This window comes from Pseudomonas sp. B10(2017) (genome assembly GCF_002113295.1).
Classification (GTDB): domain Bacteria; phylum Pseudomonadota; class Gammaproteobacteria; order Pseudomonadales; family Pseudomonadaceae; genus Aquipseudomonas; species Aquipseudomonas pudica.
In genome coordinates this window covers 114750-171937 of sequence record NZ_NEJU01000011.1, presented here as the reverse complement: position 1 = coordinate 171937, position 57188 = coordinate 114750, and the positions used below count along the sequence as shown (strand labels likewise).

Here is a 57188-nt window from a genome sequence, read left to right as displayed (position 1 = left end):
GGGTCATCAACAGGGCCAGGCTCAATGCCGGGCGTACATAAGCATTCATGGTGGCCTCCTCAGACCAGGTGCAGAGCATTGAGCAGCAGGTCGATCAGCTTGATCCCGGCAAACGGCACGACAATGCCGCCCAGCCCGTAGATCAGCAGGTTGCGCCGCAGCAGGTGCGCCGCACTGGCCGCCTGCACCCGCACGCCGCGCAGCGCAAGCGGGATCAAAACGATGATGATCAGCGCGTTGAACACAATGGCCGACAGAATCGCACTCTGCGGGCTGGCCAGGTGCATCAGGTTGAGCACGCCCAGCTGCGGGTAGATGGCGGCGAACAGCGCCGGCAGGATGGCGAAGTACTTGGCCACATCGTTGGCGATGGAGAAGGTGGTCAACGCGCCACGGGTCACCAGCAGCTCCTTGCCGACCTGCACCACATCCAGCAACTTGGTTGGGTCGCTGTCCAGGTCGACCATGTTGGCCGCCTCGCGCGCGGCCTGGGTGCCGTCGTTCATGGCCATGCCCACATCTGCCTGGGCCAGTGCCGGGGCGTCGTTGGCGCCGTCGCCGCACATGGCCACCAGGCGGCCGTCGTTCTGCTCCTGGCGGATGCGCGCCAGCTTCTTCTCTGGCGTGGCCTCGGCCAGCACGTCATCCACGCCGGCCTCGGCAGCGATGGCGGCGGCGGTCAGCGGGTTGTCGCCGGTCACCATCACCGTGCGGATGCCCAGCTTGCGCAGCTCGGCAAAGCGCTCGCGGATGCCGGGCTTGACCACATCCTTGAGGTGGATCACGCCGAGCAGGCGCTTGTCGATGCACACCAGCAATGGTGTGCCGCCGCTCTGAGCGATGCGCTCCACTTCGCGGGCCAGCGCCGGGGGCATTTCCAGGCGTTGCATGCCGACGAATGCCAGCACTGCGTCGACGGCGCCCTTGCGATAGCGGTGCTGCTGCAGGTCGATGCCCGACAGCCGCGTCTCGGCGCTGAACGCCACCGCATCGAATTGCCCGGCGGCCGGTTCGACGAAGTCATGCAACTGGCGCAGGTACTCGACGATCGACTTGCCCTCGGCGGTGTCGTCCGCCAGCGAGGCCAGCAAGGCGCCCTCCCCCAGCTCGCGGGCGGTGATGCCCGGCGCTGCGTGCAGGGCGCTGCAGCGGCGGTTGCCGAAGGTGATGGTGCCGGTCTTGTCGAGCATCAGCGTGTGCACGTCACCGGCCGCCTCCACCGCGCGGCCGGAGCGGGCGATGACATTCAGCCGCACCAGCCGGTCCATGCCGGCAATGCCGATGGCCGACAGCAGGCCACCGATGGTGGTGGGGATCAGCGTCACCAGCAATGCGGCGAGGAAGATCAGCGGCAGGCTGCCACCAACGAAGTGGGCGAACGGCTGCAGGGTCACCACCACGATCAGGAAGATCAGGGTCAGGCCGATCAGCAGGATGTCGAGGGCGATCTCGTTCGGGGTCTTCTGCCGCTTGGCGCCTTCGACCAGGGCAATCATGCGGTCGAGGGTGGATTCACCCGGGTTGCTGGTGATGCGGATCAACAACCAGTCGGAGACCAGCCGGGTATTACCGGTCACCGCCGATCGGTCGCCGCCGGACTCGCGGATCACCGGCGCGGACTCGCCAGTAATGGCGGCCTCGTTGACCGCAGCGATACCTTCAAGCACCTCGCCGTCACCGGGGATCATTTCACCGGCCACCACGCGCACCACATCGTCCTTGCGCAGCGCGCTGGCCGCGACGGTCTCGTAGCTGCCATCACGCTTGCGAAGCTGGGCGGTCAGGCCTTGGCTGCCGGCCCTGAGGCTGTCGGCGCGGGCCTTGCCACGGCCCTCGGCAAGGGCCTCTGCGAAGTTGGCGAACAGCACGGTGAACCACAGCCACAGGGCGATCTGCACGGCAACGCCGGTGCTCACGCCGCTACCGGGTGCGAAACACAGGACGGTGGTCAGTAGCGCAGTCAAGGCGACTACCAGCATCACCGGCGAGCGCTTGAGCTGGCGCGGGTCGAGCTTGACGAATGCCTGCACCAACGCCGGGCGCCACAACGCGGCGAAGCGGGTCTGGTCCTTGGCACTGTGCCGGGCTTGTACTTCAGGAATGGGCATGTTCATGGTCGGTCCTCAAAAACCCAGGCTCAAGTGTTCGGCGATCGGCCCAAGGGCCAGGGTCGGCAGGAAGGTGAGGCCACCTACCAGCAGGATGGTGACCAGCAGCAGGCCGGTGAACAGCGGGCCATGGGTGGGGAAGCTGTTCAGCCCCTGAGGCGCGCTTTTCTTCGCCGCCAGACAGCCAGCCAGCGCCAGCACCGGGAGGATGTAGCCGAAGCGGCCGACAAGCATGGCCAGGCCGATCATCAGGTTGTGGAACACCGTGTTGGCACCGAAGCCGGCAAAGGCCGAGCCGTTGTTGGCCGTGCCCGAGGTGTAGGCGTACAGCAGCTGGCTGAAACCATGCGCCCCCGGATTGCTGACTGCACCTGCCGGGCCTGGCAGGCTGGCAGCGATGGCGCCGAGCACCAGCACGCCGACCGGCATCACCAGCAGGGTCGCCACCAGCAACTGCACCTCGCGGGCCTGCAGTTTCTTGCCCAGGTATTCCGGGGTGCGGCCGATCATCAGCCCGGCCAGGAACACCGCGATAAGCACGAACAGTAACATCCCGTACAGCCCTGCCCCGACGCCGCCGAAGATCACTTCACCGACCATCATGTTGACCATCGCCACCATGCCGGTCAGTGGGTTGAGACTGTCGTGCATGGCATTGACCGAACCGTTGGAAGCAGAGGTGGTAGTCACTGTCCACAGCACCGAGCCGGTGGTGCCGAAGCGGCTTTCCTTGCCCTCCATGGGGGCGCTTTGCTGTACCTGCGCGCTCTCGAGGGCCGGGTTGGGCTGGTACTCGGACCACAACGCCGTGCTGCCGCCGATCAGGAACAGGGCAAGCATACAGGCGAGGATGGCGCGGCTCTGGCGCAGGTCCTTCACGTAGTGACCAAAGGTGAACACCAGCGCCACCGGAATGAGAATGATCGAAGCCACCTCGAACAGGTTGCTCCAGGCCGTGGGGTTTTCGAACGGGTGCGCGGAGTTGACCCCGAAGAAGCCACCGCCGTTGGTACCCAGCTGCTTGATGGCGATCTGGCTGGCGGCCGGGCCCAGCGGGATGGTCTGCTCGGTCCCTTGCAGGGTGACCGCGTGGGCGTAGTCGGCCAAGGTTTGCGGTACGCCCTGCCATACCAGCAGCAACGCCAGCAGCAGGCACAGCGGCAGCAGGCCGTAGAGGGTGGCGCGGGTCATGTCGACCCAGAAGTTGCCCAGCGTCGTGGCGCTGCGCCGGGCGATGCCACGGCACAGGGCGACCAGCACCGCCAGGCCGGTGGCGGCGCTGACGAAATTCTGTACGGTCAGGCCTAGCATCTGGCTCAGGTAGCTGACCGACGCCTCACCGCTGTAGGCCTGCCAGTTGGTGTTGGTGACGAAGCTGACCGCGGTGTTGAACGCCAGCGACCATTCCTGGCCGGGCAGATGCTGCGGGTTGAACGGCAGGTAGCCCTGCAACAGCAGCACGGCGAACAGCAGCAGGAACCCGGCCAGGTTGAAGGCCAGCAGGGCCAGGGTGTAGTGCTGCCAGTTCTGTTCCTGGCCGGCGCGCACGCCCGCCACCCGGTAGCAGGCTTGCTCGACCGGGCCCAGGATGGGAGACAGCCAGGTGCGTTGGCCTTCCATGACCTTGAAGTAGAACCGCCCAAGCCAGGGTGCCGGTAGCAGCACGATGGCGAAAAATGCCAACAGCAAGGCGAAGTCGTAACTGTGCATGGCCGCTCCCTAGCTGCGATCGGCGCGCAACAGCGCCACCAGCAGATAAAACGCCAATGCCACTGCCAGCAGCAGTGACAGCCCGTCGAGCATGTTCATGTGTGGTTCTCCCCGTGGTGCGGCTTGGGCCGCTTTGGGGAAATTGTCCGAGCGAACGGCGTAAAGGGGCGAGATTGTGGGGTGGGGATGGGAATAAAGAAGGCGTAAAAATCGGGTATTGAGGCTGCCTGAACCGGCCTCTTCGCGGGTGAACCCGCTCCCACAGGGACCGCACCACTCTCCCGGGCTGCGGAGATCCTTGTGGGAGCGGGTTCACCCGCGAAGAGGCCAGTACAGATTTACTGCCGAGGCGGCTGCGGGACGGCGTTGCGGCTCCAGTCCAGCAGCAGGCTGTAACCGACCGCCAGCAAGGTCGGCCCGATGAACAGGCCAATGAAGCCAAAGGCAATCAAACCGCCGAACACACCAAGCAGCACGATAACTAACGGCAGATTGCCGCCACGGCTGATCAGGTACGGCTTGAGCACGTTGTCCACGCCGCTGATGACGAACGTGCCCCAGACCCCCAGGAACACCGCCATGCCGTATTCGCCCTTCCATACCAGCCAGCCGGTGGCAGGGATCCAGGCCAGTGGCGGGCCCATGGGGATCAGGCTGAGCATGAAGGTCACCAGCCCCAGCACGATGGCCCCGGGCACGCCGGCGATCAGGAAGCCGATCAACGCCAGCACGCCCTGCGCGGCGGCCGTACCGATTACCCCGTTGACCACCCGCTGCACCGTACCGGCCACCAACTCCAGGTAATACTCGGCGCGGTCGCCCATCAGGCGGTGCAGCAAGCGCAGGACGAACGCCGACAAGCGCGGGCCGTCGCGGTAGAAGAAGAACACGAACACCAGGCTCAGGGTCAGCTCCAGCACGCCGCTGCCGATCTGCGCGCTGCGCGCCAGCAACCAGTTGCCCACCTGCCCCAGGTGCGGCTTGACCGAGGCCAGCAAGGCCGCGCCCTGCTGGTCCAGCGACTGCCACCAGCTGACCAGACGCTCGCCAACCAGCGGGACGCCACCCAGCCACGCCGGAGCATCGGGCAGGCCGTCCACCTGCACGTCACGCACGAACGCCGTCGCATCGCGAATGTGATCGGCCAGGTTGAACCCCAGCCACACCAGCGGCAGCGCCACTATCAGTATCCAGGCAGTGGTCAGAAGGCTGGCCGCCAGGGTTTCGCGCCCGCCCAGCGCACGCGTCAACAAACGCATCAACGGCCAGCTCGCAAAGGCCAGGATGGCCCCCCACAACAGCGCTGAAATGAAAGGTGCCATTACCCACAGACCGGCCCCCAGCAGCGCCAGCAGCAGTATCTGTACCAGCAAGCGGTCATTGTTAGCCATGGTGGTGCTCGTTCAACGGATCAGTTCAAGGTGCAGGCCATCGGTAGGCGCGCTACCGACTTCGAGGCGGCCACCGCGCACCCCTGCCTTGACCAAGGCCTCGCGCCAGGCTTCAGCCTGGGCGCCGCTCAGGCTGGCACGCAGGGTGCTGTCGAGGTTCAGGCTGCGGGCCAGCAGGTTCGCCCAGGCGTCTTGCGGCGCGGCCAGGTCAGGGTAGTCGAGCTTGCCCGTGTCGCGCATTTCGCGCAGCACCGTGGCGGCGGTCGGCAGCAGTTCGCCCAGCGGGCTGCCGGCGACGAACTCTTCCACGTGCAGGTAGGCGCGGCGGTTGCCGCGGGTGACGCTGTACAGCGCGACCAGGGTGTCGGCCTGCTCCGCCGAGCGGCGCAGCAGGATGAACGCCTGCTGCTCGTCGCCGCCGTTGAGGCGGGCATTGCCGAACACATCATTGGCCCACAGGCTGGCCTCGCCGCAATCGCGGCCCTGGCACCAGAACAGCGGGTAGCCGCCGTCGCGCTGTAGTGCTTCGCGAGCGCTGGTGAAGGCTTCGCGGGCGGTACGCTCGACCGGCAGTTCGTAGGTTACCGAGCTGACCTGGCCACGACTTTCGACCTTGTCCTCGACCCGCAGGCGGCCGCTGATCTTGCGCAGCGGGCCCATGGGGTAGACACGCTCCTGCTCCACGGCCGGGCGCTGGTCGACCACCTTGGCGTCCACCGGTACCGGCAGGCTGCCGGCCCACAAAACGGGGCTGGCGAGCATCAGGCAGGCAGCGAAGGCATTACGGATGGCAACAGGCGCGCTCATTGGCGAACCAGGCGGCGCTCAGCGCCGAGGTGAAGCTCCAGGATGTCTGGCAGTTGCATGGTTGTCTCCCTGTTCAACCCGCCAAGCCTCGACACTTGTCCGGTGCAAGTCAAGCAAAGCCAAAGAAGCGATTGAAACAGTCTGCGACAAGGGCCGCGCCCTGCTCATCGTTCAGGTGCAGGTGATGGCCACCGGGCAGTGTCACCTGCTCAAAGGGTAGCTGCTCCAGCAACCCGGTGTGGCGCGCCAGCATGCCGTCGGCGGCCACCACCAGGCGCGCCGGGCAATTCACCCGGCGCACATAGGCCATGGCCTGGGCCTCGCTCAGGCGCACTGGCGAAGGCAGAGTCAGGCGGCTATCGCTGCGCCAGCTGTAACCGCCGGGCACTGGCATCAGGCCGCGCTGGGCCAGCAGCTCGGCCGCCTCGCGGCTGACCGCGACCATGCCTTTCATGCGTGCCTGCACGCCCTGCTCCAGGGTCGTGTACACCGACTTGCGCTTGCCATCCAGGCGTAACTGGGCCTGCAGTGCCATGCCCAGCCGCTCACCGGCATCCTGCTCGGCGCCGGTCGGCGGGATGACTCCATCGATCAGGGCCAGATGGCTGACCCGCTCCGGCAACGCGCCAGCCAGTTGCACCGAAATGATTGCCCCCAGCGAATGGCCCAGCAGGGCGAAACGTTGCCAACCCAGCTGCTCGGCCACCCGCAGCACATCATGGGCGTAGTCGGCCAGGGCATAGCCGGCGCCAAGCGGCCGGTGCTCGGAGTAACCATGCCCGGCCAGGTCCAGGGAGACGATGCGCAAGCCTTTCAGTTGCGGCGCCAGGCGGGCGAAGCTGTTGGCGTTGTCCAGCCAGCCATGCAGGGCGATTACCGGCAGTCCGTCATCAGGGCCGAACAGGTGCGCCGCCAGTTCGATATGGCCCAGGCTCAGGCGGACTTCCTCGACCTGCGCGCTCATGCCTGGCTCCAGCGGTCGAACAGGCCCTTGATCAGGCTGGCGGTGTCGGTTGGCCGCTCCAGCGGGAACATGTGCCCACCCGGCACGCTGTGAAACTCGCCCCTGGGCATGCCGCGCACGGCCAGGGTGTGGTGGCGGCGAATGACGTTGCTGCGCTCGCCGCGGACCATGGCCAGCGGCACCTGCAATTGCCGCGCGGGCGCTGGGCTGGTATGCGGGATGCTGCGGTAGATGCTGATTTCCGTGGCTGGGTCGAAGCGCAACTGCAGCCCCTGCTCCATCGCCTGCAGGCCGTGCTCTATGTAGGCATCGAGGCAATCGGGGTCGAAGTGGCGGAACAGTGACTTGCCGGCGAAATAGTCCCGGGCACTGTCGCGGTCATTGAAGGTTTCGCGGCGCCCCAGGGTGCGGCCAGCCGGGGTGATACGGTCGATGAAGCCGAAGCGCTTGGCGGTACGCAGCAGCCATTGGTCGGCGCGGGTGAGCACCGGCGAATCGAGCATCACCACGCCGCGGTAGTACTCGGGGCGGCGCAAGGCTGCGTGCAGGTGCAACACCCCGCCCAGCGAATGGCCGACGCCCCATACCGGCTGGTCTTGCCGAGCCAGGTGGTGCAGCAGTTCATCGACCAGGCTCTGCCAGTTGTCGTCCACCGGAAAGCGCGGATCGTGCCCGTGCTGGGCCAGGTGCTGCACCTGGTAGTCCGGTGCCAGAGCGGCGAACAGCTTGCCGTAGGTGGCCGAGGGGAAACCGTTGGCATGGGCGAAGAAGATCTGCTGCGACATGGCGCCGGGTCCGGGTGGGGGATGATGGCCCATTGTCGGTATCGCGGGGCAGTTCGGCAACGTCCGGATAGGTCATCGGCGAGGGCTATCAGGTCAGGCTGAGAGCTCAGGCCGGCGATTTGATCGCCCGGAGGTTCATCAGCCCAGCCAGCGGCCAGTCCCCTTCCAGCTCCGCCAGGCTTGCAGTGCTCATGCCTGCCGGCTGCTGCTGGTGGCCATGCTGCAACGCCCCTACCAGGGTACCCACCAAAGGCTGGTGGCTGACCAGCAGCACATGCTCCAGGCCCAGGCGCTCGATTTCGCCGATGACCTGCTGCACATCACTGTCGGGCGTCAGCCAGGGCACGGTGCGCACCGGCTCGGCGAAACCCAGGGTGTCGTGCACCAGGGCGGCCGTTTGCTGGGCGCGTACGTAAGGGCTGGCGATGATCGCCTGCAGCGGCTGACCCAGCAGGCGGGCGGCGCTGTGCAGCACCTGCTCGCGACCATGGGCGGTCAGCCGGCGCTCGGCATCGCTGTTGGCCCGCGGCTCCGCTTCACCGTGGCGCAGTACCCACAGCTTCACAGCTTGGGCTCCTCGTCACGCACCGGGTGCGGGGCCGGGATCACGGCGTGCGGTGCCTCGCCTTCAGGGGCTCGCGGTGCCGGCCAGTCGGCGAACGGCCAGGGCTTCTGGTCGCTGTGGAAGCTGCCGAAGCGGCCGATCTGCGCCAGATACTGGCTCAGGCTGTCACCGAAGTTCATCAGGCTGGCGCTGGGGGCGCCGTACACCAGGCGGTAGATCAGTTGTACCAGCACCAGGCCACCGAGCAGCAGCTCGGCCAGCTGCCAGACCACCAGGAACACCACCATCCACAGGACCCGCAGGATGATCGACTCGCGCTGGGCGCGTTCGGGCGTATCGTTCATGTGTTGCTCCTTGCTGTTGTCAGAGCCGCTGAAGGCTCAGTTGAAACCGCTGATGGAAATGAAATCGACATCGGTCTTGGGCTCGGCACGCATCAGGTGCTCGATCACCTGGTTCAGCGTGCGGCCTTCGAACAGGATGGCATGCAGGCCTGCCACCAGCGGCATGTAGACCTGCACTTCCTGCGCCTTGGCCTTGAGCACCTTGAGGGTGTTGACGCCTTCGGCCACTTCACCCAGGCGGTTGACCGCCTGCTCCAGGCTCAGGCCCTGGCCAAGCGCGTGACCGACCTGGTAGTTGCGACTCTTGGGCGAGGAGCAAGTGACGATCAGGTCACCGACACCGGCCAGGCCGAGGAAAGTCATGGGATTGGCACCCTGGCTGACGGCGAAGCGGGTCATCTCGGCCAGGGCGCGGGTAATCAGCATGCTCTTGGTGTTTTCGCCCATGCCCAAGGCCACCGCCATGCCGGCGATGATGGCGTAGACGTTCTTCAGCGCCCCGCCCAGCTCGACGCCAAAGCGGTCGGCACTGGCGTAGACGCGGAAGGTGCGCCCATGCAGCACGGCCTGCACCTGCTGGCAGAGTTTTTCGTCCTCGCTGGCAACCACCGTTGCGGTCAGCGCATGTTCGGCGATTTCACGAGCCAGGTTGGGGCCGGACAGCACGCCGATGCGCGCCTCGGGGGCGATTTCCTCGAGGATCTGGCTCATCAGCTTGAAGCTTTGCGCTTCGATGCCCTTGGTCAGGCTGACCAGGCCCTTGCCGCGCAGCAGCTCGGCATGCGGGGCCAGCACGCTGCGCAAGGCGCTCGATGGCAAAGCGACGAAAATCAGCTCGCTGGCTTGCAGGGTGGCCAGCAGGTCGCTGACCGGCTCGACGCCGTCGTGCAGGCGGATGCCCTTGAGGTAGCGCGGATTCTCGCGATTGACGCGCATGGCCTCGGCCTGTTCCGGGTCGCGCATCCATTGGCGGACCGGCACACCGTTTTCTGCCAGCAGGTTCGCCACGGCGGTGCCGAAGCTGCCGCCTCCCAGAACTGCAACAGGTTGCTGTTCAGTCATATCCAATCCGTTAAAGCCAAAAATTAAGTGGCGACCCGGCCATTATACGGCTCGCCTGCGACAGAACCAGTGTCAGTACTGGCCTCTTCGCGGGTAAACCCGCTCCCACAGGTACAACGAAGCCTTCAGCAGCGGTGCGCTCTGTGTGGGAGCGGGTTTACCCACGAAAGGGCCATCACAGGCAATGCAGATCACTGGCAAATACGCCAAGGTCAGTTACCATGCCTGTTTCAATCCTGATACAAGGCCGCTTTGTGTTCCCTGGCACGCCCCCGTACCCGCGCCTGCTCATACTGACTGCCCTGCTCGGTGGCCCGGCCGTGGCCGATGACCTGTTCATCGACAACACGGACCTGCCGCAGGTTCTGACCGCCACGCGCCTGAAACAATCCCCTGCCGCGGTCCCGGGCAGCATGACCGTGCTCGACAGCGAGCTGATCCGCGCCAGCGGTGCCCGCGACATCCCCGAGCTGCTGCGCCTGGTGCCGGGCATGATGGTGGGCTACAACGCCGGCAACCAACCCACGGTCAACTACCACGGCAGCAACGTCAACGATGCCCGACGCATGCAGGTGCTGATCGATGGCCGTTCGGTGTACCGCGCCGGCCTGGCCACGGTGGACTGGAGCGACATTCCGCTGGCAATGGAGGATATCGAGCGCATCGAGGTGTTCCGCGGCCCCAACACGGTCAGCTACGGCGCCAACGCGCTGATGGCAGTGGTCAACATTCTTACCCGCAACCCCGCCGACAGCCATGGCACGCGGCTGAAGATGACCCGCGGCCAGGACGGCATCAACGATTTCTACGCCAGCCACGGCTTCGGCTGGGAGGGTGGCGACATGCGCCTGTCGCTGTCTGGCCAGCAGGACGATGGCTTCGACGAGAACCAGTTCGGCCAGGACTACCGCGACAGCCGTCGGCTGACCCGCTTCAATATCAACGCCAGCCATAGCCTGGCGCACGACCAGACCCTGGAATGGCAACTGGCGGCGAAGGAAGGCAGCAACCAGCGGCCTTATACCTACCAGCCGGTGTTCGCCAAATACGAAGCCGGTAACAACGCTGACGTCAATGCCAAGGACTACGCCGGCTCATTGCGATGGACCAAGGACTTCAGTTCCGAGCACAGCCTGTATATCCAGGGTTCTGCCCAGCATTTCGACCGCCAGCAGGTGTGGCGTGCCTGTGACGCACTGCAGTCGTTCAGCCCGGAATTGACCCAGCTCTGGCAGATGAATCCTGACTTCGCCGAAAAGGTGGCGCGCGGCATTGCTACCGGCGCGCCACTTTCGACCAACGATCCCGTCATGAAAGGGCTTCTGGAGAAGGTCCAGCAGCAATGGGCGAACGGTGGCAAGCAGCAGGTCTGCGGCGACGTCGACCAGAGCACCCGCGAAACCCGCTACGACCTGGAAATCCAGGATACCCTGAGCCTGACAGACAGCCTGCGCCTGCTCAGCGGCATGAACTACCGCTATGATCGTGCCGACTCGCAAACCTACTTCAATGGCAGCATCGACGACCAGACCTGGCGCCTGTTCGGCCAACTGGAATGGCGCGCCGACGAGCACTGGATCCTGCAGGGCGGTGCCATGTTCGAGGACTCGCGCCTGTCCGGCAACTCGCTGACCCCGCGCGTGGCAGTCAACTACCTGATCACCCCGCGCCATGGCCTGCGTGCGGTGTACTCCGAGGCGGTGCGCTCGCCAGACATGTTCGAGAACAACATCAACTGGAGCTACACGGTCAAGAACCTGACCCCCAACGCTTTCGGCCTGCAGAACGGCGAATACTTCGTCAAGACCCGCGGCCCGGGCGACCTCGACCAGGAACGCATGCGCTCGCGCGAGCTGGGCTACAACGGCTACTTCAGCGACATCGACCTGAACATGGATGTGAAGCTGTTCTACGACGAGATCACTGGAATGATCAGCGAGCCCCTGAAGAACAACCAGTACATCGCCAGCAACGCCAACAAGGCCCGTTTCAGCGGCAGCGAGGCGCAACTGGACTGGCGCCCGACCCTGCGCGACCGCCTGCGCCTTACCTACGCCTACGTGGATGCCTGGGCCAGCAACCCCGCCGACCGACGCCTCAGCGCGCGCAACAGCGGCTCGGCCGGATGGATGCGCGAATGGGGTGACGGTTGGTCCAGCGCGCTGTTCTATTACGGTGACGATGCGCTCAACCAGTACCGTTACGAGCGCCTGGACCTGCGCCTGGCCAAGCGTTTCCGGGTGCATGGCAGCAACCTGGAACTGGCCGCGCTGTGGCAACAGCGCCTGGACGACGAGCCGACCACGGCAATCCAGAACCGCTACGACAGCCGCCACCGCCTGAGCGTCAGCGCGGAGCTGGAGTTCTGATGGCCCTGCTGCTGCGCCTGTTGCTGTTGTGCCTGTGGCCAATGGGGCCGCTGTCCGCCAGCGAAATCGTGTTGGTAGGCGCGGAAGACCAGCCCGGCATTCGCAGTTTCGTCGCTGCGCTGGAAAACCGCAGGCCGCACGATCACGTGCATTTCCAGACCACCGCCGACCTGCCACGCCCGGGCAAGCTCAAGGCTGACCAGCGCCTGATCTTGCTGGACAACGCCGCACTGGAATGGCGCCTTGGGGAAAATGCCGGCCCGCCGGCCCTGGCCATGAGGGTCAGCCGGGTACAGGCTGAACAGCGCCTGGGAAAGTCGCGGCCCGCGTTCCTCACGCTGCTGTGGAGCGACCCGCCGCTGGGCCGGCAGTTGCGCCTGGCGCGCTACCTGCTGCCGCAAGCCCGGCGCATTGGTGTGCTGTACGGTGAGCACAGCAGCTTTCTGCTCGAAGAGCTGCGCCATGCCGCCCGCCCGCTGGGCCTGGAGATCATCGCCCAGGACTGGCCCGACCCTCGCGACAGCCGCCCTCTGCAAAATTTGTTGGCCAACAGTGACGTGCTGCTGGGCCTGGACGACACCGACCTGTTCAACTCCAAGACTGCGAAGAACCTGCTGTTGAGCAGCTACGGCCGTCAGATGGCGCTTATCGGCCCGAACGCCGGGTTCGTCCGCGCCGGCGCCCTGGCCAGCACCTTCAGTGACCAGGACGACTGGCTGGCGGTACTCGACCAGTTGCTCGACCAGCCACCGGCGCGCTGGCCACGCAGCCTGTACCCGGTACGCTTCGGCGTCAGCGGCAACCAGCAGGTGGCGCGCGCCCTGGGCCTTGAACCGATCGATCCGAACGCCGCCGCCAAGGCCCTGGCCGAAGGAGAACCCACCCCATGAGCAAGCGCCTGAGCTGGGACATCCACACCCGCACCCAGATCATCAGCCTCGGCCCTGCCCTGCTGCTGACGTTGCTGCTGATCAGCTTTTTCACCTTCGTGCGTATCCAGGACCTGCGCCAGGAACTGAACCACACCGGGCAACTGATCGCCAACCAGCTGGCGCCAGCCTCGGAATACGGGGTGATCTCGGGCAACAACGAAGTGCTCGAGGGCCTGATGCGCGCCACGCTCAGCATTCCCCACGTGCGCTTCCTCGAGGTGCAGGACAGCCGCAACCACATCCTTGTCTATGTGGAGCAGTCCGACGAAAGCGCCAACCGCGCGCAGCGCGTCGAAGTGTTTCAGGCGCCCATCCGCCTGCAGCAGATCCGCCTGGACAGCGACTTCCTGCAACAGGGCAAAGCCACCACCCCGGCCATCGGCGACGATTACCTGGGCCGGGTCATCGTCGGCATGTCCGATGACGCCTTCAGCCAGCGCCAGCAGGAAATCGTGATCAAGGCCGGCATCCTCGCGCTGTTCGCCCTGCTGTTCACCTTCCTGCTGGCGCGCCGCCTGGCCCTGAGCCTGGCCAAGCCGATTAGCGACATGGGCCATGCGGTCAAGGCCATCCAGCAGGGCGAGTACCACACCCTGTTGCCGGTGGTCGATGACAGCGAACTGGGCCACCTGGCGCGCCACATCAATAACCTGGCCCACGCCCTGGAGCAGGCCAGCAATGAACAGAAGCAGGCCATTGCCGAGCTGATCCAGGCCCGCGAGGAGGCCGAACAGGCCAACCGCGCCAAATCGGACTTCCTGGCGATGATGAGCCACGAGCTGCGCACGCCGATGAATGGCGTGCTGGGCATGCTGCAGTTGCTGGAAACCACCCAGCTGAACAGCGAACAGGCCGAGTACACCGCAGTGGCCAGCGAGTCCACAGGGCACCTGCTCAAGGTCATCAACGACATCCTCGACTTCTCGCGCATCGAACGCGCCGCGCTGCAACTGGAACACATCGACTTCAACCTGGGCGAGCTGATCACCAGCAGCGTCCAGTCATTCCAGCACAGTGCCCAGCAGCGCGGCCTTGCCCTGCACCTGCAACTGCCAGCGGGTATCGAGCAGTTGCAGGTGAACGGCGACCCCACGCGCATCCGCCAGATCCTGCTCAACCTGATTGGCAACGCGCTGAAATTCACCGAACGCGGCCAGGTACAGGTCGAGGCGCGCTGGCAAGTGCTCGACCGGCAACTGATCTGGCTGACCTGCAGTGTGCGTGACACCGGTATCGGCATCGACAACGAGCGCCTGGAAATGATGTTCGTCGCCTTCCAGCAGGCCGACAGCTCGATTTCCCGCCGCTATGGCGGCACCGGGCTGGGGCTGTCGATCGCTCGCACCCTGGCCGAACGCATGGGTGGCAAGCTGCGCGGCGAAAGCCGTGAAGGCCTGGGCTCCACCTTCACCCTGGAGATGCCTCTGGCTCTGGCCAGCCCTGCCCCGGTCTCGCTGACGCTGCCAAGCGCTGCGCCGCCGGCGGTGGCCGACAATGATCAGGTACTGCTGGTAGAGGACAACCCGGTCAACCAAAGTGTCATCGAGGCCATGCTGCGTAGCCTGGGGCTGGCGGTATGCACGGCCGAGGACGGCCTGGAGGCGATCGAAAGGGTCAGCCGGCAGCGTTTTGCCGCCGTGCTGATGGACTGCCGCCTGCCGCACCTGGACGGCTATGAAGCCACCCGGCGTATCCGCCAGCTGCCCAACGGTGCCGGGCTACCGATCATCGCCCTGACCGCCAACGCCTTGCAGGGCGACCGCGAGCGTTGCATGGCGGCCGGCATGGACGACTACCTGAGCAAACCCTTGCGCCGCACCGAACTGCAGCGGGTGCTGCAGCGCTGGCTACCCGGTCAGACAACCGCGACTGGCGATAAATGCTAAAGTGCGGCAGTCTTAAACACTGGACAGGACCTTCATCGGACCTGAAAATAGACGTTTCAGTGCACACCTGTACTTCTTTCGCCGGGTGCACTGTGACTTTCACCACAACGCAATAGTCTACCTGTAGGCTGCCGCCTCGGACGCGATGCGTATCGGGCCGGCCGGGAAGATTCATCCCCTGCCGCAGGGGGTTATTGAGGAGCTCGCATGACCAAACAACACGCCTTTACTCGGGAAGACCTGCTGCGCTGCAGTCGCGGTGAGCTGTTCGGCCCAGGTAATGCGCAACTGCCCGCGCCGAACATGCTGATGGTCGATCGCATCACCCATATCAGCGAAGAAGGCGGCAAGTACGGCAAAGGTGAATTGGTCGCCGAGCTGGATATCAATCCGGACCTGTGGTTCTTCGCCTGCCACTTCGAAGGCGACCCGGTAATGCCGGGCTGCCTGGGCCTCGACGCCATGTGGCAGCTGGTAGGTTTCTTCCTCGGCTGGCAGGGCCTGCCAGGCCGCGGCCGCGCCCTGGGTTCGGGCGAGGTGAAGTTCTTTGGCCAGGTACTGCCGGAAGCCAAGAAAGTCACTTACAACATTCACATCAAGCGCGTCCTGAAGGGCAAGCTGAACATGGCCATCGCCGATGGCTCGGTCAGCGTCGACGGCCGCGAGATCTACACTGCCGAAGGCCTGCGGGTCGGCGTGTTCACCTCCACTGACAATTTCTAAGGGTTATTCGCATGCGCCGCGTCGTTATCACTGGTCTGGGCATCGTATCGTGCCTGGGCAATGACAAAGCTACCGTCACCGAAAACCTGCGCAACAGCCGTCCGGGTATCCGTTACAACCCGGAATACAAGGAAATGGGGCTGCGTAGCCAGGTTTCCGGGTCCATCGACCTCAACCTCGAAGAACTGATCGACCGCAAGGTCTACCGCTTCGTCGGCCACGCTGCTGCCTACGCCTACCTGGCGATGCAGGATGCGATCAAGGACGCCGGCCTGACCGAAGAGCAGGTTTCCAACCCGCGTACCGGCCTGGTGGCTGGCTCTGGCGGCGCCTCGACCCTGAACCAGATGGAAGCGCTGGACACCCTGCGCGAGAAAGGCGTCAAGCGCGTCGGCCCGTACCGCGTTACCCGCACCATGGGCAGCACCGTTTCGGCATGCCTGGCCACCCCGTTCAAGATCAAGGGCATCAACTACTCGATCTCGTCGGCCTGTGCCACTTCGGCACACTGCATCGGCACCGCCCTGGAGCAGATCCAGTGGGGCAAGCAGGACATCGTCTTCGCCGGTGGCGGTGAAGAAGAGCACTGGAGCCAGTCGTTCCTGTTCGATGCCATGGGCGCCCTGTCGACCAAGCGCAACGAAACCCCGGAACTGGCCTCGCGCGCCTACGATGCCGACCGTGATGGCTTCGTCATCGCTGGCGGCGGCGGCATGGTGGTGGTCGAGGAGCTGGAACACGCCCTGGCCCGTGGCGCCAAGATCTACGCGGAAATCGTCGGCTACGGCGCCACTTCCGACGGCTACGACATGGTTGCTCCAAGCGGCGAAGGTGCCATCCGCTGCATGCAGCAGGCGCTGTCGACCGTCGACACCCCGATCGACTACCTGAACACCCACGGCACCTCGACCCCGGTCGGTGATGTTGCCGAGATCAAGGGCGTTCGCGCCGTGTTCGGCGACAAGGCACCGAAGATCAGCTCGACCAAGAGCCTGTCGGGTCACTCGCTGGGCGCTGCCGGCGTACACGAGGCGATCTACTGCCTGCTGATGATGGAAAACAACTTCATCGCCGGCTCCGCCAACATCGACGAGCTGGACCCGGAGGTCGCCGACCTGCCGATCCTGCGCAAGACCGAAGAAAACGCCAAGATCGACACGGTCATGAGCAACAGCTTCGGCTTCGGCGGCACCAACGCCACCCTGGTGCTCAAGCGCTGGGAAGGCAAGTAAGACGCTGCTGCGGTATACGAAAACGCCCCGACTGGTTCGGGGCGTTTTCATTTGTATCGCCTGTACCGGCCCTATCGCCGGCAAGCCAGCTCCCACAGGTACTGCATAGGCTTCGGAACCTGCGCAGTACCTGTGGGAGCTGGCTTGCCGGCGATAGGGCCAGCACAGGAAAACCCTTATTTCTGCCTGGGCAGTACAGCCAGAAAATTCTCCCTGGCCACCTTGTTGGCAACTTGTTCCGGCAATGCATCCAGAAACGGCCTGAACCCATGCATCTGCTCCCCAAGGCTACCAAACCGCCCCACCACATCCGAACCCAGCATGAACCGCTCCGGGAACCTTTCGACCAGTGCCAGCCACTCCTTTCGTGGCACACCCCGGTCATCCAGCAGGTAGGGTTCCAGCACGCTCCACGACAAATCGACATACAGGTTCGGGTAATCCTCCAGCAACCGCGTCAGCACCGGCAGCAGAAAGTCCATCTGCGTCTGGTGCCTGTGAATCTCCATGCTGCTGCCGGCGTGCGCCCAGATGAACCGCGTGTGTGGGTGATTGCGCAGCGGCTCTTCGATCTCCGCCAGGTACAAGGGGTTGCGCTCGCGCTTGGAGGTGATGTTGGAATGTAGCAGCACCGGCAGGTCGCGCTCGGCCGCCAGGTGGTAGATACGTGTCATGGCTTCGTTGTTGGCGCGCGGCGTGTCACCGCTGGTCAGTGCCGTCAGGTCATCGTGGCGGGTGAACACCTCGCCAATGCCTTGCCACAGCCCCGGATGCAGATCGAGCATGCGCTCGATATGGCTGGCGGCGTTCTTGTCCACCGGATTGAAGCCGGCCAGGAACGGATGAAAGCGCTTGCGCTGCTCGTCGGGCAGTTGCTGCAACGCCGCGGCGACGTAGGTGTCGGTGGCGCTGTACCAGTAGGCTTCGGCGTCGTCCCCGGCGTAATAGCGCGGGCGCTTGGGCTCGTCTTCGTGCCACTTCTTGGCCACCGGGATGCCGGAAATCATCGACTGCTCGATACCGGCGGCGTCCATGGCCTGGATCAGCGCGGGCATGCCTTCGCTTTCCTGGAAGAAGTCGACGTAGTGCAGGTGGGCATCACTGTAGCGGTAGTCACGCGCCTGCGCCGCTTGGCACAGCCAGCTGGATAACAGCACGCAGGCTAGCGCTCTGAAGATCATGATGAAGCTTCCTTTTCCGTGTACCAGATCTCTAGACCGGCCAGCCAACCAGACGGTTCAGCCGCGGCGGGCAAACCGCTATGCTTGAGGCATTTCCACCTTGCCTGGAGCCTTCCAATGAGCAGCCCCCTGGTCATCCGCCCACGCGCCGAATCGGTCGAGGGCCAGCCGATCCTGCGCCCGCTGCCGTCGGCCCAGTGCCGCAGCGTCGGCCCGTTCGTGTTTTTCGACCATATGCTCGAAACCGACTATGCCCCGGGGCATGGCATGGACATCCGCCAGCACCCGCATATCGGCCTGTCGACCCTTACCTACCTGTTCGAGGGGGCAATCCTGCACAAGGACAGCCTCGGCTCGGTGCAACGGGTGCTGCCGGGCGATGTCAGCTGGATGACCGCAGGCAGCGGCGTGGCCCATGTCGAGCGCACGCCTGAAGATGCCCTGGCCCATGGTTCACGCCTGCACGGGTTGCAGGTATGGCTGGCATCCCCACGCGAGCATGAACAAGGCGCGGCAAGTTACAGCCACCACCCGGCAGCGAGCCTACCGGTCAGCGACAGCCTGGGGGTGCGCATCTGCATGATTGCCGGCAGCGGGTTCTGCCTGGAATCGCCGGTGCCGGTGCTCTCCCCTACCCTTTACGCGCATGTACAGATGCAACCGGCAACCACGCTAGTGGTGCCGAACGAGCATGTGCAGCGGGCGCTGTACCTGCTCGATGGTGAGCTGCTGATGAACGATGAGGACGTGGAACCGTGCAGCCTGGTGGTTCTGCCGGAAGGCGAAGAGGTGACGCTGTATGCGGAGGGTGAGTGCCAGCTGGTGCTGATTGGTGGCGCGCCACTGGATGGGCCGCGGCGGATGAACTGGAATTTCGTCGCCAGTGATGCGGAGCTGATCGAACAGGCCCGGGCCAAGTGGGCTGCGGGGGATTGGCCGGTGGTGCCAGGGGAAACCTCGCGAATCGAGTTGCCTAGGTGAAAGGGGGGCGTTTTTGCGACCCATTCGCGGGTAAACCCGCTCCCACAGACAGCGCAGTACCTGTGGGAGCGGGTTTACCCGCGAATGGGCTGCAAAGCAGCCCCGTGCAATCTCAGCGCTGGAAAACTTCGGTCAGCAGGTTATGCATCGCCCGGAACGCCCGCTCCGAGGTGCGCCGGTCATACTGCATCTTGCCCGGCACATTGGCACTCGGGTCGGTAAACGAGTGCACCGCGCCACCATAGCTCAGCAATTGCCAGTCAACCTTGGCCGCGTTCATCTCCTCCTCGAACGCCGGCAACTGCTCCTTCGGTACCAGTGGGTCGGAAGCGCCGTGCAGCACCAGCACCGAGCCCTTGATGCGCTTGGCATCTTCCGGGTTCGGCGTGTCCAGCGTGCCATGGAACGATACCGCCGCACGCAGATCGGCACCGGTACGGGCCAGCTCCAGTGCACCGCAGCCACCAAAGCAGAAACCAAACGTGCCGACCTTGCCCGGCTCCAGCAACGCCTTCGACTGCCCCAGCAACTGCGCCAGGGCTTCCTGCATGCGCTTGCGCAGCTCGCCACGGTCATTCTTCAACGGCATCATCGCCGCGCCGGCCTCGTCAGCGTTGGAGGGGCGCACCGATTGCCCGTACAGATCGGCAATCAGCACAACATAGCCCTTCTCGGCCACTTCCTTGGCGATGCGCTCGGCACCTTCGCCGATGCCCATCCAGTTCGGCGCCATCACCAAGCCTGGGCGGCCCAGCGCCCCTGGTTCATAGACCAGACGGCTTTCGTAGGTTTTGCCGGAAAGGTGATAAACCAGCGATTCGACGATTACTTTGCTCATCAAGCACTCCTTTGGCACTCATCATCAATATGCTCGCCATGAAAAAAGCCCGCCGAAGCGGGCTTTCCTGTGCATCAACTCAAGCAGACAGCTCGACCAACAGCTTGTTCAGGCGACGAACGTAAGCCGCCGGGTCCTTCAAACTGTCACCGGCCGCCAGGGCAGCCTGATCGAACAGGATGTGCGACAGCTCGGCGAAGCGGTCTTCGCTCTGCTCGTTGTCCAGCTTCTCGATCAACGGGTGGGTCGGGTTGAACTCGAAGATCGGCTTGGATTCCGGCACCTTCTGCCCGCTGGCTTCGAGGATCTGGCGCATCTGCAGGCCCAGGTCCTGTTCACCGATGGCCAGGATCGCTGGCGAGTCGGTCAGGCGGTGCGACACGCGCACTTCGGCCACGCTGTCACCCAGCGCGCCCTTCAGGCGCTCTACCAGGCCTTCCTTGTTCTTGGCGACTTCTTCCTGGGCCTTCTTGTCTTCTTCCGAATCCAGCTTGCCCAGGTCCAGGTCGCCACGGGCGACGTCGACGAAGGCCTTGCCGTCGAACTCGTTGAGGTAGCTCATCAGCCACTCGTCGATACGGTCGGTCAGCAGCAGCACTTCGATGCCTTTCTTGCGGAAGACTTCCAGGTGCGGGCTGTTCTTGACCTGCGCGTAAGACTCGCCGGTGAGGTAGTAGATCTTGTCCTGACCTTCCTTGGCGCGGGCCAGGTAGTCTGCCAGGGCGACGCTCTGCTCGCCGCTGTCGTCCTGGGTGGAAGCGAAGCGCAGCAGGCCGGCGATCTTTTCCTTGTTGGCGAAGTCTTCGGCCGGGCCTTCCTTCAGCACCTGGCCGAAGTTCTTCCAGAAGCCCTTGTACTGCTCGGGCTCGTTCTTCGCCAGCTTTTCCAGCATGTCCAGCACGCGCTTGGTCAGCGCGGTCTTCATCGAGTCGATGATCGGGTCTTTCTGCAGGATTTCACGCGATACGTTCAGCGACAGGTCGTTGGAATCGACCACACCCTTGATGAAGCGCAGGTACAGCGGCAGGAACGACTCGGCCTGGTCCATGATGAACACGCGCTGCACGTACAGCTTCAGGCCGCGTGGCGCTTCGCGCTGGTAGAGGTCGAACGGCGCGCGGGCCGGCACGTACAGCAGCGAGTTGTATTCGAGCTTGCCTTCGACCTTGTTGTGGCTCCAGGCCAGCGGGTTTTCGAAATCATGGCCGATGTGCTTGTAGAACTCCTGGTACTCCTCGTCCTTGATCTCGGTACGCGGACGGGTCCACAGGGCGCTGGCACGGTTGACGGTTTCCCACTCTTCGGCCGGCTGTTCTTCGCCTTCGGCGGCAGCCTGCTCCTTCGGCAGCTGGATCGGCATGGCGATATGGTCGGAGTACTTCTTGACCACGTTGCGCAGGCGCCAGCCATCGGCGAACTCCTGCTCGCCCTTCTTCAGGTGCAGGACGATGCGGGTGCCGCGCTGTGGCTTGTCGATGGTGGCAACTTCGAACTCGCCCTCGCCTTTCGACGACCAGTGCACGCCTTCAGCGGCCGGCTGGCCGGCACGGCGGCTGTACACATCGACCTTGTCAGCAACGATGAACGCGGAGTAGAAGCCCACACCGAACTGACCGATCAGGTGCGAGTCCTTCTTCTGGTCACCGGTGAGGTTCTTCATGAAGTCGGCGGTGCCGGACTTGGCGATGGTACCCAGGTGGGCGATGACGTCTTCGCGGCTCATGCCGATGCCGTTGTCCTCGAGGGTCACGGTACCGGCGTCCTTGTCGAAGCTCAGGCGAATCTTCAGGTCGGCGTCGCCTTCGAACAGCTCTGGCTTGGCCAGGGCCTCGAAACGCAGCTTGTCGGCGGCGTCGGAGGCGTTGGAGATCAATTCACGCAGGAAGATCTCCTTGTTCGAATACAGGGAATGGATCATGAGGTGCAGCAGCTGCTTCACCTCGGTCTGGAAGCCCAGCGTTTCTTTTTGAGTCTCCACACTCATGGTCTTCAAAACTCCGATCTGATGGCAGTTGACGCCTGGCGGCCAGGTTGGCCTGCTTTAGCGGCGGATGTCATGCAGATGGGGGCTGCCCGAATGATTTCAAGGGCTTTTCCGGTTCGATCTTGAAATGCGCGCGAGCCGTGGCGATCGGCGACTGCCTGTCACCCTGCCAGGCGGTGATGGCTACATTGGTCACCCGCCGGCCCTGGCGCCACAGCTGGCACTGGGCGTAGGTATCGCGAAAGTGCCCGGCGCGCAGGTAATCGATGGAAAAGTCGATAATCTTCGGAATGCTCGCGCTCTCGCTGAAGATCAGCAGGTAAAGCGCTGCCGAAAGCTCCATGAAGCCCGCGATCACCCCACCGTGGATGGCCGGCAGCAGCGGGTTGCCGATGTTGTCCTGGCTGGCCGGCAGGCGGAACAGCAGGTCATCGCCCTCGCGCTCGCATTCGATGCCGATCAGGCCGGCATAAGGGATCAGCGCCAGCAAGGGCCGATAGTCTCCCTCTGCGTGAGCGGCGTTGAGCTGTTGGCGAACCTCGTGCGGAATCATGCCTCGCCCTCCTTCAGGCTGTTGCCGAAGCGGATGCCCCCCTTGATCTCCTGACCCAGGCGCATGAACGTGCCCACCACCTGGCAAATCGGCTGGGCGGGGTCGTCCTGGTAGGCCGTGCCACGGGTGAAGATCACATCGCGGGTGACCCGGTAGCACTGGGCATGGCCGTAGATGTCCTTGCCGGCCTCGGCCGGGTGCATGTAGTCGATGCGCAGGTCCAGTGTCGGGCACACCTCGAAGCGCGGCAGCACGCACAGCGTGGCCATGCCGCAGGTGGTGTCCATCAGCGTGGTCAGCGCGCCGCCATGCACGGCGCCGGTCTGCGGGTTGCCGACGATGGCCGGTGACCAGGGCAGCACCAGGGTCATGCCATCGGTATCGGCTTGCGCCACACGCATTTGCAACAACTGACAATGTTTCAGGGCCGAGAGAAAACGCTCGGCCATGGCCATCAAGGTTGAATCGCTCATTGGCTGTTTCCCTGCGCATTGCCGCAGCGGCATAAAATCGTTAAAAAGTCTATATAGAACGGGGCGTTATATATGTGTAATCTTCGCGGAACTTATTCCGCGTAGTTGCACTCGAAGGAACAAGTCACTTATTCCACCAAGGAGAAACACCCCCATGCGTAAACCTTTTGCTTTTGCTCTGATGCTGGCCGCTGCCATGGGCCTGGCCGCTTGCGATAAAGCGAGCGAAGACAAAGCCCAGGACGCACAGCAACACGCCGAGCAAGCCCAGGAAAAAGCGGGCGAAGCTCAGGATAAAATGAACGAGGCTGCCAAGGAAAACGCCGAAGCCGCCAAAGATCAGGCCGAAGCCGAGCAGAAGGCCGCCGAAGAAGCCGCTCCGGCTACTCCGGCTCCGGAAGCCGCTCCAGCTGCTCCAGCCGAACCTGCCAAGCAGTAATCGGCTAAAACAAGAAAACCCGACAACGTCGGGTTTTTTTGTGCCTGAAACTTATGGATTAAACGTTTCAGGTAACAGAAACAGTGTTTTCCTTGGCGGTTTCGGTCGAAACACTTTCGGTAGGTGTGAACACCATCACATCCAACACATCCGAATGGAACTCGCGGCGATACAGAATCAGCACTACCCCGACACTCATGACCATGAACAACCATGGGCTGATGAACCAGCTCAACATGGCCATGCCGAAGTAATAGGAACGCAGGCCCAGGTTGAACTGGTTGGCGGCAAGCGACAGCACCCGCGCCGCCCGCGACGCGAATGCCTTGCGCTCAAGTTCATTCACCAGCCGCTCACCGATCATCGGTGCCGAACCCACCAGTACTGCAGCGAAGTTGTATTGGCGCATGCACCAACTGAAGGTGAAAAAGGCGTAGACGAAGACCATGGCCAGGCACAGCAACTTGATCTCCGACATACCCTGGGAGGTCTGCTGCACCAGCGGCAGGTCGGCCAGCAGCGACAGTGCCCGGTCAGAGGCCCCGAGCACGGTCAGGATACCGGCGAGGATGATCAGGGTGCTGGAGGCGAAGAACGAGGCATTGCGCTCGAGGTTGCCGATCACGCTGGCATCGGCAATGCGGTTGTCGCGCAGCAGCATGCGGCGCATCCAGTCTTCGCGGTACAGGTGCAGCACGCTGGCCAGGCACGCGGTGTCGCGGCCCTTCCAGATGGCATAACGGGTGTAACCACCCCAGCACAGGGCGAACCAGGCGATGGCCAACAGATTGTTGAAGTTGCTTTGGATGAAGTTCATGCAGGGTTCCCGGGAGGGCCAGATACCTGAAGGATAGGGACCGGATTTCGACGCTGGCAAGCGGCAAAAGGCACACATCCATCCTGATATTTGCACTGCTCATCCCGGCCTCTTCGCGGGCACGCCCGCTCCCACAGGTACAGCGCCAATTCTGAGGTTTGCGCTTGACCTGTGGGAGCGGGCGTGCCCGCGAAGAGGCCGGTACAGGCAAACAAAAAGCCCCGCATCCTCTCGGATACGGGGCTCTTGAGTTTCCACCCTTGGCGAACACCCTTCGGCTTGTGGCCGGTGCCGCCCTCAGGCTTCGACTATCAGGCCAGCGCTTCGCGCGGCTTGCCAAGCATGCGATCGCAGGCCACGGCGCCAACCAGGGTCACTATCGAAGGCACCAGCCAGGCCAGGCCCTGGTCGCCAAGCGGCAGGTGGGCCATGAAGTCCGGCAGCACATGGGCAATGCTGCTGCCCTTGATCGCATCGACCATGCCGAACAGCAGCGACACCAGCATCACTGGCGCCAGGATGCGGGTTGGCGAGTTCCACAGGTCCTTCACGAAGCTGAGCCCTACCACCACGATGCACGGCGGGTAGATCGCCGTGAGTACCGGGATCGAGAACATGATCAGCTTGGTCAGGCCGAGGTTGGAGATCAGCAGCGAGAAGCCCGCCAGGATAACCACCAGTGCGCGGTAGGACAGCGGCAGGATCTGGCTGAAGTATTCGGCGCAGGCGCAGGTCAGGCCAACCGCGGTCACCAGGCAGGCCAGCGCGATCAGCACGGCAAGGAAGCCGCTGCCCAGAGAGCCGAAGGTATGCTGCACATAGGCATGCAGTACCGCCGCGCCGTTGGTGGCGTCAGCCGCGATGTCGTGGCTGGTTGCACCCAGGCGGAACAGGCTGATGTACACCAGGGCCAGGCCGACACCGGCGATCAGGCCAGCGATGATGGCGTAGCGGGTGATCAGCTTCGGCGACTCGACACCGCGCGAGCGGATGGCGTTGACGATGACGATACCGAACACCAGGGCACCCAGGGTGTCCATGGTCAGGTAACCATCGGAGAAGCCCTTGGAGAACGCTGCGGCGGCATAGGCCGGCTGCGCTTCGCCAATGGTGCCGGCAGGCAGCGCGAAGGCGGCGATGCCCAGCACCGCCAGGGCGATGATCTTCAACGGCGCCAGGAAGCGGCCCACAGTATCGAGCAGCTTGCCCGGGTACATGGACACAGCCAGTACCACGAGGAAGTACACCAGGCTGTAGATGAAAAGTGCCAACGGGCTTTCACCGGTCAGCGGCGCAACGCCCACTTCGAACGATACGGTCGCGGTGCGCGGGGTAGCGAACAGCGGGCCGACCGACAGGTAGCACACAGCTGCCAGCAGGCCACCGAAGAACTTGCCGATGGGGCTGCTCAGGGCATCCATGCCGCCGCCGACCTTGGCCAGGGCAACCACGGTGATGACCGGCAGGCCCACAGCGGTAACCAGGAAACCCAGGGCCGCCATCCATACATGCGGGCCAGACTGCAGGCCGACGATAGGCGGGAAGATGATGTTGCCAGCGCCCACGAAAAGCGCAAACGTCATAAAGCCAAGCGCCAGGATATCCTGGCCTTTGAGAACTTTCATTTAAGGTAGTACCACACTGCTGAAATCGGGATTCGAGAGGGGATTTCCCTTTGGATGAGGGGAAATGCTGCCCGGCTTGATAGGCCAGACCCGTTTAGCGTGTCGTTCCCTTTTGGGGTACGGGCACAGAGTGAACGCGTAATGTAACTGTTTTGTCAGTCAAACGCACTGGCACAGTGCTGCTTGTCCGATGTGCGTACATGTTTGTCGTCTGTGCGACCGAGGACAGCAAGAATTATCCTCGGATTGAAACATTCGTCTGCGTGAAAATTCCTATCAAACCCATCGAAAAATCCATGTTGCCTGTACCCGCGAAGAGGCCGGCACAGAAATACCCAAACCCCGGAAACGACAAAGGCCACCCGAAGGTGGCCTCTGTGCGCGTGGGGGGTGTAGCAGTATTACTTCTTGACTTCCCAGCCAGTCAGCTCGGCCAGAGCCTTGCCGATGTCAGCCAGGGAACGCACGGTTTTCACGCCAGCGTCCTGCAGGGCGGCGAACTTCTCGTCCGCAGTGCCCTTGCCGCCGGAAATGATGGCGCCAGCGTGGCCCATGCGCTTGCCCGCAGGTGCGGTAACACCAGCGATGTAGGAAACGACAGGCTTGGTGACGTTGGCCTTGATGTAGGCCGCAGCTTCTTCTTCAGCCGAACCGCCGATCTCGCCGATCATGACGATCGCTTCGGTCTTCGGGTCTTCCTGGAACAGCTTCAGGATGTCGATGAAGTTGGAGCCCGGGATCGGGTCACCGCCGATGCCGACGCAGGTCGACTGGCCGAAGCCGGCGTCGGTGGTCTGCTTCACAGCTTCGTAGGTCAGGGTGCCGGAACGCGAAACGATACCAACCTTGCCTGGCAGGTGGATGTGACCTGGCATGATGCCGATCTTGCACTCGCCCGGGGTGATGACACCTGGGCAGTTCGGGCCGATCAGGGTCACGCCAAGTTCGTCGCACTTGACCTTGGCATCCAGCATGTCCAGGGTAGGAATGCCTTCGGTGATGCACACGATCAGCTTGATACCGCCGAACGCTGCTTCCAGGATCGAGTCCTTGCAGAAAGGAGCCGGAACGTAGATGACCGAAGCGTCAGCGCCGGTAGCTTCCACAGCTTCTTTCACAGTGTTGAACACTGGCAGGCCCAGGTGGGTGGTTCCACCCTTGCCTGGGGTTACGCCGCCGACCATCTTGGTGCCGTAGGCGATGGCCTGTTCGGAGTGGAAAGTGCCCTGCGAGCCGGTGAAGCCCTGGCAGATGACTTTGGTGTCTTTATTGATCAGGACGCTCATTACTTGCCCTCCGCAGCTTTGACAACTTGTTGAGCAGCGTCGGTCAGGCTGGTTGCCGCAATGATGTTCAAACCGCTTTCTGCCAGTACTTTAGCGCCCAGTTCGGCGTTGTTGCCTTCAAGGCGAACGACGACCGGAACTTTCACGCCGACTTCTTTCACTGCACCGATGATGCCTTCGGCAATCATGTCGCAGCGAACGATGCCGCCGAAGATGTTGACCAGAACGGCCGCGACATTGCTGTCGGACAGAATGATCTTGAACGCTTCGGTAACGCGCTCTTTGGTAGCACCGCCGCCAACGTCGAGGAAGTTGGCCGGCTTGCCGCCGTGCAGGTTGACGATGTCCATGGTACCCATGGCCAGGCCGGCACCGTTGACCATGCAGCCGATGTTGCCTTCGAGGGCAACGTAGTTCAGTTCGAACTTGGCAGCGTGGGCTTCACGGGCGTCGTCCTGCGACGGGTCGTGGAAGGTTTTCAGCTTAGGCTGACGGTACATGGCGTTGGCGTCGATGTTGATCTTGGCATCGAGGCAGTGCAGGTCGCCGTCGGCCTTGATCACCAGCGGGTTCACTTCCAGCAGGGCCAGGTCGTGATCCTTGAACAGCTTGGCCAGACCAACGAAGATCTTGGCGAACTGTTGAACTTGCTTGCCTTCCAGGCCCAGCTGGAATGCCAGCTCGCGACCCTGGAACGGCTGAGCGCCGACCAGCGGGTCGATGGTGGCCTTGAGGATCTTCTCAGGCGTTTCGTGAGCGACTTTCTCGATGTCCACGCCACCTTCGGTGGAAGCCATGAACACGATACGGCGGCTCGAACGATCGACTACAGCGCCCAGGTACAGCTCTTTGGCGATGTCAGTGCAGGATTCGACCAGAATCTTGGAGACGGGTTGACCGTTGGCATCGGTCTGGTAGGTAACCAGATTCTTGCCCAACCACTGTGCAGCGAACGCCTTGGCGTCTTCTTTGCTGCGAACCAGCTTGACGCCGCCCGCCTTACCGCGACCACCCGCGTGAACCTGGGCTTTTACCACCCACTCGTTCCCGCCGATCTTGTCGCAGGCTTCTGCAGCTTGCTCAGGGGTATCGACAGCGAAACCCTTGGAAACTGGCAGGCCGTATTCAGCGAACAGCTGCTTACCCTGATACTCGTGAAGATTCATGCTTTTTACCGTCTTCGTTAGGTACTGCGCTTCGGCGCTGCGCCATCACTGGCGCCGCACCACCTGTGACCGTTGACCCCGGGTTTTCCCGTGTGATCCGGTCCGGCGGACTTTCCGCGGTGAGTCATGCACGCAAGACTCACGACGGGCAGCCCGCCGTGGTTTCTTATAATTAACGCTTCTTACGGTTGGCCACGTGAATGGCGCCGCCATTCACTGCCAGCGCTGCTTCATGCAACGCTTCGGACAGGGTCGGATGGCTGAAGACCATCATGCCCAGATCCTCGGCACTGGTGCCGAATTCCATAGCGATTGCGCCCTGCTGCACCAGTTCGGCAGCCGATGGGCCAATCACGTGTACACCCAGGACGCGGTCGGTCTTGGCATCGGCGATGACCTTGACGAAACCACCGGTGTCGTTGGCGGCCATCGCACGGCCGCTGGCCGCGAACGGGAAGGTGCCCACGTTAACCTCAACGCCTTCGGCCTTCAAGGCCTGTTCGGTCTTGCCGACCCACGCGATTTCCGGGTGGGTGTAGATGACCGAAGGGATCAGGTCGTAGTTCATCTGGGCCTTGTGGCCCTTGATGCGCTCGACCACCATGATGCCCTCTTCCGAGGCCTTGTGGGCCAGCATCATGCCGCGTACCACGTCACCGATGGCGTACACGCCTGGCACGCTGGTAGCGCAGTAGTCGTCGACGAAGATGTAGCCACGCTCGTCGATGGTCACGCCGCTATCGGCAGCCAGCAGGTCGGTGGTCACCGGGCGACGGCCGACCGCGACGATCAGCTTGTCGAAGGTGATCTTCTGCTCGCCGTTGGCGTCGGTGTAGGTCACTTCGACTTCGTTGCCATTGACTTTCGAGCCGGTAACGCGCGCGCCCAGCTTGATGTCCAGGCCTTGCTTGGTCAGGGTCTTCTGGGCTTCTTTCGACACGGCGGTGTCGGCAGCCATCAGGAAGGTGTCCAGGGCTTCCAGGACGGTGACTTCAGCACCCAGGCGAGCCCATACCGAACCCAGCTCCAGGCCGATCACGCCAGCACCGATAACGCCCAGGCGCTTCGGCACGGACTGGAATTCCAGGGCGCCGGTGGAGTCGACGATGACGTTCTGGTCGACCGGAGCCGGCGGAATGTCGATCGGGCGCGAGCCGGAAGCCAGGATCACGTTCTCGGCTTCGATGACTTCGGTGGTGCCGTCAGCCTTGGTGACTTCGACTTTCTTGCCGGCCAGCAGCTTGCCATGGCCCTGGATCGAAGTGACGCCATTGGCCTTGAACAAGGTGGCAACGCCACCGGTCAGGTTCTTGACGATGCCAGCCTTGCGGCCAACCATCGCGGCGACGTCCATCTTCACTTCGCCAGTGGAGATACCGTGGACGTTGAAGCTCTCTTTGGCTTCCTTGTACTTCCAGGAGCTGTCCAGCAGCGCCTTGGAAGGGATGCAACCTACGTTCAGGCAGGTGCCGCCCAGAGCCAGTTTGCCCTCGGCGTCGGTGTACTTCTCGATACAGGCAGTCTTCAGACCAAGTTGTGCGGCCTTGATGGCAGCCACATAGCCGCCAGGACCTGCACCAATCACCACTACGTCGAATTTCTGGGTCATAAAAGATTCCTTATCAGCTACAAGCTACAAGCCGCGAACCGCGCGGCATGGCTTCCTGCGAAGCCAGGGCCGGCACGGTACGCAGCCAGAGGGTTAGATGTCCAGCAGCAGGCGAGACGGATCTTCCAGCAGGTTCTTGATGGTGACCAGGAAGGTTACCGCTTCCTTGCCGTCGATCAGGCGGTGATCGTACGACAGCGCCAGGTACATCATCGGGCGAATCACTACCTGGCCATTGATGGCCATCGGGCGCTGGATGATGTTGTGCATGCCGAGAATGGCGGCCTGCGGCGGGTTGACGATCGGGGTCGACATCATCGAACCGAAGGTACCACCGTTGGTGATGGTGAAAGTGCCGCCGGTCATCTCTTCGATGGCCAGCTTGCCGTCACGGGCTTTTTTGCCGAAGGTGGCGATGCCGTTCTCGATTTCCGCCAGGCTCATCGACTCGGCGTTACGCAGTACCGGCACCACCAGGCCACGGTCGCTGGACACGGCAACGCCGACGTCGGCGTAGCCGTGGTAGACGATGTCGTTGCCGTCGATCGAGGCGTTGACAGCCGGGAAGCGCTTCAGGGCTTCGGTGGCGGCCTTGACGAAGAACGACATGAAGCCCAGGCGTACGCCGTTGTGGGTCTTCTCGAACAGGTCCTTGTACTTCGAACGCAGGGCCATGACCTCGGTCATGTCGACTTCGTTGAAGGTGGTCAGCATGGCCATGCTCGACTGGGCTTCGACCAGACGCTCGGCGATCTTGGCGCGCAGGCGGGTCATCGGCACACGCTTCTCGGTGCGGTCGCCAGCGGCAACGACAACCGGGGCGGTAGCGGCAGCGGCAGCAGGCTTGGCAGCTGCAGCTGGCGCCGACTTCTTGTTGGCGACGGCAGCGACGACGTCTTCCTTGGTGATGCGACCACCTTTGCCAGTGCCGGCAACGGTAGCCAGGTCGATGCCGTTCTCTTCAGCCAGCTTGCGCGCGGCCGGGGCGGCAACCGGGTCTTCTTCGCCAGCGTCCGCAGCAGCGGCAGCCGGGGCAGCAGCGGCCGGAGCGGCAGCTGGCGCAGCGGCGGCAGCACCGCCTTCAACGATCGAACCCAGCACTTCGTCGGACAGGACGGTGTCGCCCTCGCCCTTGACGATGGCGCCCAGCACGCCGTCGGCGGTGGCCAGCACTTCCAGGACGACCTTGTCGGTCTCGATGTCGACGATCAGCTCGTCACGCTTGACGGCATCGCCCGGCTGCTTGTGCCAGGTGGCAACGGTGCCATCGGCAACCGATTCCGGGAAGGTTGGGGCTTTGATCTCGATAGCCATTATCTGTGTTTCCTTAAATTCGGTTTCAGGTGCGCGAAGGCGTTAGACAGTGAACGCGTCTTGCAGCAGTTTTTCCTGCTGTTCGGCGTGCATCGAGGCGTAACCACAAGCAGGCGCGGCAGACGCGTCGCGACCGGCGTATTCCAGGACCAGTGCCTTGTTGTGGCGGCCCAGGATACGGCGCATGTGGTGCTGACTGCTGTACCAGGCGCCCTGGTTCATCGGCTCTTCCTGACACCAGACCGCATGCTTGAGGTTGGTGTACGGAGCCAGGATTTCCACCAGGTCGTCCTCAGGGAACGGATACAGCTGCTCGATACGCACGATGGCGATGTCTTCGCGGCCTTCGGCACGGCGTTTTTCCAGCAGGTCGTAGTAAACCTTGCCGCCGCACAGGACCAGGCGTTCGACCTTGGCCGGATCGAGGCTGTCGATTTCCGGGATCACGGTCTGGAACGAACCTTCTGCCAGGTCTTCCAGGGTCGAGATGGCCAGCTTGTGGCGCAGCAGCGACTTCGGCGTCAGCACGATCAGAGGCTTGCGCAGCGGACGGATGACCTGGCGACGCAGCAGGTGGTAGATCTGGGCCGGGGTGGTCGGTACGCAAACCTGGATGTTGTGCTCGGCGCACAGCTGCAGGTAACGCTCCAGGCGCGCGGAGGAGTGCTCCGGGCCCTGCCCTTCATAACCGTGTGGCAGCAGCATGGTCAGACCGCACAGGCGGCCCCACTTGTGCTCGCCGCTGGTGATGAACTGGTCGATCACCACTTGCGCACCGTTGGCGAAGTCACCGAACTGGGCTTCCCAGATCACCAGCGCGTTTGGCGTGGTGGTCGAGTAGCCGTATTCGAATGCCAGTACCGCTTCTTCCGACAGGAAGGAGTCGTACAGCTCGAACCTAGGCTGGCCCGGGAACAGGTTCTTCAGTGGTACGTAGGTGCTGGCGTCCTTCTGGTTGTGCAGCACCGCGTGACGGTGCGAGAAGGTGCCACGGCCGATGTCCTGGCCGGTCATGCGGATCGGGTGACCTTCGAACTGCAGAGTGGCGTAAGCCATGGTCTCTGCGTAACCCCAGTTGATCGGCAAGCCACCGGCCTGCATCTTCTGGCGGTCTTCGTAGATCTTGGCGACCTGGCGCTGAACGACGAAGCCTTCCGGCAGTTCCAGCAGCTTGGCCGACAGTTCCTGCAGGGTCTTGAGGTCGAAGCGGGTGTCGTGACGCGCGGTCCAGGCATGGCCCAGATACGGACGCCAGTCGACGAACAGCTCGCGGTTCGGCTCCTTGACCAGGCTCTTCACCACGTGCAGGCCATTGTCCAGCGCGTTGCGGTACTCGTCGATCTTGGCCTGGGCGCGCTCGGCATCGATGCGACCGGCCTGGATCAATGCCTCGGCGTACAGTTCACGCGTGGTGCGCTGCTTGCTGATCTGCTGGTACATCAAAGGCTGAGTGCCGTTCGGCTCGTCGGCCTCGTTGTGGCCGCGACGGCGGTAGCAGACCAGGTCGATGACCACGTCACGCTTGAACTGCATGCGGTAGTCGATGGCCAGCTGGGTCACGAACAGCACGGCTTCCGGGTCGTCGCCGTTCACGTGCAGGATCGGCGCCTGGATCATCTTGGCAACGTCGGTGGCGTACTCGGTGGAGCGCGCGTCCAGCGGGTTGCTGATGGTGAAACCAACCTGGTTGTTGATCACGATGTGCACGGTACCGCCGGTCTTGAAACCGCGGGTCTGCGACATCTGGAAGGTTTCCATGACCACGCCCTGGCCGGCGAATGCTGCGTCGCCGTGGATCGAGATCGGCAGTACCTTGTCGCCAACGGTGTCGTTGCGGCGGTCCTGACGGGCGCGCACCGAACCCTCGACCACTGGCGAGACGATTTCCAGGTGGGACGGGTTGAACGCCATGGCCAGGTGCACTTCGCCACCCGGGGTCATCACGTTCGAGGAGAAGCCCTGGTGATACTTCACGTCACCGGAGCCCAGCTCGTTCATCTTCTTGCCTTCGAACTCGTCGAACAGCTCGCGCGGGTTCTTGCCGAAGGTGTTGACCAGAACGTTCAGGCGGCCACGGTGGGCCATGCCGATCACGACTTCCTTGGTGCCGTAGGAACCGGAACGCTGGATCATCTCGTCCAGCATCGGGATCAGGCTCTCGCCGCCCTCGAGACCGAAACGCTTGGTGCCTGGGTACTTGGTGCCCAGGTACTTCTCAAGGCCTTCACCAGCGGTCACGCGCTCAAGCAGGTGGGCCTGCACGTCAGCGGAAAACTCCGGACGGCCGCGCACGCTTTCCAGGCGTTGCTGGAACCAGCTGCGCTGCTCGGAATCGACGATGTGGGTGAACTCGGCGCCGATGGTGCGACAATATGTCTTCTGGAGCGCCTCGAAGATCTCGCGTAGGCTCGCCTCCTCTTTGCCGATGAACAGGTCGCCGGCACGGAAGGTCGTATCAAGATCGGCATTGGTCAAGCCGTAGTGATTGATCGACAGGTCTACAGGCGCAGGACGCTGCCACAACCCCAACGGGTCGAGCTTGGCAGCCTGATGGCCGCGCATACGATAGGCCTGGATCAGTCGCAGAACTTCAACCTGCTTCTTCTCGTGTTCACTGCTCACGCTCCCGGCGGATACCGGTTGGGCGCGGCGCTGGTTCTTTGCCAGCAGTACGAAATGGTCGCGGATTGTCGAGTGCGATACATCGGTAGCGGTGCTGCCGTCGGCGGGCAACTTCTGGAAGTAGGTGCGCCACTCTTCTGGCACAGCGTTAGGGTCGTGCAGGTAGAGCTCATAAAGCTCTTCCACATATGCAGCGTTACCACCTGAAAGGTGGGCGCTTTCCCACATGCGCTGCATCACGCTTTCTTGCATGCTTGGTCACCCTCGGTTAGGGGACTGATCGGCGAGAGCCACAGCAAACCTGGAAAAGTCCGAATACAGCGACTGAACCACGCCACTTGGATCCTGCTGATTTTCCGGGTACCAGCCCGGAAAGCCCCTGCTGGTCTCATATCTTCATAGGTAATGAACGCGGGCTTTGTGGGCCCTTGTTCGGGTTTTACCTCAGTGCGGGCTCACCACCCGCACCTCGGCTTACTGCAGGTACAACACTTTGTATCAGGTGCCGCTTTGCAGCAGCATGTTACGTACGTGACCGATTGCCTTGGTCGGGTTCAGACCTTTCGGGCAAACGTTGACGCAGTTCATGATCCCGCGGCAGCGGAATACGCTGAACGGGTCATCCAGGGACGCCAGGCGCTCCTGGGTCTTGGTGTCACGGCTGTCGGCCAGGAAGCGATAGGCCTGCAGCAGTGCGGCCGGGCCCAGGAACTTGTCCGGGTTCCACCAGAACGACGGGCAGGAAGTCGAGCAGCAAGCGCACAGGATGCACTCGTACAGGCCGTCCAGCTTGTCGCGATCTTCCGGCGACTGCAGGCGCTCGATGGCCGGTGCCGGAGTGTCGTTCTGCAGGAACGGCTTCACCTTCTCGTACTGCTTGTAGAAGATGCTCATGTCGACGACCAGGTCACGAATGACCGGCAGGCCCGGCAGCGGGCGCAGAATCAGCTTGTTGCCCTTTACCACCGCCGACAGCGGGGTGATACAGGCCAGGCCGTTCTTGCCGTTGATGTTCATGCCATCGGAACCGCAAACGCCTTCACGGCACGAGCGACGATAGGAGAAACCTTCGTCCTGCTCCTTGATCAGTGCCAGCACGTCCAGCACCATCAGATCCTTGCCGCCGGTATCGACCTGGAAGGTCTGCATTTTCGGCGCCGAATCGGTGTCCGGGTTGTAACGATAAACTTCGACTTGCAACATAGCGGCCACCCTTAGTAAGTCCGGACTTTTGGTTCGAAGGCTGGAACAGTCTTCGGCGCAAAGTTGACGCCACGCTTGGCGACGCGCTTCTCACCCGGGTAGTACAGGGTGTGGCACAGCCAGTTTTCGTCGTCACGGTCTTCGTAGTCTTCACGGGCGTGAGCGCCGCGGGACTCTTTACGGGCCTCTGCCGCGATGGCGGTAGCTTCGGCGACTTCCAGCAGGTTCTGCAGCTCCAGCGCCTCGATACGCGCGGTGTTGAAGGCCTGGGACTTGTCGTTGATCTTGACGTTGGCGATACGGTCACGCAGACCGGCCAGTTGCTCGATACCCTTCTGCATGTATTCGCCAGTGCGGAATACACCGAAGTAGTTCTGCATGCAGCTCTGCAGCTCGCGCTTCAGGCTGGCAACGTCTTCACCAGTGGTGCGCTCGTTCAGCTTGTTCAGGCGGTTCAGGGCAACATCGACGTCGGTGTCGCTGGCGTCGCGGTATTCCACGCCTTCGGTCAGCGCCTTCTCCAGGTGCAGACCGGCAGCACGGCCGAACACCACCAGGTCCAGCAGCGAGTTGCCGCCCAGGCGGTTGGCACCGTGTACCGATACGCATGCCACTTCACCTACGGCGAACAGGCCAGGGATGATCTGGTCGTTGCCTTCGGCGTCCATGGTGATGGCCTGGCCATGAATGTTGGTGGCAACGCCGCCCATCATGTAGTGGCAGGTCGGGATGACCGGTACCGGTGCGACCACAGGGTCGACGTGGGCGAAGGTCTTGGACAGTTCACAGATACCTGGCAGGCGGCTGTGCAGCACTTCCTCGCCCAGGTGGTCCAGCTTCAGCAGTACGTGGTCCTTGTTCGGGCCCACGCCGTTGCCGGCGATGATTTCCTTGACCATGGAACGGGCGACCACGTCGCGGCCGGCCAGGTCTTTCGCGTTCGGCGCGTAACGCTCCATGAAGCGCTCGCCGTGGGCGTTGATCAGGTAGCCACCCTCACCGCGGCAACCTTCGGTGACCAGTACACCGGCGCCGGCGATGCCGGTCGGGTGGAACTGCCACATTTCGATGTCCTGCACCGGCACGCCGGCACGCAGGGCCATGCCCACGCCGTCACCGGTGTTGATCAGGGCGTTGGTGGTGGAGGCGTAGATACGGCCGGCACCGCCAGTGGCCAGCACGGTGGCCTTGGACTTGATGTACAAGGTTTCGCCGGTTTCGATGCAGATCGCGATCACGCCAACGAATGCGCCGTCCTGGTTCTTCACCAGGTCAACTGCGTAGTACTCGTTGAGGAAGGTGGTGCCGGCTTTCAGGTTGCCCTGATACAGGGTGTGCAGCAGCGCGTGACCGGTACGGTCGGAAGCGGCGCAGGTACGGGCAGCCTGGCCACCCTTGCCGAAGTCCTTGGACTGGCCACCGAACGGACGCTGGTAGATACGACCGGTTTCGGTACGCGAGAACGGCAGGCCCATGTGGTCCAGTTCGAAGACCGCAGCCGGGCCTTCCTGACACATGTATTCGATAGCGTCCTGGTCACCGATGTAGTCGGAGCCCTTGACGGTATCGTACATGTGCCAGCGCCAGTCGTCGTTCGGGTCGGCCGAAGCGATGGCGCAGGTGATGCCGCCCTGGGCGGATACAGTGTGCGAGCGGGTCGGGAAGACCTTGGTGACCACGGCAGTCTTGTGGCCGCCTTGAGCCAGCTGCAGCGCTGCGCGCATGCCGGCACCGCCGCCACCGATGATGATGGCGTCGAAGGAAATGGTTGGAATGCTAGCCATGGATCAGATACCCCAGAGAATCTGCACACCCCAGACGAAGTAAGCGAACATCGCAACGCCGCATACCGCCTGGAACAGGAAACGAATCGCAGTTGCCGACTTGCCGAACGACATTGGCGTCAGGTAGTCGGTCGCAATGGTCCACATGCCGACCCAGGCGTGAGCGCCCAGGGCAACGAGGGCCAGCAGACTGAAGATCCGCATCGCGTTGTTGGAGAACAGACCATGCCACTGGGTGTAGTCGATGCCTGGGTGGGCGACCACGTAGCCGATCAGGAAGAGGAAGTAAGCCGCGAGAACGACCGCAGAAACGCGCTGCGCCATCCAGTCATAGAGGCCCGAACGCGACAGGTTCGTGACATTGGTTACCATACCCAAACTCCCACCAGAACGATCAGCACCACGGAGATGACGATCACGATTTTCGAGCCCAGCTTGCCGCCTTCCAGCGTCTCACCGATGCCCATGTCCATGATCAGGTGACGTACACCTGCCACGAGGTGATAAAGCAGGGCGGATAGCAGGCCCCAGGTCACGAATTTGGCCAGCGGGCTGGTCAGACACGCCTTCACCTCACCAAAGCCTTCCTCGGAACCCAGCGACTTGCCCAGTGCATAAAGCATGATGGCAAGGCCGAGGAACAGGATGACGCCGGAGATACGATGCAGGATGGACGTGTACGCAGTGACGGGGAGCTTGATGGTCCTTAGGTCTAGGTTTACAGGTCGTTGGCTTTTCACGGCTTTTTTCACACTGAAGAGCCCCTAGCGAATCAGGGCAAAGTTGTTGGTAAGTGTACTGGTCAGGTACCCACCACCCAGGGAACGGCGACCCCCAGCAGTTCGGGCTTGCAAGCCCCTGGCGGTCGGGTTGCGAGTATAGACAGTTAGGCTGCTTATGACAACGTGACGGGGTAGCCCAAATAGCGCATTGCCTTTAACGCACAAAAGGCGTAAATGGGCGAGAATTTCGCGAAAAATCAGGCCTCAATGCCTGTTTCAACAAGCCTTTAGGCAAATTGACATCTGAATTTATCCCTCTATAGTGGTGCGGGCCCTGCGTGGGGGGTCTGTCTGATGATTTCAAGCATTAATAGGAGGCCACATGGCTGACAAAAAAGCGCAGTTGGTCATCGAGGGCGCTGCCCCCGTCGAGCTGCCCATTTTAACCGGCACCGTTGGTCCTGATGTAATCGACGTCCGCGGGTTGGGGGCCACTGGTCACTTCACCTTCGACCCTGGTTTCATGGCGACTGCCTCGTGCGAGTCGAAGATCACCTACATTGACGGCGACAAAGGTATCCTGCTGCACCGCGGCTACCCGATCGAGCAGCTCGCCGAACAGTCCGACTACCTCGAAACATGCTACCTGCTGCTCAACGGCGAACTGCCGAACGCCGAGCAGAAGGCCCAGTTCGTCAGCACCGTGAAGAACCACACCATGGTTCACGAGCAGCTGAAGTCCTTCTTCAACGGCTTCCGCCGCGATGCCCACCCGATGGCGGTGATGTGCGGCGTGGTCGGCGCCCTGTCGGCGTTCTATCACGACTCCCTGGACATCAATAACCCGCAACACCGCGAAATTTCCGCGGTGCGCCTGGTCGCCAAGATGCCGACCCTGGCCGCGATGGTTTACAAGTACTCCATGGGCCAGCCGATGATGTACCCGCGCAACGACCTGTCGTACGCGGAAAACTTCCTGCACATGATGTTCAACACCCCGTGCGAGATCAAACCGATCAGCCCGGTGCTGGCCAAGGCGATGGACCGGATCTTCATCCTCCACGCCGACCACGAGCAGAACGCCTCCACTTCCACCGTTCGCCTGGCCGGCTCGTCGGGTGCCAACCCGTTCGCCTGTATCGCCGCCGGTATCGCCGCACTGTGGGGCCCGGCCCACGGCGGTGCGAACGAAGCAGTACTGACCATGCTCGATGAAATCGGCGACGTTTCAAACATCGACAAGTTCATCGCCAAGGCCAAGGACAAGAACGACCCGTTCAAGCTCATGGGCTTCGGTCACCGCGTGTACAAGAACCGCGACCCGCGCGCCACCGTGATGAAGCAGACCTGCGACGAAGTCCTGCGCGAGCTGGGCATCAAGAACGACCCACAGCTGGAACTGGCCATGCGCCTGGAAGAGATCGCCCTGACCGATCCGTACTTCATCGAGCGCTCGCTGTACCCGAACGTCGACTTCTACTCGGGGATCATCCTCAAGGCGATCGGCATTCCAACCAGCATGTTCACCGTGATCTTCGCCCTGGCACGTACCGTGGGCTGGATCTCGCACTGGAAAGAAATGCTCTCCAGCCCGTACAAGATCGGCCGCCCGCGCCAGCTGTACACCGGCGAGCAGAAGCGCGACATCGTTGCGCTGCAGGACCGCAAGTAAGCTTCCATAGCCGAACGCAAAAAGGCTGCCCTCGGGCAGCCTTTTTTATTTCTGCTCGACGCAATGCGGTTTTGTGGGAGCGGCCTTGTGTCGCGAAAGGGGCGCGGAGCGGCCCCGGGGATCTTAGGCTTACCGCAATATTGCCGGGGCTGCTCCGCAGCCCTTTCGCGACGCAAGGCCGCTCCCACAAGAAGCAGCCCCCACCAGGGCCGCCACCTCACAAAGCCGACACAATGCCTCAGTTTTTCTCAGCCCGCTCCCGCAACCCTTTCAGGGTATTGAACGGTGCATCCACCACGAACTTGTTGGCCACCATCGCCGGCACGCTGCCACCCGGCTCGGTGTGCACCTGGTAGGTCACTTCGGTGCTGTCACCCTTGGGCACCAGCTTCCAGAAGCCTTCCACTTTCGCCACCCGCACAAAGCCTTTCTCTTCCGGGACATAGGTCGGCTCTTCGACCAGATTACGGGTCAAGCTGCCATCAGCGCCCTTGACCGTGGTGATATGCAGCACCGAATCACGCGGCGTCACTGGCCACGGCGTGTTGAACTGGGTGTAGGTCCAGCTCTGGTCACCCTCATGCTTGAGCAGCTTCTGCGACTTGCATTCGTGAATCCATGCACAAGCCCCGACCACGTCCTCCTGCAACGCCTGCACCTTGGCCAGCGGCGCCTTGATCACGGTGACGCCTTGATAGGCCTTGTACTTGGAACCGGCCACTTCACTGAGGGAAACCTTGATCCCCTCCTCGTCCTTGGCCACCTGCCAGTTTTCGGCCCAGGCCGCAGGCGACAGCAGAACACCCATGCCACACAGCAGAGCAATACGCTTGAACGATCTCATCATGTTTATCCTTATTGTCGAAGATCCAGCCTGTCACGCCGCCGTCATCTGCTCCCACCAACCAAGAATCCTGATGGCCTCGTCACGGTCATTGCCGCACACCTCGACATCCGCCTTGAAACCGCCACACACTGCCGGCCGCTCGGGTTTACCGAACAGGTCGCAGAGGTTGTCGACTGTCAGGTGCAAGCAACGCTCGCCAGCCGGCTTGCCATTGGGCATGCGCGGCATCGCAGAGGTGATGGACGGGGCGATGCAGCAGGCACCACAACCCTCACGGCAATTCATGGCTATTCACCAAAATCAGGACTCCCTGGAACAAAACGGGACGAACGTCCCTGGATAGTAACCGCTCAAACAGGCGTTTGAAATTGCTGGCATGATGAAATCTGCCGTGACCCGGCAGTCAGTTCACCTGCTACTGGCGGTACTCGAAATCGATGGCCGCCCCTTCCACGTCGCGACGGCTGTCGTTACGCAGCTGCAGCTGCATTTCGTTGCTGATCAACCGGCCATTGAGCTGGAACGGGCTGTCGCTGGCCTCCGGCTTTTCAGTGAACATGGGTGGCAGCAAAGGTTTGCGTCGCTGTATCGGCGAGGGGCTGCCCACATTCGGCTCAAGGTTATCGACCATATCGGCCGGCAGGCTGAGGTCGAGCCTTGCCTTGGGTAGCGGCCGGGCAACCTCCTTGCTCACCGGCTTGCGTGCGGGCTTGGCGCTGCTCTTAACGACTTTTTTTGCCGCCTGTTTGTGCGCAGGCCTGGCTGCAGCCTTCTGCACCGGCTTGGCTTTCTGCACCGGTTTGGCCGCCTGCGCCTGGCCTGCCGGTTGCACAGCCTGGGCGACACCGGCCAGGCTGCAGAGCGGTACAAGGCACAAGATCAAGGCAAAACGGCGCAAAGCATTCATGGCAAATGGACAGACTGGCAGGAAAAGTGCCTATGCTCCCTGTTCCACGGGCGCGTGGCAAGCCTACAGAAGCGCCGCTGGCTCCCGACACAATTGCTGGGCCAGCAACCCGAGAGTGATCACCGCGCGCTCCGCTTCCTTGTTCCAGGGTATACCGCAATTGAGGCGTATGCAGTGGTTGAACTGCTCGGTGTTACTGAAGATCAGCCCCGGCGCAATACTGATGCCCTGCTCCAGTGCGCGCACATGCAGCTCCTGGGTATTGACCCGCCCCGGCAGGCTCACCCACAGGATGAAACCGCCCGTCGGCCGGGTCATCTGGGTACCCTCGGGGAAGTGCTGCTGCACCGCCAGCTGGTAGGCACTGAGGTTCTTGCGGTACTCCTGGCGGATGTAACGCAGGTGCCGGTCGTAGCCGCCATTCTCCAGGTAGGCTGCCACACCCATCTGCGTCACGCTGCAGGCCGAGTGAGTGGTGAAGGTTTGCAGGCGCTGGATTTCGTCCTGATAGCGCCCGGCGATCATCCAGCCAACGCGCACGCCGGGGGACAGGGTTTTGGAAAAGCTCGAACAATAGATCACCCGGTCCAGCCGGTCGAATGCCTTTAGCGCCTTGGTCTTGCCCTGCTCGAACATCAGCTCGCCATAGATGTCATCCTCGACGATCTGGATATCGAAATCCGACGCCAGGCGCAGCAACTGCTTCTGCCGCTCTTCCGGGACAGTGCCACCCAGCGGGTTGCTGAGGCGAGCGGTCAGGACCAGGGCCTTGATCGACCACTGGTTGGCCGCCAATTGCAGCGCCTCGAGGCTGATGCCGGTGGACGGGTCGCTGGGAATCTCGATCACCTTCAGGCCCAGCAGGTCGGCCAGTTGCAGCAACCCATAATAGGTGGGCGATTCGGCGGCGATCAGGTCGCCGGGGCGAGTCAGCACGCGCAGCGACATCTGCAGCGCATCGACACAACCATGGGTCACGATCACTTCACGCGGGTCGACCAGAACACCGGCATCACGCATGCGGATGGCGATCTGCCGGCGCAGCGGCTCGAAACCGGGGCTGAACATGTAGCTGAAGGCACGCGGGCTGTGGAAGCGCGTGACCTTCGCAATCTGCTGGTGCAATGCACGGACCGGCAGGTAGTCGACATGCGGCACAGCAGCGCCGAACGGGAACACGCCATCACGGCGAGCCTCGGTCAGTACCTGCTGGATGATACTGGCGCGGGTGACCAGCCCGGGGCGCTCCACCCGGGCGATGTCCGGGGTCTGCGCGGTCAGGGCCGGGGTCTGGTGGACATAGTAGCCGGACTGCGGCCGCGCACGGATCAGCCCCTGGTCCTCGAGATTGGCATAGGCCTGCAGCACCGTGGCGTGACTGACATTGAGCTGGGCACTCATCTTGCGCACGGAGGGCACCCGCTCGCCTGGCTGGTAGACACCACGACGGATGTCATCGGCCAGTTGCTGGGCGATACGCTGGTACAACAGCAGGTTGGTCATGGCTGGCTCTCGACGCGCGGACGGGCTCGTTGTTCTTGTGTGGCTCACTGACGGTAGAGGATACCGTAACAGTTGCAAAGTGTACTGGGACAGATCGCAGGATAGTCAACAATACAGTTGCGTGACAGCCATAGAAACGATCAAGCCCGGGTAGCCCGACGAAAAGCGGGGCCGCTTTGCGGCCCATCGCAGGCAAGCCAGCTCCCACAGGTGATGCACAGGGCTTGAGGTCAATGCGTCAAGGTGGGGGCTGGCTTGCCGCGATGGGCTGCGAAGCAGCCCCTTTCACATGATTCAGCGTGCTGGCGCCAGCTTGCCCTTGTCATCGGAGAACACGATTTCGACGCGGCGGTTCTGCGCCCTGCCCCGCTCCGAGGCGTTGGCCTCGATCGGGTACTGGTCGCCATAACCCTCGACCTGCAGGCGCTTCTCGTCGATGCCCAGGTCTACCAGCATGTCGGCTACGGCCTGCGCGCGATCACGAGACAGCTTCAGGTTGTCCTCGGCCGGGCCTGTGCTGTCGGTATAGCCTTCGATCCGCACCACCCGGCGCGGGTTGAGCTGGAGGAACTGCACCAGCTTGAGCACGGTACGGCTCGCCGAGTTCTTCAGGTCGGCGCGACCGGTGTCGAACAGCACGTCACCCAAGGTCATCACCAGACCACGGTCGGCCTGCTCCGAGGCCAGCGCGGCGATCTGCGACTCGACCCACTTGCCCTGCTGCTGAACACTGGCCAGCTTGGCCTCGCGCAATGCCAGCTGCAGGCGCTGGCGCTCCAGGTCGAGCTTGGCCTGACGCTCCTGATTCAGCGCCAGCTTGGCATGCTCGCTGGCAATTTCGCTGTAACGCTGGCTCAGGTAGGCGTAATGGCGAACGTCGGCACCCGTGCCGATGTAGCTTGACAGGCGCTCGGCGCGGGCCAGCGACTCGCCTGCGCGAATCACGTCACGCGGTGCGCTGCGCAACACATTGGAATCATCCTTGACCTTCTGGAAGGCTGCGGTGGCTTCATCCAGCGCTGCGCTGCTGCGCTGGCTGGCGCAACCTTGCAGACCTGCCGCCAGCGCCAGCACTGCCAGCGCGGCCAACGGCATGCGACGGATCATGGCTGCACCTCCAGCTGCTTGCGCAGGCGCTTGACCCGCGACTGCAGCAGCTGCAATTGCTCTTCGCTCTTCTGGTTCAGCACCTGGGCCTCGGCCAGGCGCGCATCCAGCTCGGCCTGCTCGGCACGCATACGCGCATCGCGGTAGTCTTCGGTGAGCATGTTGGTCTTGGCCCGGGCCAGCTTGTCTTCAGCCAGCTTGAGCGCATCGACCTGCTCGGTGGCACCGACGGCCCTGGCCTGCTCCAGTGCCTGTTCGGAAATGCGCATCTGCTCGTTAGGGGCCGGATCGTTGGCGCAGCCAGCCAGGCCGAGCACGGCCAGGGCAAGGATTAGTGGTTGGGTTCTCACGCAATCTTCCTAGTGTTTGGGGGCGTCCGTCGGCACCTGCAGCTGCGCTTTCCAGCGCTCGACATTACGTTGCAGCACGGCCTCGGACGCACCGGAGATCGGCAATTCTGTCAGTTTTTTCGCCAATTGCCCACGCAACCAGCTGTCATTGCAGGCCGAATTGTGCGACACGGCCAGGTACAGGCCCGGCCGATCCACCGGCAGGCCTCGGGCGATCAGGTCATTGCTCATGCCCAGGCTCTGCGCCATGGCCATGCCCGAATAGCGGCCAGCGAGCACATAATCCACCTGGCCGAGCACCAGCTTCTGGAACGCCTGGGTCAGGTTCTGTGCCGGCACCAGTTTCAGCTGTGCCTTGGCGAAGGCGGTAAAGGCCGGGGTCAGCCGCGCGCGCTCGGACAAACTGCCCTGGTACTGGGCCAGGTCAGCCGGGCCCTCGAAGGCCAGTGTCGCGTCGTGGCGCGTCCACACCAGGTATTCATTGAGCTGCAGGGGTGGGTGGATGTAGTCCAGAGCGGTCAGTTGCTCCACCTGCATGGGGGTATCGAGCAGCAGGTCCATCCGCCCGCTACGTACTTCTTCCAGCGCCTGGTCACGACGGCCGGCGCTCAGCACCTCCACCTTCACACCCAGCTCGCCAGCCACCTGGCGAAGCAGGTCGACATTGGCGCCGATCAGGTGTTTCGGGTCGTTCGGATCCTGCCACGAATAGGGCGGCGCATCAGGGCTACCGGTCGCCACCAGGCGTTCGCACTTGCCTGCCGCCAAAGCCAGCGGCGAAACCAGCACCGCCATGCATGCCAGCACCCTGCCTGCTTTGCGCAGCACCATTACTCACTCCTTGTATTGCTTTGCCCGGCCCAATCGCCGGCAAGCCAGCTCCCACAGGTACAGCACCGCCCTTGAGAACTGCGCTGTACCTGTGGGAGCTGGCTTGCCGGCGATTGGGCGGAAACTGACCAAAAAAAAACCCGGCCCCTGTACGAGGGCCGGGTTCTTTATAAGTGAAGCAGGCGGATCAGACCAGCTTTTCCAGCTCCGGAACCGCTTCGAACAGGTCAGCGACCAGGCCGTAGTCGGCTACCTGGAAGATCGGCGCCTCTTCATCCTTGTTGATCGCCACGATCACCTTGGAGTCCTTCATGCCGGCCAGGTGCTGGATCGCGCCGGAGATACCGACGGCGATGTACAGCTGTGGCGCAACGATCTTGCCGGTCTGGCCGACCTGCATGTCGTTCGGCACGAAGCCGGCGTCGACCGCGGCGCGCGAGGCACCGACGGCAGCACCGAGCTTGTCGGCCAGGCTGTACAGGTGCTTGAAGTTGTCACCGTTGCCCATGCCACGGCCGCCGGAAACGACGATCTTGGCAGCGGTCAGCTCTGGGCGGTCGGACTTGGCCAGCTCTTCGCCAACGAAGGCCGAAATGCCAGCGTCGTGCGCAGCGCCGACGGCTTCGATGGCAGCCGAACCACCTTCGGCGGCCACGGCGTCGAAGCCGGTGGTACGCACGGTGATGACCTTGATGGCAGCGCTCGATTGCACGGTGGCAATGGCGTTACCGGCATAGATCGGGCGCTTGAAGGTGTCGGCGGACTCGACCGAGATGATCTCGGAAATCTGGTCCACGTCCAGCAGCGCGGCAACGCGCGGCAGGATGTTCTTGCCGTTGGTGGTGGCCGGGGCCAGCACGTGGCTGTAGCCCTTGGCCAGCTCGACGATCAGCGGCGCGACGTTTTCCGGCAGCACGTGGGCGTAGGCAGCGTTATCGGCAACCAGCACTTTGGCCACGCCAGCGATCTTGGCTGCGGACTCGGCAATGCCGCCCACGTTCTGGCCAGCGACCAGCACGTGCACATCACCACCGATCTTGGCGGCAGCAGCAACAGTATTCAGGGTGGCCGGGGCTACGGCACCGTTTTCGTATTCAGCGACAACCAGGATAGTCATTTAGATTACCTTCGCTTCGTTCTTCAGCTTCTCGACCAGTTCGGCCACCGATTTGACCTTGATGCCAGCGCTGCGAGCAGCCGGGGCTTCAACCTTCAGGGTCTTGTTGGTGGAGGCGAGGGAAACGCCAAGCGCGTCTGGAGTAACGGTCTCCAGCGGCTTCTTCTTGGCCTTCATGATGTTCGGCAGCGATGCGTAGCGTGGCTCGTTCAGGCGCAGGTCGGTGGTGACGATAGCCGGCAGGTTCAGTGCAACGGTCTGCAGGCCGCCGTCGATTTCACGGGTGACGTTCAGCTTGTCGCCAGCCACTTCCACCTTGGAGGCGAAGGTGCCCTGGGCGAAGCCGGTCAGCGCAGCCAGCATCTGGCCGGTCTGGTTGTTGTCGCTGTCGATGGCCTGCTTGCCGAGGATGACCAGCTGCGGCTGCTCTTTGTCGACAACGGCTTTCAGCGCCTTGGCCACGGCCAGGGAATTCAGTTCGTCAGCGGCTTCGACCAGGATGGCACGGTCGGCACCCAGGGCCAGGGCGGTACGCAGTTGCTCCTGGGCAGTGGCCGGGCCGACGGAAACGACGACGATCTCGGACGCGACGCCCTTTTCCTTCAGGCGTACGGCTTCTTCCACGGCGATTTCGCAGAAGGGGTTCATGGACATCTTGACGTTAGCAAGGTCGACGCCGGAGTTGTCCGCCTTGACGCGAACCTTGACGTTGTAGTCGACCACTCGTTTGACAGCTACAAGAACCTTCATGGATTCCTCGTTACTCTCCGGTGAATAGATAGTCGCCAGGGGCAGAGCCCTGCGATGCGCGTGGGTACAAGGGCACCTCTAAAAACGTACCGGGAGGCGGTAACTTCACAGTGACCGAACAGTCTTGTCCGGACTCTTGCGACAAATACTCACGGGTCATTTCCTGTCGTAGCGTGTAAACTCCACTACAAACCGGCCCAAGGCCGCAAAACCCTGCTCCACACCTGGTCTTTAGAGGTGTACCTGCGCCCGGCTGCAAGCCTACGGCGAACGTAAAACCGCTCGTATCTTGACCGTAACACCCAATCCGGTCAATACGGCAAATCGGTCACCCTCCAGCCGCGTTCCTGTGATTTTACTGGCCTGCGGCAAATTCAAACAAACGTTTGTATTGGACCCGCCAAGTGGTGTAGATATAATGCGCGGCCAAGACAAAACGGTGTAGTCCGTCATTTGCCCAGCTACAGTTCCGCCGTTGCGTAGAACCGCCGCGAATGCCCCGCGCACCCATAAGACAAAGCAACAGCACGAGCCTTGATGAGTAGGAGAGAACCAGTGGAACGCGAATACATGGAATTCGACGTGGTCATCGTCGGCGCCGGCCCGGCGGGCCTGTCCGCCGCCTGCCGCCTGAAGCAGAAGGCCGCCGAAACCGGTAGCGAAATCAGCGTCTGCGTGGTGGAAAAAGGCTCTGAAGTCGGCGCCCACATCCTCTCCGGGGCGGTGTTCGAACCCCGCGCCCTGAACGAGCTGTTCCCAGACTGGAAAGAGCTCGGTGCGCCGCTGAATACCGAAGTGAAGCGTGACGACATCTACGTACTCAAGGATGCCGCCAGTTCGACCAAGGTGCCTGACCTGTTCGTGCCCAAGACCATGCACAACCAGGGCAACTACATCATCTCGCTGGGCAACCTGTGCCGCTGGCTGGCCCAGCAGGCCGAGAACCTGGGCGTGGAAATCTACCCAGGCTTCGCCGCACAGGAAGCATTGTTCGACGAAAACGGCGTGGTCCGTGGCATCGTCACCGGCGACATGGGCGTCGACCGCGAAGGCAACCCGAAAGACGGCATGTACACCCCTGGCATGGAACTGCGTGCCAAGTACACCCTGTTCGCCGAAGGCTGCCGCGGCCATATCGGCAAACAGCTGATCAAGCGCTTCAACCTCGACAGCGAAGCCGACGTCCAGCATTACGGCATCGGCCTGAAGGAAATCTGGGAAATCGACCCGGCCAAGCACGAGCAGGGCCTGGTGGTGCATACCGCCGGCTGGCCGCTGGACGTGATGGCCAAGGACAACACCGGTGGTTCGTTCCTCTACCACCTGGAAAACAACCAGGTGGTGGTCGGCCTGATCGTCGACCTGTCCTACGCCAACCCGTACCTGTCGCCGTTCGACGAGTTCCAGCGTCTCAAGCACCACCCGGTAATGAGCCAGTACCTCGAAGGCGGCAAGCGCATCAGCTACGGTGCCCGTGCCATCTGCAAGGGCGGCTTCAACTCGCTGCCGAAGATGGTGTTCAACGGCGGCGCGCTGATCGGCTGCGACCTGGGCACCCTGAACTTCGCCAAGATCAAGGGCAGCCACACCGCGATGAAGTCCGGCATGCTAGCCGCCGAAGCGGTGGCTGACGCACTGAGCGCCGGCAGCGAAGGCGGTGACCAACTCAACGGCTACGTCAGCGCCTTCAAGGCCAGCTGGCTGTACGAAGAGCTGTTCGCCAGCCGCAACTTCGGCCCGGCCATGCACAAGTTCGGCCCGCTGCTGGGCGCGGCATTCAACTATGTGGACCAGAACTGGTTCGGTGGCAAGCTGCCGTTCACCCTGCATGACACCAAGCCGGACTACGCCTGCCTGAAGCTGGCGGCAGAGTCGCAGAAGATCGATTACCCGAAACCCGACGGCAAGCTCAGCTTCGACAAGCTCAGCTCGGTATTCCTCTCCAGCACCAACCACGAAGAGGAACAACCCTGCCACCTGAAGCTGACCGACCCGAACGTGCCGATCGCCAGCAACCTGCCGCTTTACGACGAGCCGGCACAGCGTTACTGCCCGGCAGGCGTGTACGAAGTGGTCACCCAGGAAGACGGCAGCAAGCGCTTCCAGATCAACGCGCAGAACTGCGTGCACTGCAAGACCTGCGACATCAAGGACCCGGCCCAGAACATCACCTGGGTCACCCCTGAAGGCGCTGGCGGGCCGAACTACCCGAACATGTAAGGCCCCTGCCCTGCGCTAACGAAAGCCCCCGGTTCTCACGAGCCGAGGGCTTTTTGTTTTACCTGTTCTGGCTGTACTGGCCGCTCCTACAAAGTCCGCGTGCCATCCCACTGTGGTGCCGGCTCAGGAAGTCTGTCTCAGCCCCCAAGACCATTACACGCTCATTTGTCACCACACATGATGGGCATCGGCTCCGGGGCAAACGCCAATGGCTCCCGACGCCCGAAATACAAGGCCGTCAGCAACCCCACTGTGCCCATGACCAGACAAAAGCCGACACACACCCACGGACTCCACGGCATCAGCGCAATCAGCGCCAGCGGTGTGGTGCTGGCCCAAAGCGCGTAGGCCACGTTATAGGTAAAGGAGATGCCCGACACGCGAATCTCGGCCGGGAACAACCCGACCATTACTGACGGCACCACGCCAACCACGCCGCAGGACAGCCCCGCCAGCGCATAGGCCAGCCAGGTCATGCCCCACTGCCCCACCAGGCTGGCATACAACGCGCCGATGCCCACCGGCAGCAGCAGGCTGTAGAGCATCAGCGCGCGCCAGGCGCCTACGCGGTCGACCAGCAGCCCGGCCAGCACGCAACCGATGTTGAGGAAGACGATACCCACGCTGCTGAGGGCAAAGGTGTGCCCGGCAGTCATGCCGAAGCGCTGCTGCATCACTGTCGGGGTAATCACCACCAGCACCACGACGGCGGAAGTCAGCACGCAGGTCAGCAGCGCCGCCGGGATCAACGCCCGACGGTGTTCACCTAGCACCCGCCGCAGCGGGAAGCTCACCGGCTGCTCCTGGCGCGCGCGCAGGGCAAGGAACACCGGTGTTTCGCTGAGCCAACGACGCAACCACACGCCGATCACGCCGAATACCCCGCCGAGCAGGAACGGGTAGCGCCAGGCGTAGTCGAGGATTTCCTGCGGGGTGAACAACTGCGCCAGCAAGGTCGCGGTCAGTGCCCCCAGCAGATAGCCAAAGGTCAGGCCAGCCTGCAGGAAGCCCAGGGCATAACCGCGCCGCCCGGCTGGCGCGTGCTCGGCGACGAAGGTCCAGGCGCTCGGCACCTCGCCACCCACCGCCGCGCCCTGCAGGATACGCAGTGCCAGCAGGATCAGCGGCGCGGCATAGCCGATGTCGGCGTAGGTCGGCATCACCCCGATCAACAGGCACGGCAGGGCCATCATCAGGATGCTCAGGCTGAAGACCTGTTTGCGTCCCAGGTGGTCGGCGAAGTGCGCCATCAGGATGCCGCCTAGCGGCCGCGCCAGGTAGCCGGTGACGAAGATTCCGAAGCTTTGCAGCAGGCGCAACCATTCGGGCATCTCGGGAGGGAAGAACAGCTGGCTGAGGGTAAGCGCAAAGAATACGAAGATGATGAAGTCGTAGATTTCCAGCGCGCCGCCCAACGCCGCCAGGCCCAGGGTCCGGTGGTCGCCGCGGCTGAACCGGGGCGGGCGAGCGGTATCGATGGCAGTCATGGCAGGGTCCGCAAATCGGCAAAGGGCAAGAGGATAGCAAATAGCGGCCCCCGTGCCCCGTACGTCGCCGCTTTAGCGGTTGAACATGGTGTTGACGAAATTGGCCCGTGGCCGCGGCCGAGCCGTGGCAACCGGCATGGTGCCCGGCAGCGGCAGCTTGCCGACCAGCAGTGGCGTATCGATGATCGCCATGAACGCCTCCAGTGCCTCGTTGTCGGGCACCTGGGGCAGGCTCAGGCTGACGGCCTGGCGCTCGGTCTGCGGCACCAGGGGCACTTGCAACTGGTTGGAGTGATAAAGGAGGGCGTGCTGGATCTGCGTGCTGACGCGACAGAAGCGCGCCAGGTCGACCCCGACATGGCTGGCCAGCTCGATATTGCCCAACAGCAAGTGGAAAGGCTGCAAGGCACTCAGGACCAGGCGCTGCAGCTCCTCGAAGCTGTCCACTGGCGCTATCCGGTAGTAGCCCAGGCCGTTGAGCAGCCGCTCCAGTTGCAGGCGCTGACACGGGTGTGCGTCGGCGATGAGGATGCGCAGGGTCTTGTTGGCCATGGTGGGACCTGGGCAGTTGGGTGATGGGTAGGCTCCATGACCATACTGCGCCAGTAACGGCTGCTGCCAAGGCTACGCCTGGCAGGGGTCTTCTTTGATAGAAGTCGGGAAAACCGTGGAAATCAAGTGATCGACTGACGGAATTTTCATCTGCATTCAACCCGGCGATCAGGATTCCCACTCGCGCATGCGCACCCGGCAGTGCTTCATGGCATTGACGATGTGCTTCTCCACCAGGCTGCGGGAAATACCCAGGTGCTCGGCAATCTGCTGGTGCGACAGGCCTTCGAGCTTGCGCAGCAGGAAGCAGTCGCGGCAGACCTTGCTCAGCTCTTCCAGAGCGCGCTGCATCAGCGCAAGGCGCTGGTCGAGCTGCATGTCGTGGGTCGGCGCCGGGGTGTGCCAGCGCTCGTCGTTGTCCAGTACCTCCAGCGGCTCGGCCTGACGTACCTGATGCCGCCGGTGGCGGTCGACCACCAGATTGAGCGCGGTGCGGTAAAGGAAGGCACGCGGGTGCTCGATGCGCTCGGCGTCGGTGCGTTCCAGCACCCGCAGGTAGGCATCGTGCGCCACATCTTCGGCGGCCTGACGATTGCCCAGGCGCGCGGAAAGGAAGCCCACCAGTTCGCGATAGTAATGTTCCACGACGTTACCTGAGATCGTCCTGCCAGCCTATGCCAGAAAGCCCTTTCAGGCAGCGACGCGGGACCGAGTGATGTCAGCGTGCGATCTTACAAATTATAATTATTCTCAGCAACAAGAGGGGAATGGCTGGAGGGCTTCAGCGCCTGGGAGACCGAGCGCCACACCCCTCCCGCCATACACCTGCCAGCCCCAATCCGATATCCGCTAAATCCCCCCCTGCCGCGTTCGTCTATCTGGCACCCCCTCGGCTGGATGTCTGCATGAGACCTTTAACCAACACCCGTCGCCGGCTGCTGCTCAGCGGCCTGTGCCTGCTCGGCCTGGGTTGCCTGCTGGCCTGGAAGGCCCTGCCCTACGGCGCACAGCCGCTCAGCACGGTTGCCGTGACCCGCGCCGACATCGAAAGCAGCGTCACTGCACTGGGCACCCTGCAACCAAGGCGCTACGTGGACGTCGGTGCCCAGGCGTCGGGGCAGATCCACACCCTGCATGTGGAGGTCGGCGACACGGTGCGCAAAGGCCAGCTGCTGGTCGAGATCGACCCTTCGACCCAGCAGGCCCGGCTGGATGCCGGCCGCTACTCGATCGACAACCTCAAGGCCCAGCTGGCCGAACAACGCGCGCAGTTCCAACTGGCCCGACAGCAGCTCGAACGCCAACGGGACCTGGCCGCCGCCGGCGCCACCCGCGACGAGGACGTGCAAACGGCCGCCGCACAGCTGAAGGTCACCCAGGCACGCATCGACATGTTCCAGGCGCAGATCCGCCAGGCCCAGGCCAGCCTGCGCAGCGACGAGGCCGAGCTGGGCTACACGCGCATCTATGCGCCGATGGACGGCACGGTAGTGGCGCTGGATGCCCGTGAAGGGCAAACCCTCAATGCCCAACAGCAAACCCCGTTGATCCTGCGCATCGCCAAGCTCTCGCCGATGACCGTGTGGGCCCAGGTGTCGGAGGCCGACATCGGCAAGGTCACCCCGGGCATGACCGCCTACTTCACCACCCTGGCCGGCGGCAAGCGCCGCTGGACCAGCACCGTGCGGCAAGTGCTGCCGATCCCGCCCAAGCCCCTGGAGCAGGCCAGCCAGGGCGGCGGCAGCCCGGCCAGCGTCAGCAATGGCAGTGCTGGCAGCCAGGTGGTGCAGTACAGCGTGCTGCTGGATGTCGACAACCCGGACGGCGCGCTGATGGCCGAGATGACCACGCAGGTGTTCTTTGTCGCAGGCAAAGCCAGCCAGGTGCTGACCGTACCCCTGGCTGCGCTGGACGACGGCGATGGCCTGCGCCTGGCGCATGTGCTGACCCGCGATGGCAAGGTGGAACAGCGCCAGGTGCGCACCGGCCTCAGCGACCGCCTGCGGGTGCAGGTGCTGGAAGGCCTCAACGAAGGCGAACGCCTGGTGATCGGCGCCTCTGGCGTCAGCGGAGGTTGAATGAGCACACCCCTGATCGAGCTGGTCGACATCCGTAAATCCTACGGCGGGGTCGAAACGCCCAAGGTCGATATCCTGCATGGCATCAGCCTGCGCATCCATCCCGGCGAGTTCGTCGCCATCGTCGGCGCCTCCGGCTCCGGCAAGTCGACCTTGATGAATATTCTCGGCTGCCTAGACCGCCCCACTTCCGGCAGCTACCGCTTCGCCGGCAAGGATGTGGCCGAACTGGGCAGCGACGAACTGGCCTGGCTGCGCCGCGAAGCGTTCGGCTTCGTGTTCCAGGGCTACCACCTGATCCCCTCGGGTTCGGCCCAGGAAAACGTCGAAATGCCGGCCATCTATGCCGGCATCGCCGCCAACGAACGCCACGCCCGTGCCAGCGCCCTGCTCGGCCGCCTGGGCCTGGCCAGCCGCACCGGCAACCGCCCTCACCAGTTGTCTGGCGGCCAGCAGCAACGGGTGTCGATTGCCCGGGCGTTGATGAATGGCGGCCATATCATTCTCGCCGACGAACCCACCGGCGCCCTCGACAGCCACAGCGGCACCGAAGTGATGGCGTTGCTCGACGAGCTGGCCAGCCAGGGCCACGTGATCATCCTGATCACCCATGACCGCAACGTCGCGGCGCGGGCGCAGCGCGTGATCGAAATTCGCGACGGCCTGATCATCAGCGACTCGGCCGCCGACAAGCCCACGGTCGACGACGGTCGTGGGCTGCAGGCCGACCAGTTGCGCCAGCGCCTGGACCGTGGCGCGACCTTGCACGGGGCGTGGAAAGGCGAATTGCTCGAAGCCCTGCAAGCGGCCTGGCGGGTGATGTGGGTCAACCGCTTCCGCACCGCCCTGACCCTGCTGGGCATCGTCATCGGCGTGGCCTCGGTGGTGGTGATGCTGGCAGTGGGCGAAGGTAGCAAGCGCCAGGTCATGGCGCAGATGGCAGCCTTCGGGTCGAACATCCTCTACCTCAACGGCAAGCCGGCGAGCCTGGGCGAGCAGGCCGGCACCATCACCCTCGACGATGTCGCCGCCATCGGCCAACTGCCGCAGGTCAAGCACGTGATGCCGGTGATCGGCGAAAAGATGATGGTGCGCCACGGCAACAACAGCCAGCGGTTCTATGTGGGTGGCAACAACACCGGCTTCCCCGAGATTTTCAACTGGCCGGCGGTGCAAGGCAGCTTCTACACCGATGCCGATGAAGCCAACGCTGCCGCGGTGGCGGTGATCGGCCAGAAAGTGCGGGAAAAGATGCTCGACCCTGGGCGAGACCCGCTGGGGCAGTACCTGTTGATTGGCAATGTGCCGTTTCAGGTGGTCGGTATCCTGGCCGGCAAGGGCGCCAGCTCTGGCGACCAGGACAGCGACGGGCGCATCGTGGTGCCCTACTCCGCCGCAGCCATCCGCCTGTTCGGCCAGCGCGACCCGGACTACATCGCCGTTGCCGCCCTCGACTCCACGCGGGTCGACGAGGCCGAAGCAGCCATCGACAAGCTGCTGCGCCAGCGTCACAACGGCCGCCAGGACTTCGAGCTGACCAATGACGCGGCGCTGATCCAGGCCGAAGCGCGCACGCAGAACAGCCTGTCGCTGATGCTGGGGGCGATCGCCGCGATCTCGCTGCTGGTGGGCGGCATCGGCGTGATGAACATCATGTTGATGACCGTACGCGAGCGCACCCGTGAAATCGGCATCCGCATGGCCACCGGTGCGCGCCAGCGCGACATCCTGCGGCAATTTCTCAGCGAGGCGGTAATGCTGTCGATGGTCGGCGGCCTGGCCGGCATCGTCCTGGCCCTGGCCATCGGTGGCGGCCTGATGCTGGCCGAAGTGGCGGTGGCCTTTGCCCTGCCCGCGATGCTCGGCGCCTTCGCCTGCGCCGTCGCCACCGGCATCGTGTTCGGCTTCATGCCAGCGCGCAAGGCCGCCCGCCTAGACCCGGTCAAAGCCCTTACCAGCGAATAACCCATGACTCTGCCTAGCCGCATCAGCCTGTTGACCTTATGCGTATGCCTCGCCGCCTGCAGCACGCCGCCAACCCCCACCAGCGGCATCGCCACGCCATCCGCCTGGCAAGGCGAGGCCGCATCACCCTCGGCCCAGCTGCCAACGACACAGTGGTGGCAAGCCTTCGCCAGCCGCGAACTCGACCGCCTGGTACAGCACGCCCTGCACAATGCCCACGACCTGGCTGCCGCCACGGCGCGGGTACGCCAGGCCCAGGCCCGCGCAGTCATCGCCGGCGCGCCGCTGCTGCCGGAGCTGAAGCTGGGCCTGGACGGCAGCCGCCAACGCCTGCTGCACGGTGACGGCTATGACCAGCTGGATGTCAGCCGCAGCGAACCTACCAGCACCTCGTTCGACATGCAGCTCAGCGCCAGCTATGAAATCGACTTCTGGGGCGGCCTGCGTGCGACCCGTGACAGCGCCCTGCGCAGCCTGGATGCCAGCCGCTTCGACCGTCAGACCGTGGAGCTGACCCTGGTCAGCGCGGTAGCCGACAGTTACCTGCAGGGCCTGGCCCTGCGGGAACAGTTGCGCATTGCCCGCCTCAACCTGCGCAATGCCCAGAACGTGCTGGGCCTGGTCGAGGCACGCCAGCGCAGCGGCTCCGCCACGCGCCTGGAACTGGCCCAGCAACGCAGCCTGGTGGCCGCACAGCAACGCCAGCTACCGTTACTGGAACAGAAGTGGCAAGACAGCCGCGTTACCTTGGCGACCCTGCTCGGCGACCCGGTGCAGTCGCTACCCACCAGCCAGGACGCGATCGACACCCTGCAATGGCCCGCCATTGGCAGCGGCGTGCCCAGCGAGCTGCTCACCCGCCGTCCAGACATTGCCGCAGCAGAAGCGCGGCTTGCCGCCGCCAGCGCCAATGTGCAGGTCGCCCGCGCCGCCATGCTGCCCAAGCTCACCCTCGGGGCCAATCTGGGAGCTGGCGCCAATACCTTTGCCCATTTGTTCGACAGCTCTTACTACACACTCACCAGCGGCCTGGTTGCGCCAATCTTCAACAACGGCCGGCTGCGTGCCGCGCGTGAACTGGCCGAGGCGCAACAGATGGAGTTGCTGGAGACCTACCGCAGCAGCATCCTGGCCGGTTTTGCCGATGTCGAGAAAGCGCTCAATGCGATCCAGGGCGTTGACCGCCAGCGGCAGTGGCAGGATGAAGAGGTGGAGCAGGCGCGCCTGGCGTTCAACCTGGCGCAGCAGCGTTATGGCGCGGGAGCAGAGACGCTGTTGAGCGTGCTGGAGACCCAGCGCACCTTGTATGTGGCGCAGGACCAGCAGGCGCAACTGCGCCTGGCCCGGTTGCAGGGTAGCGTGGCGTTGTACAAGGCATTGGGGGGTGGGTGGCAGCTCGGGCAGTAAACCGTGTTGTCTTCTGGGGCTGCTGCGCAGCCCATCGCGACGCAAGGCCGCTCCCACAGGTAGAGCTTCTACAGTTCGCTCCGTTTTCAAGCCATGCGCCGTCATGTGGGAGCGGCCTTGTGTCGCGAAAGGGGCGCAGAGCGCCCCCAGTCAAAGCGAGCGCTGCGCCACTTTCAGGTTGCGCGCATACCACGGCCGCTGCGGTACCTTGGGCCGCAGCTTGTCGAGCAGGTCGTCATCGCTGTAGATGATGCGCAACGCCAGCTTCATGGTCTCCGGGTCCATCTCTACACTGCGCCCGGGCCGCAAACCCGGCACCGTCGAGCAGCCATGGGTATCCGGCCCCAGCCACGGGTCGGCCACCTCCACCCAGCGCCCTGGCGCAAACCATGGCACGCCATTGACTTCCAGGCGCCGCACCTCGCCCGGATGCAGCCGCTCATGCGCGTGGAACCAGTCCTCGATGCGGTCGTCGATCCAACCATGAAAGTGCCAGAACACCGGGTTCACATGGGATGAAAACGGGTCGCCGAGAAAATCGTTCTGCTCGGCGAACCAGCGTTCGGCAAAATCATCCGGCGTGCGCGCCGTCGGCACCGGCATGCCGTTGGAGGGGTCGCGCGGCACCGATGCCCAGCGCATGTGCAGCCAGTCGTGCAGGCCCAGCTCCACTTCCGAACCGAACTGGCCCAGGGTCAAGGTGCTCAGGTACTCCGGGTCGGTGTAGCGTGACTCCCAGACCTGGAAGTTGCCATGGAAGGTATCCGGCGTCTTGATGTCGCGCACCCACTGGGTGTATTCCGCATCACCGCTGGCCAGCCAGGTGGGCGGCAGGGCATTGCCGTCATGGTTGTCGAAGTAGCGGGCGAATCCGGCCCGGTCGCGCTCCAGCTCCGGCTGCGGCAGCGGGAAGCGCGTCC

52 protein-coding genes (2 of these 52 cut by a window edge) are annotated in these 57188 nt (G+C 63.2%); 12 read left to right on the top strand and 40 right to left on the bottom strand.

Features of this window, described 5'->3' with window-relative positions; all coding sequences use genetic code 11:
- From kdpC to CAF92_RS15465, 11 genes are all read right to left on the bottom strand, one after another.
- Window positions 1-49, bottom strand: partial view of a potassium-transporting ATPase subunit KdpC gene (gene kdpC / locus CAF92_RS15515; RefSeq protein WP_046615120.1) — the beginning only. 503 nt of this gene lie to the left of the window's left edge; only the first 49 of its 552 coding nucleotides appear in the window; it begins with the start codon at window positions 47-49; the stop codon falls past the left edge of the window.
- Between the two features lie 10 nt (window positions 50-59).
- Window positions 60-2114 (bottom strand): potassium-transporting ATPase subunit KdpB, encoded by a 2055-nt coding sequence (gene kdpB / locus CAF92_RS15510; RefSeq protein ID WP_046615119.1) that lies wholly within the window; start codon window positions 2112-2114, stop codon window positions 60-62.
- A gap of 9 nt (window positions 2115-2123) precedes the next feature.
- Entirely contained in the window at window positions 2124-3818 is a 1695-nt protein-coding gene (gene kdpA / locus CAF92_RS15505; RefSeq protein ID WP_085601287.1) for a potassium-transporting ATPase subunit KdpA, read from the bottom strand.
- 9 nt (window positions 3819-3827) lie between these two features.
- A complete protein-coding gene (gene kdpF / locus CAF92_RS15500; RefSeq protein WP_003251485.1) occupies window positions 3828-3917 on the bottom strand; it encodes a K(+)-transporting ATPase subunit F in 90 nt (29 codons plus the stop codon).
- A gap of 239 nt (window positions 3918-4156) precedes the next feature.
- Window positions 4157-5209, bottom strand: coding sequence for an AI-2E family transporter (locus CAF92_RS15495; RefSeq protein WP_046615117.1), 1053 nt, complete (start codon window positions 5207-5209; stop codon window positions 4157-4159).
- Window positions 5210-5221: 12 nt separating this feature from the next.
- On the bottom strand, window positions 5222-6016 hold the full coding sequence (locus tag CAF92_RS15490; protein WP_046615116.1) for a DUF4892 domain-containing protein: 795 nt from the start codon (window positions 6014-6016) through the stop codon (window positions 5222-5224).
- Between the two features lie 109 nt (window positions 6017-6125).
- A complete protein-coding gene (locus tag CAF92_RS15485) occupies window positions 6126-6980 on the bottom strand; it encodes an alpha/beta hydrolase (RefSeq protein WP_085601286.1) in 855 nt (284 codons plus the stop codon).
- Entirely contained in the window at window positions 6977-7765 is a 789-nt protein-coding gene (locus CAF92_RS15480) for an alpha/beta fold hydrolase (protein WP_046615114.1), read from the bottom strand. The genes CAF92_RS15485 and CAF92_RS15480 overlap by 4 nt, the downstream gene beginning before the upstream one ends.
- A 106-nt stretch (window positions 7766-7871) precedes the next feature.
- Complete coding sequence (gene sixA, locus CAF92_RS15475; protein WP_085601285.1) at window positions 7872-8330, bottom strand: phosphohistidine phosphatase SixA; 459 nt, start codon at window positions 8328-8330, stop codon at window positions 7872-7874.
- The gene (locus CAF92_RS15470; RefSeq protein ID WP_085601284.1) at window positions 8327-8674 is read right to left on the bottom strand and encodes a DUF4389 domain-containing protein; all 348 of its coding nucleotides are present in this window, start codon (window positions 8672-8674) and stop codon (window positions 8327-8329) included. Before CAF92_RS15470 ends, sixA begins: the two co-directional genes overlap by 4 nt.
- Window positions 8675-8710: 36 nt before the next feature.
- The gene (locus tag CAF92_RS15465; RefSeq protein ID WP_025339958.1) at window positions 8711-9736 is read right to left on the bottom strand and encodes an NAD(P)H-dependent glycerol-3-phosphate dehydrogenase; all 1026 of its coding nucleotides are present in this window, start codon (window positions 9734-9736) and stop codon (window positions 8711-8713) included.
- Window positions 9737-9957: 221 nt separating this feature from the next.
- Here CAF92_RS15465 and CAF92_RS15460 point away from each other — a divergent pair, with 221 nt between their 5' ends.
- The 5 genes from CAF92_RS15460 to fabB all read left to right on the top strand — a co-directional run bounded on the left by CAF92_RS15460 (window position 9958) and on the right by fabB (window position 16878).
- On the top strand, window positions 9958-12105 hold the full coding sequence (locus tag CAF92_RS15460; protein WP_178081798.1) for a TonB-dependent siderophore receptor: 2148 nt from the start codon (window positions 9958-9960) through the stop codon (window positions 12103-12105).
- Window positions 12105-12995, top strand: coding sequence for an ABC transporter substrate-binding protein (locus tag CAF92_RS15455; protein ID WP_085601283.1), 891 nt, complete (start codon window positions 12105-12107; stop codon window positions 12993-12995). The genes CAF92_RS15460 and CAF92_RS15455 overlap by 1 nt, the downstream gene beginning before the upstream one ends.
- Window positions 12992-14923 carry an ATP-binding protein gene (locus CAF92_RS15450; RefSeq protein ID WP_085601282.1) on the top strand — a complete coding sequence of 644 codons (1932 nt, stop codon included), beginning with the start codon at window positions 12992-12994 and terminating at the stop codon, window positions 14921-14923. Before CAF92_RS15455 ends, CAF92_RS15450 begins: the two co-directional genes overlap by 4 nt.
- Window positions 14924-15130: 207 nt before the next feature.
- Window positions 15131-15646, top strand: a complete 516-nt coding sequence (gene fabA, locus CAF92_RS15445) for a 3-hydroxyacyl-[acyl-carrier-protein] dehydratase FabA (RefSeq protein WP_003251509.1) — start codon at window positions 15131-15133, stop codon at window positions 15644-15646.
- 11 nt (window positions 15647-15657) lie between these two features.
- On the top strand, window positions 15658-16878 hold the full coding sequence (gene fabB, locus CAF92_RS15440; RefSeq protein WP_016711636.1) for a beta-ketoacyl-ACP synthase I: 1221 nt from the start codon (window positions 15658-15660) through the stop codon (window positions 16876-16878).
- Window positions 16879-17054: 176 nt separating this feature from the next.
- Here fabB and CAF92_RS15435 read toward each other — a convergent pair whose 3' ends face one another.
- The gene (locus CAF92_RS15435) at window positions 17055-18059 is read right to left on the bottom strand and encodes an amidohydrolase family protein (protein ID WP_085601281.1); all 1005 of its coding nucleotides are present in this window, start codon (window positions 18057-18059) and stop codon (window positions 17055-17057) included.
- A 117-nt stretch (window positions 18060-18176) separates the two neighbouring features.
- On the opposite strand from CAF92_RS15435, the gene CAF92_RS15430 reads away from it, so the two are divergent.
- A complete protein-coding gene (locus tag CAF92_RS15430) occupies window positions 18177-19040 on the top strand; it encodes a pirin family protein (RefSeq protein WP_046615108.1) in 864 nt (287 codons plus the stop codon).
- A 112-nt stretch (window positions 19041-19152) separates the two neighbouring features.
- On the opposite strand, the gene CAF92_RS15425 is transcribed toward CAF92_RS15430, so the two are convergent.
- The 4 genes from CAF92_RS15425 to CAF92_RS15410 form a co-directional block, all read right to left on the bottom strand.
- A complete protein-coding gene (locus CAF92_RS15425) occupies window positions 19153-19878 on the bottom strand; it encodes a dienelactone hydrolase family protein (RefSeq protein ID WP_085601280.1) in 726 nt (241 codons plus the stop codon).
- A gap of 79 nt (window positions 19879-19957) precedes the next feature.
- Entirely contained in the window at window positions 19958-21862 is a 1905-nt protein-coding gene (gene htpG / locus CAF92_RS15420) for a molecular chaperone HtpG (RefSeq protein ID WP_046615106.1), read from the bottom strand.
- Window positions 21863-21932: 70 nt separating this feature from the next.
- On the bottom strand, window positions 21933-22415 hold the full coding sequence (locus tag CAF92_RS15415; RefSeq protein WP_046615105.1) for a PaaI family thioesterase: 483 nt from the start codon (window positions 22413-22415) through the stop codon (window positions 21933-21935).
- On the bottom strand, window positions 22412-22888 hold the full coding sequence (locus tag CAF92_RS15410; RefSeq protein ID WP_085601279.1) for a PaaI family thioesterase: 477 nt from the start codon (window positions 22886-22888) through the stop codon (window positions 22412-22414). Before CAF92_RS15410 ends, CAF92_RS15415 begins: the two co-directional genes overlap by 4 nt.
- A gap of 154 nt (window positions 22889-23042) precedes the next feature.
- On the opposite strand from CAF92_RS15410, the gene CAF92_RS15405 reads away from it, so the two are divergent.
- Window positions 23043-23327, top strand: a complete 285-nt coding sequence (locus CAF92_RS15405; protein WP_023661534.1) for a hypothetical protein — start codon at window positions 23043-23045, stop codon at window positions 23325-23327.
- Between the two features lie 67 nt (window positions 23328-23394).
- Here CAF92_RS15405 and CAF92_RS15400 read toward each other — a convergent pair whose 3' ends face one another.
- From CAF92_RS15400 to sdhC, 11 genes are all read right to left on the bottom strand, one after another.
- On the bottom strand, window positions 23395-24144 hold the full coding sequence (locus tag CAF92_RS15400; protein ID WP_085601278.1) for a DUF599 domain-containing protein: 750 nt from the start codon (window positions 24142-24144) through the stop codon (window positions 23395-23397).
- A gap of 311 nt (window positions 24145-24455) precedes the next feature.
- Window positions 24456-25769 carry a branched-chain amino acid transport system II carrier protein gene (gene brnQ / locus CAF92_RS15395; RefSeq protein ID WP_085601277.1) on the bottom strand — a complete coding sequence of 438 codons (1314 nt, stop codon included), beginning with the start codon at window positions 25767-25769 and terminating at the stop codon, window positions 24456-24458.
- Between the two features lie 401 nt (window positions 25770-26170).
- Window positions 26171-27055, bottom strand: coding sequence for a succinate--CoA ligase subunit alpha (gene sucD, locus CAF92_RS15390; protein WP_004376004.1), 885 nt, complete (start codon window positions 27053-27055; stop codon window positions 26171-26173).
- Entirely contained in the window at window positions 27055-28221 is a 1167-nt protein-coding gene (gene sucC, locus CAF92_RS15385; protein ID WP_003254205.1) for an ADP-forming succinate--CoA ligase subunit beta, read from the bottom strand. The genes sucD and sucC overlap by 1 nt, the downstream gene beginning before the upstream one ends.
- Window positions 28222-28393: 172 nt before the next feature.
- Entirely contained in the window at window positions 28394-29830 is a 1437-nt protein-coding gene (lpdA, locus tag CAF92_RS15380; RefSeq protein WP_085601276.1) for a dihydrolipoyl dehydrogenase, read from the bottom strand.
- 93 nt (window positions 29831-29923) lie between these two features.
- Window positions 29924-31144 carry a 2-oxoglutarate dehydrogenase complex dihydrolipoyllysine-residue succinyltransferase gene (odhB, locus tag CAF92_RS15375; protein ID WP_085601275.1) on the bottom strand — a complete coding sequence of 407 codons (1221 nt, stop codon included), beginning with the start codon at window positions 31142-31144 and terminating at the stop codon, window positions 29924-29926.
- Between the two features lie 42 nt (window positions 31145-31186).
- The gene (locus CAF92_RS15370) at window positions 31187-34018 is read right to left on the bottom strand and encodes a 2-oxoglutarate dehydrogenase E1 component (RefSeq protein WP_046615100.1); all 2832 of its coding nucleotides are present in this window, start codon (window positions 34016-34018) and stop codon (window positions 31187-31189) included.
- 246 nt (window positions 34019-34264) lie between these two features.
- Window positions 34265-34969, bottom strand: coding sequence for a succinate dehydrogenase iron-sulfur subunit (locus CAF92_RS15365; RefSeq protein WP_011534752.1), 705 nt, complete (start codon window positions 34967-34969; stop codon window positions 34265-34267).
- Window positions 34970-34980: 11 nt separating this feature from the next.
- The gene (gene sdhA / locus CAF92_RS15360; RefSeq protein ID WP_046615099.1) at window positions 34981-36753 is read right to left on the bottom strand and encodes a succinate dehydrogenase flavoprotein subunit; all 1773 of its coding nucleotides are present in this window, start codon (window positions 36751-36753) and stop codon (window positions 34981-34983) included.
- 3 nt (window positions 36754-36756) lie between these two features.
- Window positions 36757-37125: a succinate dehydrogenase, hydrophobic membrane anchor protein gene (gene sdhD / locus CAF92_RS15355; RefSeq protein WP_003254214.1), complete on the bottom strand. Its 369-nt coding sequence runs from the start codon at window positions 37123-37125 to the stop codon at window positions 36757-36759.
- Window positions 37119-37505 carry a succinate dehydrogenase, cytochrome b556 subunit gene (sdhC, locus tag CAF92_RS15350; protein WP_012315350.1) on the bottom strand — a complete coding sequence of 129 codons (387 nt, stop codon included), beginning with the start codon at window positions 37503-37505 and terminating at the stop codon, window positions 37119-37121. Before sdhC ends, sdhD begins: the two co-directional genes overlap by 7 nt.
- Window positions 37506-37857: 352 nt before the next feature.
- Here sdhC and gltA point away from each other — a divergent pair, with 352 nt between their 5' ends.
- Window positions 37858-39147: a citrate synthase gene (gene gltA / locus CAF92_RS15345; protein WP_016711651.1), complete on the top strand. Its 1290-nt coding sequence runs from the start codon at window positions 37858-37860 to the stop codon at window positions 39145-39147.
- 238 nt (window positions 39148-39385) lie between these two features.
- Here gltA and CAF92_RS15340 read toward each other — a convergent pair whose 3' ends face one another.
- From CAF92_RS15340 to CAF92_RS15300, 9 genes are all read right to left on the bottom strand, one after another.
- Window positions 39386-39991 (bottom strand): START domain-containing protein, encoded by a 606-nt coding sequence (locus CAF92_RS15340; protein WP_085601274.1) that lies wholly within the window; start codon window positions 39989-39991, stop codon window positions 39386-39388.
- A gap of 33 nt (window positions 39992-40024) precedes the next feature.
- Window positions 40025-40279: a YkgJ family cysteine cluster protein gene (locus CAF92_RS15335; RefSeq protein ID WP_046615097.1), complete on the bottom strand. Its 255-nt coding sequence runs from the start codon at window positions 40277-40279 to the stop codon at window positions 40025-40027.
- 130 nt (window positions 40280-40409) lie between these two features.
- Complete coding sequence (locus CAF92_RS15330; protein ID WP_085601273.1) at window positions 40410-40901, bottom strand: hypothetical protein; 492 nt, start codon at window positions 40899-40901, stop codon at window positions 40410-40412.
- Window positions 40902-40964: 63 nt separating this feature from the next.
- Window positions 40965-42404 (bottom strand): PLP-dependent aminotransferase family protein, encoded by a 1440-nt coding sequence (locus CAF92_RS15325; RefSeq protein ID WP_046615095.1) that lies wholly within the window; start codon window positions 42402-42404, stop codon window positions 40965-40967.
- 294 nt (window positions 42405-42698) lie between these two features.
- Window positions 42699-43511, bottom strand: a complete 813-nt coding sequence (locus tag CAF92_RS15320; protein WP_046615094.1) for an OmpA family protein — start codon at window positions 43509-43511, stop codon at window positions 42699-42701.
- Window positions 43508-43861, bottom strand: coding sequence for a DUF4398 domain-containing protein (locus CAF92_RS15315; protein WP_046615093.1), 354 nt, complete (start codon window positions 43859-43861; stop codon window positions 43508-43510). The genes CAF92_RS15320 and CAF92_RS15315 overlap by 4 nt, the downstream gene beginning before the upstream one ends.
- A gap of 9 nt (window positions 43862-43870) precedes the next feature.
- Window positions 43871-44692, bottom strand: coding sequence for an ABC transporter substrate-binding protein (locus CAF92_RS15310; protein ID WP_046615092.1), 822 nt, complete (start codon window positions 44690-44692; stop codon window positions 43871-43873).
- 187 nt (window positions 44693-44879) lie between these two features.
- Entirely contained in the window at window positions 44880-45809 is a 930-nt protein-coding gene (locus CAF92_RS15305; protein ID WP_046615091.1) for an electron transfer flavoprotein subunit alpha/FixB family protein, read from the bottom strand.
- The gene (locus CAF92_RS15300) at window positions 45810-46559 is read right to left on the bottom strand and encodes an electron transfer flavoprotein subunit beta/FixA family protein (RefSeq protein WP_015271101.1); all 750 of its coding nucleotides are present in this window, start codon (window positions 46557-46559) and stop codon (window positions 45810-45812) included.
- Between the two features lie 537 nt (window positions 46560-47096).
- Here CAF92_RS15300 and CAF92_RS15295 point away from each other — a divergent pair.
- Window positions 47097-48779 (top strand): electron transfer flavoprotein-ubiquinone oxidoreductase, encoded by a 1683-nt coding sequence (locus CAF92_RS15295; RefSeq protein ID WP_080958465.1) that lies wholly within the window; start codon window positions 47097-47099, stop codon window positions 48777-48779.
- 161 nt (window positions 48780-48940) lie between these two features.
- Here the strand turns inward: CAF92_RS15295 and CAF92_RS15290 are convergent, their stop codons facing one another.
- The 3 genes from CAF92_RS15290 to CAF92_RS15280 all read right to left on the bottom strand — a co-directional run bounded on the left by CAF92_RS15290 (window position 48941) and on the right by CAF92_RS15280 (window position 51463).
- Window positions 48941-50266: an MFS transporter gene (locus CAF92_RS15290; RefSeq protein ID WP_085601272.1), complete on the bottom strand. Its 1326-nt coding sequence runs from the start codon at window positions 50264-50266 to the stop codon at window positions 48941-48943.
- A 72-nt stretch (window positions 50267-50338) separates the two neighbouring features.
- Entirely contained in the window at window positions 50339-50818 is a 480-nt protein-coding gene (locus tag CAF92_RS15285; RefSeq protein WP_046615087.1) for a response regulator, read from the bottom strand.
- Between the two features lie 168 nt (window positions 50819-50986).
- Window positions 50987-51463 carry a sigma-70 family RNA polymerase sigma factor gene (locus CAF92_RS15280; RefSeq protein ID WP_046615086.1) on the bottom strand — a complete coding sequence of 159 codons (477 nt, stop codon included), beginning with the start codon at window positions 51461-51463 and terminating at the stop codon, window positions 50987-50989.
- 260 nt (window positions 51464-51723) lie between these two features.
- Here CAF92_RS15280 and CAF92_RS15275 point away from each other — a divergent pair, with 260 nt between their 5' ends.
- The 3 genes from CAF92_RS15275 to CAF92_RS15265 are packed head-to-tail and all read left to right on the top strand — an operon-like array spanning window position 51724 to window position 56268.
- Entirely contained in the window at window positions 51724-52896 is a 1173-nt protein-coding gene (locus tag CAF92_RS15275) for an efflux RND transporter periplasmic adaptor subunit (RefSeq protein ID WP_085601271.1), read from the top strand.
- The gene (locus tag CAF92_RS15270) at window positions 52897-54861 is read left to right on the top strand and encodes a MacB family efflux pump subunit (protein WP_085601270.1); all 1965 of its coding nucleotides are present in this window, start codon (window positions 52897-52899) and stop codon (window positions 54859-54861) included.
- A gap of 3 nt (window positions 54862-54864) precedes the next feature.
- A complete protein-coding gene (locus CAF92_RS15265; RefSeq protein WP_085601269.1) occupies window positions 54865-56268 on the top strand; it encodes an efflux transporter outer membrane subunit in 1404 nt (467 codons plus the stop codon).
- A 150-nt stretch (window positions 56269-56418) separates the two neighbouring features.
- Here CAF92_RS15265 and CAF92_RS15260 read toward each other — a convergent pair whose 3' ends face one another.
- Window positions 56419-57188, bottom strand: partial view of a PvdJ/PvdD/PvdP-like protein gene (locus tag CAF92_RS15260; RefSeq protein ID WP_085601268.1) — the 3' end only. 850 nt of this gene lie beyond the right edge of the window; only the last 770 of its 1620 coding nucleotides appear in the window; the start codon falls outside the window, past its right edge — the gene reads right to left on this strand; the stop codon is at window positions 56419-56421.

Excerpts from the sequence above, each read along its gene's own strand:
- fabA (WP_003251509.1), top strand. The coding sequence starts at position 15,131 with ATGACCAAACAACACGCCTTTACTCGGGAAGACCTGCTGCGCTGCAGT.
- CAF92_RS15335 (WP_046615097.1), bottom strand. The coding sequence starts at position 40,279 with ATGAATTGCCGTGAGGGTTGTGGTGCCTGCTGCATCGCCCCGTCCATC.
- fabB (WP_016711636.1), top strand. The coding sequence starts at position 15,658 with ATGCGCCGCGTCGTTATCACTGGTCTGGGCATCGTATCGTGCCTGGGC.
- CAF92_RS15285 (WP_046615087.1), bottom strand. The coding sequence starts at position 50,818 with ATGGCCAACAAGACCCTGCGCATCCTCATCGCCGACGCACACCCGTGT.
- CAF92_RS15275 (WP_085601271.1), top strand. The coding sequence starts at position 51,724 with ATGAGACCTTTAACCAACACCCGTCGCCGGCTGCTGCTCAGCGGCCTG.
- CAF92_RS15270 (WP_085601270.1), top strand. The coding sequence starts at position 52,897 with ATGAGCACACCCCTGATCGAGCTGGTCGACATCCGTAAATCCTACGGC.
- CAF92_RS15465 (WP_025339958.1), bottom strand. The coding sequence starts at position 9,736 with ATGACTGAACAGCAACCTGTTGCAGTTCTGGGAGGCGGCAGCTTCGGC.
- CAF92_RS15320 (WP_046615094.1), bottom strand. The coding sequence starts at position 43,511 with ATGATCCGTCGCATGCCGTTGGCCGCGCTGGCAGTGCTGGCGCTGGCG.
- brnQ (WP_085601277.1), bottom strand. The coding sequence starts at position 25,769 with ATGAAAGTTCTCAAAGGCCAGGATATCCTGGCGCTTGGCTTTATGACG.
- sdhD (WP_003254214.1), bottom strand. The coding sequence starts at position 37,125 with ATGGTAACCAATGTCACGAACCTGTCGCGTTCGGGCCTCTATGACTGG.
- CAF92_RS15410 (WP_085601279.1), bottom strand. The coding sequence starts at position 22,888 with ATGAGCGATTCAACCTTGATGGCCATGGCCGAGCGTTTTCTCTCGGCC.
- CAF92_RS15485 (WP_085601286.1), bottom strand. The coding sequence starts at position 6,980 with ATGAGCGCGCAGGTCGAGGAAGTCCGCCTGAGCCTGGGCCATATCGAA.
- CAF92_RS15305 (WP_046615091.1), bottom strand. The coding sequence starts at position 45,809 with ATGACTATCCTGGTTGTCGCTGAATACGAAAACGGTGCCGTAGCCCCG.
- CAF92_RS15310 (WP_046615092.1), bottom strand. The coding sequence starts at position 44,692 with ATGGTGCTGCGCAAAGCAGGCAGGGTGCTGGCATGCATGGCGGTGCTG.
- CAF92_RS15340 (WP_085601274.1), bottom strand. The coding sequence starts at position 39,991 with ATGAGATCGTTCAAGCGTATTGCTCTGCTGTGTGGCATGGGTGTTCTG.
- lpdA (WP_085601276.1), bottom strand. The coding sequence starts at position 29,830 with ATGACCCAGAAATTCGACGTAGTGGTGATTGGTGCAGGTCCTGGCGGC.
- CAF92_RS15365 (WP_011534752.1), bottom strand. The coding sequence starts at position 34,969 with ATGTTGCAAGTCGAAGTTTATCGTTACAACCCGGACACCGATTCGGCG.
- kdpA (WP_085601287.1), bottom strand. The coding sequence starts at position 3,818 with ATGCACAGTTACGACTTCGCCTTGCTGTTGGCATTTTTCGCCATCGTG.
- CAF92_RS15425 (WP_085601280.1), bottom strand. The coding sequence starts at position 19,878 with ATGAGCAAAGTAATCGTCGAATCGCTGGTTTATCACCTTTCCGGCAAA.
- CAF92_RS15490 (WP_046615116.1), bottom strand. The coding sequence starts at position 6,016 with ATGAGCGCGCCTGTTGCCATCCGTAATGCCTTCGCTGCCTGCCTGATG.
- CAF92_RS15460 (WP_178081798.1), top strand. The coding sequence starts at position 9,958 with ATGCCTGTTTCAATCCTGATACAAGGCCGCTTTGTGTTCCCTGGCACG.
- CAF92_RS15480 (WP_046615114.1), bottom strand. The coding sequence starts at position 7,765 with ATGTCGCAGCAGATCTTCTTCGCCCATGCCAACGGTTTCCCCTCGGCC.
- CAF92_RS15325 (WP_046615095.1), bottom strand. The coding sequence starts at position 42,404 with ATGACCAACCTGCTGTTGTACCAGCGTATCGCCCAGCAACTGGCCGAT.
- gltA (WP_016711651.1), top strand. The coding sequence starts at position 37,858 with ATGGCTGACAAAAAAGCGCAGTTGGTCATCGAGGGCGCTGCCCCCGTC.
- CAF92_RS15300 (WP_015271101.1), bottom strand. The coding sequence starts at position 46,559 with ATGAAGGTTCTTGTAGCTGTCAAACGAGTGGTCGACTACAACGTCAAG.
- CAF92_RS15435 (WP_085601281.1), bottom strand. The coding sequence starts at position 18,059 with ATGATCTTCAGAGCGCTAGCCTGCGTGCTGTTATCCAGCTGGCTGTGC.
- CAF92_RS15295 (WP_080958465.1), top strand. The coding sequence starts at position 47,097 with ATGAGTAGGAGAGAACCAGTGGAACGCGAATACATGGAATTCGACGTG.
- CAF92_RS15430 (WP_046615108.1), top strand. The coding sequence starts at position 18,177 with ATGAGCAGCCCCCTGGTCATCCGCCCACGCGCCGAATCGGTCGAGGGC.
- odhB (WP_085601275.1), bottom strand. The coding sequence starts at position 31,144 with ATGGCTATCGAGATCAAAGCCCCAACCTTCCCGGAATCGGTTGCCGAT.
- CAF92_RS15290 (WP_085601272.1), bottom strand. The coding sequence starts at position 50,266 with ATGACTGCCATCGATACCGCTCGCCCGCCCCGGTTCAGCCGCGGCGAC.
- CAF92_RS15415 (WP_046615105.1), bottom strand. The coding sequence starts at position 22,415 with ATGATTCCGCACGAGGTTCGCCAACAGCTCAACGCCGCTCACGCAGAG.
- CAF92_RS15370 (WP_046615100.1), bottom strand. The coding sequence starts at position 34,018 with ATGCAAGAAAGCGTGATGCAGCGCATGTGGGAAAGCGCCCACCTTTCA.
- CAF92_RS15400 (WP_085601278.1), bottom strand. The coding sequence starts at position 24,144 with ATGAACTTCATCCAAAGCAACTTCAACAATCTGTTGGCCATCGCCTGG.
- htpG (WP_046615106.1), bottom strand. The coding sequence starts at position 21,862 with ATGAGTGTGGAGACTCAAAAAGAAACGCTGGGCTTCCAGACCGAGGTG.
- CAF92_RS15455 (WP_085601283.1), top strand. The coding sequence starts at position 12,105 with ATGGCCCTGCTGCTGCGCCTGTTGCTGTTGTGCCTGTGGCCAATGGGG.
- kdpB (WP_046615119.1), bottom strand. The coding sequence starts at position 2,114 with ATGAACATGCCCATTCCTGAAGTACAAGCCCGGCACAGTGCCAAGGAC.
- CAF92_RS15330 (WP_085601273.1), bottom strand. The coding sequence starts at position 40,901 with ATGAATGCTTTGCGCCGTTTTGCCTTGATCTTGTGCCTTGTACCGCTC.
- kdpF (WP_003251485.1), bottom strand. The coding sequence starts at position 3,917 with ATGAACATGCTCGACGGGCTGTCACTGCTGCTGGCAGTGGCATTGGCG.
- sdhA (WP_046615099.1), bottom strand. The coding sequence starts at position 36,753 with ATGGCTAGCATTCCAACCATTTCCTTCGACGCCATCATCATCGGTGGC.
- CAF92_RS15450 (WP_085601282.1), top strand. The coding sequence starts at position 12,992 with ATGAGCAAGCGCCTGAGCTGGGACATCCACACCCGCACCCAGATCATC.
- CAF92_RS15405 (WP_023661534.1), top strand. The coding sequence starts at position 23,043 with ATGCGTAAACCTTTTGCTTTTGCTCTGATGCTGGCCGCTGCCATGGGC.
- CAF92_RS15265 (WP_085601269.1), top strand. The coding sequence starts at position 54,865 with ATGACTCTGCCTAGCCGCATCAGCCTGTTGACCTTATGCGTATGCCTC.
- CAF92_RS15470 (WP_085601284.1), bottom strand. The coding sequence starts at position 8,674 with ATGAACGATACGCCCGAACGCGCCCAGCGCGAGTCGATCATCCTGCGG.
- sucD (WP_004376004.1), bottom strand. The coding sequence starts at position 27,055 with ATGAGCGTCCTGATCAATAAAGACACCAAAGTCATCTGCCAGGGCTTC.
- sucC (WP_003254205.1), bottom strand. The coding sequence starts at position 28,221 with ATGAATCTTCACGAGTATCAGGGTAAGCAGCTGTTCGCTGAATACGGC.
- CAF92_RS15495 (WP_046615117.1), bottom strand. The coding sequence starts at position 5,209 with ATGGCTAACAATGACCGCTTGCTGGTACAGATACTGCTGCTGGCGCTG.